At 60.3% G+C, this 57671-nt stretch carries 50 protein-coding genes and 1 pseudogene (1 of these 51 only partly in view); 22 read left to right on the top strand and 29 right to left on the bottom strand.

Translation table 11 applies throughout. From position 1 onward, the window contains the following. From V476_RS01415 to V476_RS01380, 8 genes are all read left to right on the top strand, one after another. Positions 1–277, top strand: partial view of a Gfo/Idh/MocA family protein gene (locus V476_RS01415; RefSeq protein ID WP_024960513.1) — the 3' end only. It extends 743 nt beyond the left edge of the window; only the last 277 of its 1020 coding nucleotides appear in the window; its start codon lies off the left edge, out of view; it ends in the stop codon at positions 275–277. Positions 278–534: 257 nt separating this feature from the next. Then, positions 535–705 carry a hypothetical protein gene (locus V476_RS28530; RefSeq protein WP_154219789.1) on the top strand — a complete coding sequence of 57 codons (171 nt, stop codon included), beginning with the start codon at positions 535–537 and terminating at the stop codon, positions 703–705. A gap of 44 nt (positions 706–749) precedes the next feature. Then, the gene (locus V476_RS01405; RefSeq protein ID WP_024960511.1) at positions 750–1685 is read left to right on the top strand and encodes a sugar ABC transporter substrate-binding protein; all 936 of its coding nucleotides are present in this window, start codon (positions 750–752) and stop codon (positions 1683–1685) included. Between the two features lie 69 nt (positions 1686–1754). Further along, positions 1755–3332 (top strand): sugar ABC transporter ATP-binding protein, encoded by a 1578-nt coding sequence (locus tag V476_RS01400; protein WP_024960510.1) that lies wholly within the window; start codon positions 1755–1757, stop codon positions 3330–3332. Positions 3333–3379: 47 nt separating this feature from the next. Further along, on the top strand, positions 3380–4405 hold the full coding sequence (locus V476_RS01395) for an ABC transporter permease (RefSeq protein ID WP_003370536.1): 1026 nt from the start codon (positions 3380–3382) through the stop codon (positions 4403–4405). Between the two features lie 302 nt (positions 4406–4707). Then, on the top strand, positions 4708–5112 hold the full coding sequence (locus tag V476_RS01390; protein ID WP_002554078.1) for a TraR/DksA family transcriptional regulator: 405 nt from the start codon (positions 4708–4710) through the stop codon (positions 5110–5112). Positions 5113–5304: 192 nt separating this feature from the next. Beyond that, the gene (locus V476_RS01385) at positions 5305–6909 is read left to right on the top strand and encodes a methyl-accepting chemotaxis protein (protein WP_024960509.1); all 1605 of its coding nucleotides are present in this window, start codon (positions 5305–5307) and stop codon (positions 6907–6909) included. Between the two features lie 272 nt (positions 6910–7181). Then, positions 7182–8666 carry a T6SS phospholipase effector Tle1-like catalytic domain-containing protein gene (locus V476_RS01380; RefSeq protein WP_024960508.1) on the top strand — a complete coding sequence of 495 codons (1485 nt, stop codon included), beginning with the start codon at positions 7182–7184 and terminating at the stop codon, positions 8664–8666. A gap of 19 nt (positions 8667–8685) precedes the next feature. Here V476_RS01380 and V476_RS01375 read toward each other — a convergent pair whose 3' ends face one another. After that, a complete protein-coding gene (locus V476_RS01375) occupies positions 8686–8925 on the bottom strand; it encodes a DUF2789 domain-containing protein (RefSeq protein ID WP_003315766.1) in 240 nt (79 codons plus the stop codon). Between the two features lie 443 nt (positions 8926–9368). On the opposite strand from V476_RS01375, the gene V476_RS01365 reads away from it, so the two are divergent. Beyond that, positions 9369–9836 (top strand): hypothetical protein, encoded by a 468-nt coding sequence (locus tag V476_RS01365; protein ID WP_003412111.1) that lies wholly within the window; start codon positions 9369–9371, stop codon positions 9834–9836. A gap of 18 nt (positions 9837–9854) precedes the next feature. Here V476_RS01365 and V476_RS01360 read toward each other — a convergent pair whose 3' ends face one another. The 7 genes and pseudogenes from V476_RS01360 to V476_RS01330 all read right to left on the bottom strand — a co-directional run bounded on the left by V476_RS01360 (position 9855) and on the right by V476_RS01330 (position 17066). Next, positions 9855–10235 carry a Na+/H+ antiporter subunit G gene (locus V476_RS01360; RefSeq protein ID WP_024649393.1) on the bottom strand — a complete coding sequence of 127 codons (381 nt, stop codon included), beginning with the start codon at positions 10233–10235 and terminating at the stop codon, positions 9855–9857. Next, complete coding sequence (locus tag V476_RS01355) at positions 10232–10510, bottom strand: K+/H+ antiporter subunit F (RefSeq protein WP_002554071.1); 279 nt, start codon at positions 10508–10510, stop codon at positions 10232–10234. The genes V476_RS01360 and V476_RS01355 overlap by 4 nt, the downstream gene beginning before the upstream one ends. Further along, positions 10507–10995 carry a Na+/H+ antiporter subunit E gene (locus tag V476_RS01350; protein WP_024649394.1) on the bottom strand — a complete coding sequence of 163 codons (489 nt, stop codon included), beginning with the start codon at positions 10993–10995 and terminating at the stop codon, positions 10507–10509. The genes V476_RS01355 and V476_RS01350 overlap by 4 nt, the downstream gene beginning before the upstream one ends. Then, a complete protein-coding gene (locus V476_RS01345; RefSeq protein ID WP_003427086.1) occupies positions 10992–12677 on the bottom strand; it encodes a monovalent cation/H+ antiporter subunit D in 1686 nt (561 codons plus the stop codon). The genes V476_RS01350 and V476_RS01345 overlap by 4 nt, the downstream gene beginning before the upstream one ends. Continuing rightward, positions 12674–13018: a Na+/H+ antiporter subunit C gene (locus V476_RS01340; protein ID WP_002554068.1), complete on the bottom strand. Its 345-nt coding sequence runs from the start codon at positions 13016–13018 to the stop codon at positions 12674–12676. Before V476_RS01340 ends, V476_RS01345 begins: the two co-directional genes overlap by 4 nt. After that, a pseudogene (locus tag V476_RS01335) lies at positions 13018–15936 on the bottom strand (monovalent cation/H+ antiporter subunit A). Before V476_RS01335 ends, V476_RS01340 begins: the two are co-directional and overlap by 1 nt. 194 nt (positions 15937–16130) lie before the next feature. After that, positions 16131–17066 (bottom strand): DMT family transporter, encoded by a 936-nt coding sequence (locus V476_RS01330; protein WP_024662814.1) that lies wholly within the window; start codon positions 17064–17066, stop codon positions 16131–16133. Between the two features lie 111 nt (positions 17067–17177). Between V476_RS01330 and V476_RS01325 the strand changes: the two genes are divergently transcribed. Then, positions 17178–17747 carry a helix-turn-helix domain-containing protein gene (locus tag V476_RS01325; protein ID WP_003427076.1) on the top strand — a complete coding sequence of 190 codons (570 nt, stop codon included), beginning with the start codon at positions 17178–17180 and terminating at the stop codon, positions 17745–17747. 41 nt (positions 17748–17788) lie between these two features. Continuing rightward, the gene (locus V476_RS01320; RefSeq protein ID WP_024960507.1) at positions 17789–19192 is read left to right on the top strand and encodes an FAD/NAD(P)-binding protein; all 1404 of its coding nucleotides are present in this window, start codon (positions 17789–17791) and stop codon (positions 19190–19192) included. Between the two features lie 152 nt (positions 19193–19344). Here V476_RS01320 and V476_RS01315 read toward each other — a convergent pair whose 3' ends face one another. Then, a complete protein-coding gene (locus V476_RS01315) occupies positions 19345–20451 on the bottom strand; it encodes a sigma-54 interaction domain-containing protein (protein WP_024960506.1) in 1107 nt (368 codons plus the stop codon). Beyond that, positions 20451–21590 (bottom strand): FMNH2-dependent alkanesulfonate monooxygenase, encoded by a 1140-nt coding sequence (ssuD, locus tag V476_RS01310; protein WP_003407645.1) that lies wholly within the window; start codon positions 21588–21590, stop codon positions 20451–20453. The genes V476_RS01315 and ssuD overlap by 1 nt, the downstream gene beginning before the upstream one ends. 388 nt (positions 21591–21978) lie before the next feature. Between ssuD and ku the strand changes: the two genes are divergently transcribed. Together ku and ligD are read left to right on the top strand one after the other, a co-directional pair. Then, positions 21979–22884 (top strand): non-homologous end joining protein Ku, encoded by a 906-nt coding sequence (gene ku / locus V476_RS01305; RefSeq protein WP_024960505.1) that lies wholly within the window; start codon positions 21979–21981, stop codon positions 22882–22884. Between the two features lie 20 nt (positions 22885–22904). Continuing rightward, positions 22905–25520, top strand: coding sequence for a DNA ligase D (ligD, locus tag V476_RS01300; RefSeq protein WP_024960504.1), 2616 nt, complete (start codon positions 22905–22907; stop codon positions 25518–25520). Positions 25521–25604: 84 nt separating this feature from the next. Here ligD and pssA read toward each other — a convergent pair whose 3' ends face one another. Beyond that, positions 25605–26948: a CDP-diacylglycerol--serine O-phosphatidyltransferase gene (pssA, locus tag V476_RS01295; protein ID WP_024960503.1), complete on the bottom strand. Its 1344-nt coding sequence runs from the start codon at positions 26946–26948 to the stop codon at positions 25605–25607. 293 nt (positions 26949–27241) lie between these two features. On the opposite strand from pssA, the gene V476_RS01290 reads away from it, so the two are divergent. Further along, the gene (locus tag V476_RS01290) at positions 27242–29428 is read left to right on the top strand and encodes a TonB-dependent receptor (protein WP_024661472.1); all 2187 of its coding nucleotides are present in this window, start codon (positions 27242–27244) and stop codon (positions 29426–29428) included. 38 nt (positions 29429–29466) lie between these two features. Here the strand turns inward: V476_RS01290 and V476_RS01285 are convergent, their stop codons facing one another. Further along, on the bottom strand, positions 29467–30609 hold the full coding sequence (locus V476_RS01285; protein ID WP_024960502.1) for a glycerophosphodiester phosphodiesterase: 1143 nt from the start codon (positions 30607–30609) through the stop codon (positions 29467–29469). 272 nt (positions 30610–30881) lie between these two features. Here V476_RS01285 and V476_RS01280 point away from each other — a divergent pair, with 272 nt between their 5' ends. The 3 genes from V476_RS01280 to V476_RS01270 all read left to right on the top strand — a co-directional run bounded on the left by V476_RS01280 (position 30882) and on the right by V476_RS01270 (position 32968). Then, positions 30882–31814, top strand: coding sequence for a 2-hydroxyacid dehydrogenase (locus V476_RS01280; protein WP_024960501.1), 933 nt, complete (start codon positions 30882–30884; stop codon positions 31812–31814). A 108-nt stretch (positions 31815–31922) separates the two neighbouring features. Next, positions 31923–32645 carry a CTP synthase C-terminal region-related (seleno)protein gene (locus V476_RS01275; protein ID WP_024960500.1) on the top strand — a complete coding sequence of 241 codons (723 nt, stop codon included), beginning with the start codon at positions 31923–31925 and terminating at the stop codon, positions 32643–32645. Continuing rightward, positions 32642–32968 carry an antibiotic biosynthesis monooxygenase family protein gene (locus V476_RS01270; RefSeq protein ID WP_024960499.1) on the top strand — a complete coding sequence of 109 codons (327 nt, stop codon included), beginning with the start codon at positions 32642–32644 and terminating at the stop codon, positions 32966–32968. The genes V476_RS01275 and V476_RS01270 overlap by 4 nt, the downstream gene beginning before the upstream one ends. Before the next feature lie 4 nt (positions 32969–32972). Here the strand turns inward: V476_RS01270 and V476_RS01265 are convergent, their stop codons facing one another. From V476_RS01265 to V476_RS01255, 3 genes are all read right to left on the bottom strand, one after another. After that, on the bottom strand, positions 32973–34391 hold the full coding sequence (locus tag V476_RS01265; RefSeq protein WP_024960498.1) for a short-chain fatty acid transporter: 1419 nt from the start codon (positions 34389–34391) through the stop codon (positions 32973–32975). 487 nt (positions 34392–34878) lie between these two features. Then, positions 34879–35535 carry a CoA transferase subunit B gene (locus V476_RS01260; RefSeq protein ID WP_024959966.1) on the bottom strand — a complete coding sequence of 219 codons (657 nt, stop codon included), beginning with the start codon at positions 35533–35535 and terminating at the stop codon, positions 34879–34881. A 42-nt stretch (positions 35536–35577) separates the two neighbouring features. Continuing rightward, the gene (locus V476_RS01255) at positions 35578–36279 is read right to left on the bottom strand and encodes a CoA transferase subunit A (protein ID WP_003391701.1); all 702 of its coding nucleotides are present in this window, start codon (positions 36277–36279) and stop codon (positions 35578–35580) included. A gap of 129 nt (positions 36280–36408) precedes the next feature. Between V476_RS01255 and V476_RS01250 the strand changes: the two genes are divergently transcribed. From V476_RS01250 to V476_RS01240, 3 genes are all read left to right on the top strand, one after another. Continuing rightward, positions 36409–37299, top strand: a complete 891-nt coding sequence (locus V476_RS01250; protein WP_024959965.1) for a LysR family transcriptional regulator — start codon at positions 36409–36411, stop codon at positions 37297–37299. 88 nt (positions 37300–37387) lie between these two features. After that, positions 37388–37669 carry an outer membrane protein assembly factor BamD gene (locus V476_RS01245; protein WP_003315738.1) on the top strand — a complete coding sequence of 94 codons (282 nt, stop codon included), beginning with the start codon at positions 37388–37390 and terminating at the stop codon, positions 37667–37669. Between the two features lie 124 nt (positions 37670–37793). Continuing rightward, positions 37794–38402, top strand: a complete 609-nt coding sequence (locus V476_RS01240) for a LysE family translocator (protein ID WP_003348620.1) — start codon at positions 37794–37796, stop codon at positions 38400–38402. 19 nt (positions 38403–38421) lie between these two features. On the opposite strand, the gene ssuE is transcribed toward V476_RS01240, so the two are convergent. The 13 genes from ssuE to V476_RS01175 form a co-directional block, all read right to left on the bottom strand. Next, positions 38422–39003, bottom strand: coding sequence for an NADPH-dependent FMN reductase (ssuE, locus tag V476_RS01235; RefSeq protein ID WP_003348618.1), 582 nt, complete (start codon positions 39001–39003; stop codon positions 38422–38424). Between the two features lie 249 nt (positions 39004–39252). Then, positions 39253–40341 carry a polysaccharide biosynthesis/export family protein gene (locus V476_RS01230; RefSeq protein ID WP_024959964.1) on the bottom strand — a complete coding sequence of 363 codons (1089 nt, stop codon included), beginning with the start codon at positions 40339–40341 and terminating at the stop codon, positions 39253–39255. 80 nt (positions 40342–40421) lie between these two features. Continuing rightward, a complete protein-coding gene (locus V476_RS01225) occupies positions 40422–41831 on the bottom strand; it encodes an undecaprenyl-phosphate glucose phosphotransferase (protein ID WP_003348546.1) in 1410 nt (469 codons plus the stop codon). A 13-nt stretch (positions 41832–41844) separates the two neighbouring features. Continuing rightward, a complete protein-coding gene (locus V476_RS01220; RefSeq protein WP_024959963.1) occupies positions 41845–43074 on the bottom strand; it encodes a glycosyltransferase family 4 protein in 1230 nt (409 codons plus the stop codon). A gap of 73 nt (positions 43075–43147) precedes the next feature. Beyond that, a complete protein-coding gene (locus V476_RS01215; RefSeq protein ID WP_024663602.1) occupies positions 43148–44263 on the bottom strand; it encodes a glycosyltransferase family 4 protein in 1116 nt (371 codons plus the stop codon). A gap of 104 nt (positions 44264–44367) precedes the next feature. Then, entirely contained in the window at positions 44368–45573 is a 1206-nt protein-coding gene (locus tag V476_RS01210; RefSeq protein ID WP_024959962.1) for a glycosyltransferase family 4 protein, read from the bottom strand. Beyond that, positions 45570–46571 (bottom strand): glycosyltransferase, encoded by a 1002-nt coding sequence (locus tag V476_RS01205; RefSeq protein WP_003315729.1) that lies wholly within the window; start codon positions 46569–46571, stop codon positions 45570–45572. The genes V476_RS01210 and V476_RS01205 overlap by 4 nt, the downstream gene beginning before the upstream one ends. A gap of 84 nt (positions 46572–46655) precedes the next feature. Then, positions 46656–47168, bottom strand: a complete 513-nt coding sequence (gene rfaH, locus V476_RS01200) for a transcription/translation regulatory transformer protein RfaH (RefSeq protein ID WP_024959961.1) — start codon at positions 47166–47168, stop codon at positions 46656–46658. Positions 47169–47220: 52 nt separating this feature from the next. Continuing rightward, positions 47221–49428 (bottom strand): polysaccharide biosynthesis tyrosine autokinase, encoded by a 2208-nt coding sequence (locus V476_RS01195; RefSeq protein WP_024959960.1) that lies wholly within the window; start codon positions 49426–49428, stop codon positions 47221–47223. Then, the gene (locus V476_RS01190; RefSeq protein WP_003420458.1) at positions 49429–49881 is read right to left on the bottom strand and encodes a low molecular weight protein-tyrosine-phosphatase; all 453 of its coding nucleotides are present in this window, start codon (positions 49879–49881) and stop codon (positions 49429–49431) included. It lies immediately after the preceding gene. Continuing rightward, positions 49871–50806: a glycosyltransferase family 2 protein gene (locus V476_RS01185; protein WP_024959959.1), complete on the bottom strand. Its 936-nt coding sequence runs from the start codon at positions 50804–50806 to the stop codon at positions 49871–49873. The genes V476_RS01190 and V476_RS01185 overlap by 11 nt, the downstream gene beginning before the upstream one ends. A gap of 3 nt (positions 50807–50809) precedes the next feature. After that, entirely contained in the window at positions 50810–52324 is a 1515-nt protein-coding gene (locus V476_RS01180; protein WP_024959958.1) for a lipopolysaccharide biosynthesis protein, read from the bottom strand. A 5-nt stretch (positions 52325–52329) separates the two neighbouring features. Then, the gene (locus V476_RS01175) at positions 52330–53451 is read right to left on the bottom strand and encodes a DegT/DnrJ/EryC1/StrS family aminotransferase (protein ID WP_024959957.1); all 1122 of its coding nucleotides are present in this window, start codon (positions 53449–53451) and stop codon (positions 52330–52332) included. 667 nt (positions 53452–54118) lie between these two features. Here V476_RS01175 and V476_RS01170 point away from each other — a divergent pair. Both V476_RS01170 and V476_RS01165 read left to right on the top strand, forming a co-directional pair. Continuing rightward, a complete protein-coding gene (locus V476_RS01170) occupies positions 54119–55312 on the top strand; it encodes a cysteine desulfurase family protein (protein WP_024665653.1) in 1194 nt (397 codons plus the stop codon). 57 nt (positions 55313–55369) lie between these two features. Next, complete coding sequence (locus V476_RS01165) at positions 55370–57178, top strand: aminopeptidase P family protein (RefSeq protein ID WP_024959956.1); 1809 nt, start codon at positions 55370–55372, stop codon at positions 57176–57178. Positions 57179–57202: 24 nt separating this feature from the next. On the opposite strand, the gene V476_RS01160 is transcribed toward V476_RS01165, so the two are convergent. Beyond that, positions 57203–57517, bottom strand: coding sequence for a hypothetical protein (locus tag V476_RS01160; protein ID WP_003417622.1), 315 nt, complete (start codon positions 57515–57517; stop codon positions 57203–57205). Positions 57518–57671 lie beyond the last annotated feature (154 nt).

Raw genomic sequence — 57671 nt, 5'->3', positions numbered from 1 at the left:
CCAGGAAGAGGCCGCCTTTGCCGGGCTCACGCCAAAGTCCGAGGGCGAGCGCTGGGGTGTCGAGGAGCATCGGCGCTGGGGCTGGTTCGAGCAGGGTGAGCATCGCGAGCGTGTACCCTCGGAGCGCGGTTGCTGGCTGGAGTTCTACCGCCAGCTGCAAAGCGCCGTCGACGAGCAGGGCAGTAATCCGGTCAATCCGCATGATGCGATAGCCTCGGCGCAAATCATGGATGCCGCGCGCCTGAGTGCCAGAGAAGGGCGCGTTGTGGCGCTATAGCCATTGCGCACTGCAGCGCATCCAGCAGTCCGTTATCGAAAAGAGCCTGACGCTTGCCATGCGTCGGGCTCTGTCGTTTCTGCAACCGAATAAAATGAAATGGAATAAAATCCTAAAATCAGTTGAATTGGAAAATATTTTCCAATAGAGTCGTTTTCAGGTTACCGACGATCGAATCACTCGCGTTTTGAAGGTTTTTCAGATCACGAGAAGCAAGCCCGACAAAAACAAAACAAAACAAAAGATAGGTACTGTCGATGAAAACCCCTACCTCTGGCGTCACCGCCAAGCGCTCTGCCACCCCGTCATTCTGGATCCGGACCCTGGAGCGATTTCTCACCGTCGTCGCCCGGGGCCTGTGCGTGCGCCACAAGGATGCGCAACTGTTCTGCATCCCCGGTGCTACCGGGATCCGCCTGTCACGCTGATTTGCTGCATCCACACAACAACAAGAATTTGGAGACAGATCCTCATGAAGACCAAGATTGCTTTGACCTCGTTGGCGATGGCGCTGATGCTGGGCAGCGGTGCAGCGTTGGCCGATATCAAGATCGGTGTGTCCATGTCGCAGTTCGATGACACCTGGCTGACCTACCTGCGTGACGATATGAGTGCCAAGGCCAAGGTCATGTCCACGACCGAGAAAGTGGACCTGCAGTTCGTCGATGCCCGCGCGGACGTCAACAAGCAGCTCGATCAGGTCAAGGACCTGATCAACAAGAAAGTCGACGCGCTGATCGTCAACCCGGTCGACACTGCCGCCACTGCGCGGATCACCAAGGAAGCGGTCGCCGCCGGTATCCCGCTGGTCTACGTCAACCGCCGCCCGGACGATCTGAATCTGCCAGCAGGCGTCGCCACCGTGACGTCGGATGACGTGGAAGCCGGTCGACTTCAGGCGCAATACATCGCCGACAAAATGAAAGACAAGGGCGATGTCATGATTCTCCTGGGTGACCTGGCCAACAACTCCACGCAAAACCGCACCAAGGGCGTCAAGGAGGTCTTGGACAAGTACCCGGACATCAAGATAGAAGAGGAGCAGACGGGTACCTACCTGCGCCAGAAGGGCATGGACCTGACCAACGACTGGCTCACTCAAGGGCGCAAATTCAATGCGGTGCTGGCCAACAACGATGAAATGGCCATTGGCGCGGCGATGGCGCTGAAGCAGGCAGGTGTGGAGAAAGGCAGCATTTTGATCGCCGGTGTCGACGGTACGCCAGACGGACTGAACGCCGTGACCAAGGGCGATCTGGCCGTATCGGTCTATCAGGACGCGAAAGGGCAGGCCGACGGGGCGATAGATGCCGCGGTGAAACTGGCCAGGAAGGAAAAGGTCGAGCCCCAGGCGATCATCATTCCCTATCGCCTGATAACCCCTGAAAACGTCGCCACTTTCAAATAACAACGATCGTCAGGCCCGGCAGGGCACGCAAATGCTCTGCCGCAGCCTGCCGCTTGAGGAGTTGTGATCATGTTCGGTTCTGCTACTGCCAATCCGCCCGCGCAACGCGATCTGCCGTCCGGCGACGGGGATGGCGGGGCGCCTGACGCCCAGGCCCCGTATCTGCTGGAAATCAGCCATGTCACCAAGGGCTTTCCTGGCGTGGTTGCGCTCAATGATGTGCAACTGCGTGTTCGCCCTGGCAGCGTGCTGGCGCTGATGGGCGAGAACGGAGCCGGAAAATCTACCCTGATGAAAATCATTGCGGGCATCTATCAGCCGGACGCGGGCGAAATACGTCTGCGTGGCAAGTCGGTCAGCTTCGATACACCTCTTTCCGCGTTGCAGGCAGGCATCGCCATGATTCATCAGGAACTGAACCTGATGCCGTTCATGAGCATTGCCGAGAACATCTGGATCGGTCGCGAGCAGCTCAACGGCCTGCACATGGTCGATCACCGCGAGATGCACCGCTGCACTGCCGAGCTGCTGGAGCGCCTGCGCATCAACCTCGATCCCGAGGAACTGGTCGGCACGCTGAGTATTGCCGAGCGGCAGATGGTGGAGATCGCCAAGGCCGTGTCATACAACTCGGACGTGCTGATCATGGACGAACCGACCTCGGCCATCACCGAAACCGAAGTCGCTCACCTGTTCTCGATCATCAGCGACCTGCGTGCCCAGGGCAAAGGCATCATCTACATCACCCACAAGATGAACGAAGTCTTCGAAATCGCCGACGAGGTGGCGGTGTTCCGCGACGGTGCCTACATCGGTCTGCAGCGCGCTGAAAGCATGGATGGCGACAGTCTGATCACCATGATGGTGGGCCGGGAACTGACCCAGCTGTTCCCCGAGCGGGAGAAACCGGCAGGCGATGTGTTGCTGTCCGTCAACCGGCTGAGCCTGAACGGCATTTTCAAGGATGTGAGCTTCGACCTGCGTGCCGGGGAGGTGCTTGGCATTGCCGGGCTGATGGGTTCCGGGCGCACCAATGTAGCCGAGACGCTGTTTGGCATAACCCCCAGCGACAGCGGCGAGGTGCGCTTCGATGGCAAGACGGTGCACATCGGCGATCCACATCAGGCCATCGAACTGGGTTTTGCGCTACTCACGGAGGACCGCAAATTGACTGGTCTGTTTCCATGCCTGTCGGTGATGGAAAACATGGAGATGGCCGTGCTGGCCAACTATGCCGGCAACGGTTTCGTGCAACAGAAGGCCTTGCGCGCCCTGTGCGAAGACATGTGCAAAAAGCTTCGGGTCAAGACGCCGTCACTGGAGCAGTGCATCGACACATTATCCGGGGGTAACCAGCAGAAGGCGCTGCTGGCGCGCTGGCTGATGACCAACCCCAAGGTACTGATTCTGGATGAGCCGACACGCGGTATCGACGTGGGTGCCAAGGTAGAAATCTACCGCCTGATCTCCCTGCTGGCCAGTGAAGGCATGGCGGTCATCATGATTTCCTCTGAGCTGCCGGAGGTTCTCGGCATGAGTGACCGGGTCATGGTCATGCACGAAGGCGAAATGATGGGCATCCTTGATCGCAGTGAAGCGACCCAGGAAAAAGTCATGCATCTGGCCTCCGGCCACAAGGTTCATTGAGTTCGCACTACAGGGCTCGGTAGAAGAAGAACAAGAGGATAACGAACATGAGCGACGCGATTCTGCAAAATAAACCGGCCATGACGCCGACCAGAAGCAAACGGCGGCTGCCCACCGAACTGAGCATCTTTCTGGTGCTGATCGGCATCGGCCTGATCTTTGAACTGTTCGGCTGGATCGTCCGTGATCAGAGCTTCCTGCTCAATTCCCAGCGTCTGGTACTGATGATCCTGCAGGTGTCGATCATCGGCTTGCTGGCCATCGGCGTGACCCAAGTGATCATCACCACCGGCATCGATCTCTCCTCCGGCTCGGTGCTTGCGCTTTCAGCGATGATTGCCGCGAGCCTGGCTCAGACTTCCGACTTCTCCCGGGCGGTGTTTCCGTCGCTGACCGACCTGCCGGTGTGGATTCCGGTCGTTGTCGGTCTCGGCGTCGGGCTGCTGGCGGGCGCCATCAATGGCAGCATCATTGCCATAACCGGTATTCCGCCGTTCATTGCCACGCTGGGCATGATGGTCTCTGCGCGCGGCCTTGCACGCTTCTACACCGAAGGTCAGCCGGTCAGCATGCTCTCCGACTCGTACACGGCCATTGGCCAGGGCGCGATGCCGGTGATCATCTTCCTGGTGGTGGCGGTCATCTTTCACATAGCCCTGCGTTACACCAAGTACGGCAAGTACACCTACGCCATTGGCGGCAACATGCAGGCGGCACGCACCTCGGGGATCAACGTCAAGCGCCATCTGGTCATCGTCTACAGCATCGCCGGGCTGCTGGCCGGGCTGGCGGGTGTGGTTGCCTCGGCGCGAGCGGCAACCGGGCAGGCCGGGATGGGCATGTCCTACGAGCTGGACGCCATCGCCGCTGCGGTCATCGGCGGCACTAGCCTTTCCGGAGGGGTCGGGCGGATTACCGGTACGGTGATCGGTGCGCTGATCCTCGGCGTGATGGCCAGCGGTTTCACCTTTGTCGGCGTGGACGCCTATGTTCAGGACATTATCAAAGGCTTGATCATTGTCGTGGCCGTGGTAATCGATCAGTATCGCAACAAGCGCAAGACCAAGCGCTGATTCCATCACCTGCATCGAAGGGCCTTTCAAGGCCCTTTTGTGCGTTGGAGTTTGCAGGAACCGATTCGTTGTCAGTGGGTCAGAGCCTCATCAAGCAACCTGCTGGCCAGGTCTTTCGCCCGCATTTGAAGGGTTTTACGGTATTCGCTGTACAAAAATCCTTCAATTGTGTTGCCGAGCCCGCTAGCCGGCCTTAGACTGCCGCCCCTCGTAAATTGAGTGCCAGGTGGCGCTTGGAGATTATTGGTTTGTACGGCAACGTCAGGCCGCTCCTCAATGCACGTTTTTTTATAGAGAAATAAATGACAAAGGAAAAGTTGCTGGCCATGCCGGCCGATGACTACATGAACGCCGAGCAGCACGCTTTCTTCGTCGAGCTGTTGCAGGGCATGAAGGTCGAGATCCATGAGCGTATCGAGCAGAGCCGCATTGCGATCGAGAGCCTGGACACGCCTGCCGATCCGGCTGACGCTGCTTCGGTCGAAGAAGAGCGTCACTGGCTGGTCAACGTGATCGATCGCGACCAGCGCATGCTGCCACAGTTGGAAATGGCCCTTTCGCGTATTGCCGATGACACCTTCGGCTGGTGCGACGACAGCGGCGAGCCAATCGGCCTCAAGCGCCTGCTGATCAGCCCGACCACCAAGTATTGCATCGAAGCGCAAGAGCGCCACGAGCAGATCGACAAGCACCAGCGCCAGGCCTGATAGACAGGTAACAGCGACTGAGTGTCCAGACCGGGAGGCAAGCAATTGCCTCCCGGTTTTGTTGTGCCCGGAATTTGTCGAAAACGCGTTGACGTCCATCGCCCGGTCGCTACGACCAACAGCGCATGGCACAAGGCCGTTATCTGGCGTTTAATAGCGCCATAACGACAATGACAGACGGGGTGACGCAACATGGCCGACAACCTATCCATGGCAGCCGGATTACCGCTGGCCGATACGCCCGAGGCTGCATCGAGGTGGTGGGTGCCGGCGGTGCAAAGCGTGGTCCTGTGCCTGCTGCTCGCCGCCATGAGCGTTGCAGGCCTGTCGCTGTATGTCGTCGTTCCGCTGGCGTTGCTGGTGGTCTGGTTGCCGCGCCTGGTGCGCAGCAGGCAAGCGCTTCCAGGCAGCGCGGTGGGCGACAGCGATATCGCCTTGCTGACCCGCGATCTGTCGCGCACCACCAGTCATAACGCGCTGTCTGCGGCCCAGGTGGCCTTTTCGGTCGGGCAACTGGCTGGCAAGGTGCAGTCGCAACTGGGGGCTGCCGAACAGATCGTCAGCAGTGCCGAACAGATGATCGCCACCGAGCAACAGACAGCCCAGTTGAGTCAGCAGGCATTGGTTGCCGCCAGCGAGGCGCGCCAGCGCAGCGAATCGGGCAGCAGCGTGCTGAATGAGTCCATTGAACGCATGCACCGCCTGAGCAAGCGTGCCGTCGGCAGCCGTGCGCTGATCGAGGCACTCAGCCAGCGCAGTGAAGAGATCCAGCGTGTGACGCTGGTCATTCAGTCGATTGCCAGCCAGACCAACCTGCTGGCGCTCAACGCCGCCATCGAAGCGGCGCGGGCTGGCGAGCACGGACGCGGTTTTGCGGTGGTTGCCGACGAAGTCCGCGGGCTCGCTGGCCGAACTGCGAGTGCCACGGGCGAGGTCGGGCAGATGGTGGCGGATATCCAGCAGCGCACCGCACAAGTCGTGGAGCAGATTCGCGAGTTGTCGTCCGATCTGGATGTGGGGGTCGAGCAGGTCGAGCTGACCGGCGAGCACCTGGGCAATATCGCCCGGCTTGCGGTCGAACTGGAAAGCCAGGTCGGCGAAATCGCGCAGGGCGCGAGGAGCAATCAGGATCAGTTGGCGAGCCTGTTCGACGCTGTCGAGCACATGCGCAGTGATCTTTCTGTCAGCGATGAGCAGACCCGGCAACTGGCCAAGTCCGCAGTGCAGATGGAGGGGCAGGCCGAGACTATCAGTCAGCGCCTGGCGCAGGTCGGTCTGGATGAATACCACCAACGCATTTACGACCTGGCTCGTGAAGGCGCGCGAATGATCAGCGAAAAATTCGAGGCCGATATCGAACAGGGACGCGTCAGCCTTGATGACCTGTTCGACCGCAATTACAAACCCGTCGCCAATACTTCACCCACTCGCTTTACAACACGTTTCGACCGTTATACCGATCAGGTATTGCCAGCACTGCAAGAACCGCTGCTGTCGCGCCGCGAAGGTCTGGTATTTGCCATCGCCTGTACCCAGCAAGGCTATGTGCCGACGCACAACAACGCCTTCAGTCAGCCTTTGACAGGCGATGCCACGGCGGATAATGCGCACAATCGGAGCAAGCGCAAGTTCGATGACCGTACCGGCATTCGCTGTGGCAGCCACCAACAGCCGGTCCTGCTGCAAACTTACACGCGAGACACCGGTGAACTGATGCACGACCTGTCCGTGCCGATCCTGGTCAACGGCCGACATTGGGGCGGCCTGCGCTTGGGGTACAGGCCGCAAGGCCGCTGAGACGCGTAACCGATCATTCAGGCCGGCAAAAGGGCTGGCCTGTTAGTTGGTTTTTTTGAAAGAAATAACTAATCAGCAAAGTTGCTGGCGCGTGTGTAGGTTTTTAGTTGAAGGTAATAAAGTCATGGCGATAGAAGTTGTAGGAGCTGTCTGAAAACGTGCAACATGGCTTGACTGCTCACTGTCTTTAAGCAAGCTGTTTAAATCAACGTTATTTACGTTTTGATTTAAGCGCAGCCTTTTCATGGCTTGCCTCTAGGGACGGAAGTGTTATGAGCGATAAACGGAATTTTCAACAGTCGGCAGCCCTTTCAGATGTGGTGACACGGCGCGTCACGGCGCGGGTAGGGATTTTCTTCGATGGGACGGGAAATAATCGCGTCAATAGTCAGATCGGAGCCGACTGCCAGGCATTGATGGAGATCAATGAGGGGCAGCATATTAAAGCGTGCGCGGGTCGTCATGTTCAGCCTGGCAGTAGTTACAGTAATGATCCAAGCAATATAGCCAGACTGGTCGATATCTACCGTCTGCAACCTGTTGCCGAAAATGACGGTGAAGGCCTGAAGGTGTATTACCCGATCTATGTAAGCGGGGCCGGCACCACCTCCGGTGGACGTGATTCGGTATGGCCGGGGCAGAGTTTCGGTCGCGGGGCCACCGGTGTGATCTCCAAGGTGGAAAACGCATTCAAAAAGCTGGAATCGGTATTGAAAGCGTTTCCCCGCGACAACCCGGATTGTGTGCTCGAAGCGCTGGAACTGGACGTGTTCGGCTTCAGCCGAGGTGCAGCGTCGGCCAGGCATCTGGTCAATGAAATACTCAAGCAGCGTTCGGGCATGCTCGAGCCGATACTTGAAAGCCGCAAGGCCAGGCTGAGCGACAGTTTCAGCTGGAGCAACGGCAGCGTACGGCTCAAGGTCATCGGTCTGTTCGACACCGTTGCAGCCATCGGCAGCTTCAAGGACATGGGCAATACCCGCGATGCGAGCAACAGGAGAGTCAATCTTTACCTGCCGCCGGGGTGTGCGCAGCAGGTGTTGCATCTGGTGGCCCGCGATGAGTCACGGCGCAACTTTGCGCTGAACAGCGTTCGGCCCGTGTGGCCCAGGGAAATCGTTCTGCCCGGTGCACATTCCGATATCGGTGGGGGTTACCCTCCACAGATGGAGGAAAGCGTATTGCTCACGCGTCCCCGCAGCAGTGTGGTCAGCCGTGGCAGCCCGTGCGAGGAGGCACCAAGCTGGAAGGAGGCACAGGCTGAATTGAACCGAATGAACCGCGATCACTGGATCGACCCGCTCGATAGTCAGGCCTGGCTGAGGGTTCAGGCTTGCGAGAGCAAGTGTTATCCGTGCAGGAAAAGCCTGAATGGCATGAGTACAGTTGTTGCCGCAGTGGGGATGGGCCGCCAGGTATTTGGCCACCTGTCGAGAGTATCGTTGCTGGTGATGCACACACTGGCGTGTGATGAGGGCGTGCCTTTCAATCCGGTGCCACTGACCCCCGAATTCCAGTTGCCTCCCGAGCTCGAGAACATCTCTACCCGGTTGATCGACTACGCGCGAGGCGGGCCTTACCTGCTGGACAGTCATGAAGAGGCATTACTGCGCTGGCGCTATATCCATCAGTCTGCGCACTGGAATGCAGTGGTCGGCAGAGTGGGTACATTAGGCGACGCTGTTTTCGTCCACGCACCCCAGTCAGGCGGCCGGATATTGCATCCCAATATCGGCCAGCCCGGTTATCCGCAATAGGCCTCAACGCCCGAGTGGCTTACTCGGGCTTTTTGTGAAGACGCACGTTCAGTTCGTCGACCACCATCGCCCATTCGGCATCTTCGTGCAGCTGCTCCTTGAGAAAGTCAGACTGACGCGGCGTCCAGAACTCTGCGTCGATCAGTTTGACGTCGTCGGGCAGAGGATGGCTGGCGATAAACTTTTCGATGCTCTCATCATCGGAGTCCAGCGCCAATTGGGCGAACAGGTCGTTGATGGTAGTTGTAGTCTGTTCCATGTCATCTCCTCGCCGGGGGTTATCCCCGTATTCATCAGTTCTTATGGGAGTAGTGGGCACAGGCAAGAGTTCGATGCATTTGGCTGTGCAGGAAAAGATGGCTTTTTCTACAGCGGCTATAAATGATATGTTTCTGCTATCGCAGGACGCACACATTGCAGGCTGGAACCCGTCCAGCCTTTGCGCCGTGCCCGGGCTGACCTTTATTTTCGGGGCCCCAGCGCTTGCGCGACACTGCTGTGTACAAAAGGTATATATCCCGTAGCTGCCATGAGCCGGTAGAATCCGCCACCCGCCTGCACAAGGTTTGCGGCGGCGCTGTCTGCGCTTCTGCGTGCAGCATGCCGGAGAATTTCCGGCCACATGAAGCGGTCTATGGATGAATCACTTTCTCGACTGCCCTGACATCGGGCAGCCTCATTTCATGTTTGAGGGTTTGTACTTTGGCTGTAAGTAATCTGGATACCCATGCCTTGTTCGTGCTCGGCGATCTCCGCGCACAATTGGTCAAGCAGTTCCAATCCCGTTTTGTCTACATCACCGAGCAATCAGCCGAAGGCATCTATATCGCCGAAATCGACACCGAAAGCGCATTGGTCGTCGACGACAAACCTCGCCTTGAGCTCAAGGTGGGCGATCATTTCCGTGCTTCTGTTCTGCCCAGCCGCGAGGGCGGCAAGCTCGAATTGAAATTCCGTGAAATCAAGACCACCGTGTACGGGCTGGGCGAATATGCTTTCGTCGACATCCCAGAAGGTCACGGTATCGTGTTCAAGGAAGGTCAGACCGTGTTCATGGTTTTCGCTGCGAAAGAGCAATTGCAGATCGGCATGAGCAAGCTTCTCAAAGGCGCCGTCGGCAAGGCTGCCAAATGGCGCAAGGGCGAGCTGACGTTCAAGGCCAGCGAGTAACACTGGCCAGACGTTGATTCAGCCGCCTGCCGATTCTCCGTTGCCGGTACCGCTGCTGACCTCCGCGGGTACGTCGTCACCGGCCATGCGCTTGCGGAACAGCGCCGTCCGCGCCAGCAACAGCGTAGTCACCGGTACCGTGATCGCCAGCAATACCGGGATCAGCCAGGCGTGGATCACCGGCTCCGCCTTCAGCGCCGAAAAGTAGATGATCGACGCCAGCGCAACGCACCAGGCGCCCAGCGTCGACGCGAGGGCGGGTGGATGCATGCGCTGGAAAAAGTCCTTGAGGCGCAGCAGTCCCAGAGCACCGGTCAAGGCGAACAGGCTGCTGGCGATCAGCAGCCCGGCGGTCATTATTTCCACCCAGAAAGGTACTGTGTTCGGCAGTCCGGTCATTCGATCACTTCTCCGCGCAGCAGGAACTTGGCCAGAGCGAACGAGCCGACGAAGCCGAACAGGGCAATCAGCATGGCCGCTTCGAAATACGTGTCACTGGCGTAGCGAATGCCAAGCACCAGCATCATCAGCATGGCAATGATGTACAGATAGTCCAGCGCCAGTACCCGGTCCTGGGCCGAAGGCCCCTTGAGCAGGCGCAGCAGGGTGATCACCATCGCCAGGGCGAAGATCAGCAGGCTGATCAGGATGGCGTTGTCGAGCAGTGCACTCATTGAAAGATCTCCATCAACGGTCGCTCATAGGTGGTTTTGAAGTGCTCGATGAATTGCGCTTCGTCCTCCAGGTCGAAGACATGCATCAGCAGCACGCTGCGATCCAGTGCCAGCTCCGACCACACCGTTCCGGGGACTACCGTGGTGACCATCGCCAGCGCGGCGAGGCCGTGAGCGTTGTGCAGTTCCAGTGGAATACGCACGAAGGCCGAGCGTGGCGGACGGCTTTCGAGCCGCCAGACGCTCAGGCCGACCTGCACGTTGGAGACCACCACGTCGCGTCCCACCCGCCATAGAAACTTCAGGATCGTGCCGGGTTTGCGAATACGTACCGGCAGCGGGCGCAAAGGAGCCATCAACAGCGGCGCGAGAAAACCCAGCACCGCGCCCAGCAGCAGGTGACCGGGGCTGATCGACAGGTTCAATACCAGCCAAAGCAGCCAGAGTGCCAACGAGAGGAGAGGTGCGGGAAACAGGCGTTTCATGGCTGTCCCTCCGCATCGACTTCCTGACTGGTGGGGCCCGGTATCGGGCGTGTGGCGAGCACTGACTGCACGTACTGCTTGGGCTCATGCAGCGCTGCAGCGGTGTCCTGGGTGTAGCGCAACAAGGGTTCGGCCTTGAAGGTCAGCGCGATACACAGACCCAGAAGAATGATGATCGGCAGGCATTCGTTGCGGCGCAGCATCGGCGAAGGACGCTCGTGTGGCGTCCAGAAACGTTGCGTGCCGAGCCTTGAAAAAGCGATCAGCGACGCCAGTCCAGAAAAGATCAGCAGGCCGATCAGCATCCACGCCTGAGTGGAAAGCGCCTCATCCTTCGCGACGTCCAGGCCCAGCGGGTTCATCAGGGCGCTGATCAAGGTGAGCTTGCCGATGAACCCCGAGAGCGGCGGCATGCCGATGATCAGCAAGGCGCAGGCGATAAAACTCAGGCCCAGAAAAGCCATGGTCATGGGAATGACCTGACCGACCACGACCTTCTGTTCGTCGTCCAGGTTAGCGCCGGGCGGCGGATGTAGAGACTCCAGGGTACGAGGCAATTGATCCACGTCGTATTCCAGAGGGATCTCGTTGGCCGAGCGGGAGCGTTCGATCAGTTCGCCCAGCAGGAACATAGCGCTCAATGCCAGCGTCGAGCTGACCATGTAGAACAGCGCGCCCGAGGTCAGGCTCGGTTGGGCGAAGCCAACGGCGGACAGCAGAATGCCTGCTGACACCAGTATGCTCAGGCTGGCGAGTCGTTCCAGGCGCTGGGCGGCGATGATGGCGATGGCCGCGGTGAAAATCGTCGCCATGCCGCCGTAGATCAGCCAGTCGCCGCCGAAGAAGGCCGACGCACCGGCCTGACCGGAAAACAGCAGGGTCCACAGGCGCAGCAGGGTGTAGACCCCCACTTTGGTCATGATCGCAAACATCGCCGCCACCGGCGCGCTGGCTGCCGAATAGGCGGGAACCAACCAGAAGTTCAGCGGCCACATGCCAGCCTTGGCCAGGAACGCCGTGGCCAGAATTGCAGCCCCCGCGTGCAGCAGGCCCAGATCGGACTCCGCTACCTGCGGGATCTTGATGGCCAGGTCGGCGAAGTTCAGCGTGCCGGTCACCCCGTAAATCAACGCTGCACCGATCAGAAACAGCGACGACGCCAGCAGGTTGATCGAAATGTAATGCAGGCCCGTCGACACCCGTGCCCGGCCGGAGCCGTGCAGCATCAGGCCGTAGGACGCCGCGAGCAGTACTTCGAAGAACACGAACAGGTTGAACAGATCCGCAGTCAGGAACGCGCCGTACAGCCCCATGAGCTGGATCTGGAACAGCGCGTGGAAGCTGGCACCGGCCCTGTCCCAGCGGGCCAGCGCGAACAGCAGGGCGCAGACTCCGACAATCCCGGTCAGGACGAGCATCATCGCTGACAGGTGGTCGACCACCAGCACGATGCCGAACGGCACGCCCCAGTTGCCCGGCAGATAGACACCGATCGAGCCGCTGCTGCCGCTGTGTTGCACCCAGAGAAACAGCGCTACGGAAATGCCCAGCCCGAGGATGCTGGAAAACAGATTGATACGGCCCTTGAGCGGCCGGTGCTTTTCGCCCAGCCAGAGCATCAGCCCGGCGGTCAGCAGCGGCAGCAGGATGGGCGCGATGATCAGTTGGTTCATCCAGCTCATGCCTTGGGCTCCCGGCCATCTACATGGTCGGTGCCGGTCAGGCCCCTGGAGGCGAGCAAGACCACCAGAAACAGCGCGGTCATGGCGAAGCTGATGACAATCGCGGTCAGCACCAGCGCCTGTGGCAACGGATCAGTGTAATTGAGCAGGTCCTGAGGAATGCCGTCCTTGATGATCGGCTCTCTGCCGATGAACAGGCTGCCCATGCTGAAGATGAACAGGTTGACCCCGTACGACAACAGGCACAGTCCCATCACTACCTGGAAGGTACGTGGCCTGAGGATCAGCCAGACGCCCGAGGCGGCCAGTACACCGATGGCGATTGCAATGACTTCTTCCATCAGAGGATTCCTTGCGGGTTGGCGACAGGCTTGGGCAACTGCGTCGGCCGATGGCTGCGCACCGACTGGTGAGCCAGTGCGGTGAGAATCAACAGCGTCGAGCCGACCACCACGGCGTACACGCCGACATCGAAGAACAGCGCGCTGGCAATGTGAATATCACCCAGGATCGGCAGATCGACATGGGCGGTGTGGGTGGTCATGAACGGATAACCCAGCGCCATCGAGCCTGCGCCGGTCAGAACCGCGCATAACAGGCCCGTGCCCATCCAGCGTAGCGGGCGCAGGCTCATTTGCGCCTCGACCCACTGGGTGCCTGCCACCATGTATTGCAGAATGAACGCCACCGACATCACCAGCCCGGCAACAAACCCGCCGCCAGGCTGGTTGTGGCCGCGGACGAACAGGTACATCGAAATGATGAAGGCAATCGGCAGCAGCAATCGAACCAGCGCTGCCGGAACCATCATGAAACCGAGCGCGGTATCGCTGGCGCTGCGCGGGTTGACCAGGTCCGTTACCACGTCACGGGCCAGCAGGCGCTGTTGTGCGGGCAGCAGAATGCTTTCCTTCGGTGGGCGGAAGCGTCGCAACAGAGCGAACACTGTCATGGCGACCGCCGCCAGCACGGTGATCTCGCCAAACGTGTCGAAGCCGCGGAAATCCACCAGCATCACGTTGACCACGTTGGTGCCGCCGCCCTGGGGCAGCGCACGACTCAGGTAGAAGGACGAGATGGCGTTGGGCGTCTGGCGGGTCAGCATGGCGTAGGAGAGTATCGCCATGCCCAGTCCCACGAGCACCGCCAGGCCGAAGTCGCGGATGCGTCGGGTGCGGGCACGCAGGCGTGCGCTGAGCGGGGCGACGTCTTCATTGCGTCGCGGCAGCCAGCGCAAACCGAGCAGGATCAGCACGGTGGTCACCACCTCCACGACCAGTTGCGTCAGTGCCAGATCAGGGGCCGAGAACCAGACGAAGGTAATGCAGGTCATCAGCCCGCAGACGCTGACCATCACCAGTGCCGCCAAACGGTGATATTTACCCTGCCAGGCCGCGCCTATGGCGCAGGCAATCGCGATGAGCCACAGCGTGACAAACACCCCGGAACCCGGAATCTTCGGTCTGTCGCCTCAGGTCAGGCCGCTGAAATACATCGGAATGAAACCGCCCAGTACCGCCGCGAGCACCAGCAGAAACAGTTGCGGCTGCAGGCGGCGAGTGCTGACCTTGCGTTCGAAACGGCGTGCCCAGTGCATCATCACCACCTGACTGCGCTCGAAAAAGCGCTTGCCATTGAGACGTCCCACCAGCGGCGGGGCGGTGATGCGCTCGTGCTTGAGCGGCTTGCGCAGTAATAGATACAGAATGATACCGCCCGCCATTGCCACCAGGCTCATGACCATCGGCAGGTTCCAGCCGTGCCAGATCGCCAGGCTGTATTCGGGCAGTGTGCCACCGACCACCGGACGCGCAGCGGCGGCGAGCAGGGGCGCGACCGATTGCGCCGGGAAAATCCCCACCACCAGACACGTCAGCACCAGCAGTTCGACCGGCGCACGCATCCAGCGCGGCGGTTCGTGGGGCAAGTGCGGCAGATCCTTGGCCGCCGGACCGAAAAACACATCGACCGTGAAGCGCAGCGAATAGGCAACGCTGAAGATCCCGGCGATGGTCGCGATCACCGGCAAGGCAATCTCGACCCAGGCAGTGGCGGAAATAAACACGGTTTCGGCAAAGAACATTTCCTTGGATAGAAAACCGTTGAGCAGCGGCACGCCGGCCATCGAGGCGCTGGCGACCATCGCCAGTGTCGCGGTGTAGGGCAGCAGCCTTACCAGACCACTGAGACGCCGGATATCGCGGGTTCCGCTCTCGTGGTCGATGATGCCGGCGGCCATGAACAGCGACGCCTTGAAGGTCGCGTGGTTGAGAATATGGAACACCGCAGCCACCGCAGCCAGCGGGCTGTTGAGGCCGAGCAGCAGGGTGATCAGGCCCAGGTGGCTGATGGTCGAATAGGCCAGCAGGCCCTTGAGGTCATTCTGAAAGATGGCCGCGTAGGCGCCGAGAATCAGCGTGCAGGCACCCGCGCCACTGACGATCCAGAACCATTGCTCGGTGCCGGACAGCGCCGGCCACATGCGCGCCATGAGAAACACCCCGGCCTTGACCATGGTCGCCGAGTGCAGATACGCCGACACCGGCGTGGGGGCCGCCATAGCGTGCGGCAGCCAGAAATGGAACGGGAACTGGGCGCTTTTGGTCAGTGCGCCGATCAGAATCAGGGTGAGTAACACCGGGTACAAGGCGTGTGCACGAATCGCGTCACCGGCGGCCAGGACACGGTCCAGGTCGTAACTGCCGGCCACATGGCCGAGGATCATCATGCCGGCCAGCAGCGCCAGACCGCCCGCACCGGTGACCATCAGCGCCATGTAAGCGCCGCGTCGGGCATCGGCCCGATGGTGCCAGTAGCCGATCAGCAGGAACGAGAACAGGCTGGTCAGCTCCCAGAAAAACACGATCTGAATCAGATTGCCGGACATCACCAGTCCGAGCATGGCGCCCATGAAGGCCAGGAAAAACGCAAAGAAGCGCGGCACCGGATCGTCCGGCGACATGTAATAACGCGCGTACAGCGAGACCAGCGCACCGATGCCCAGCACCAGCATCGAGAACAGCCAGGCGAAGCCGTCGATGCGCAGAACGAAGTTCATGCCCAGGCTTGGCAGCCAGAAATACTCTTCACGAATCACGCCGCCGTCGGCGATCTGCGGGAACCACAAGGCCATCTGCACCGCGCCGATGAGGGCGATCAGACCGGCCAGAAACGATTCCGCATTACGCGCGTTGTGCGGCAATAAGGCCGCCAGACAGCTGCCGATGAAAGGCAGAAGCAGTAGAACTATCAGGGACATAGGCTTCTAATCTGCAGGGGAATGTCAAGCATCATACGTGTCAGACACTCCGATACCAAAGGGACGGTTTCCGAAATTTCCTACAAAAAGTGTCTGCTTTTTTAATTCGGTAAATAATTACTTCTGATGCAGCGATATGTATTTGAAATAGCTTTGAAGAAGCAAGGTGTTTCATGGCTGGCAAAGCCCGCTGTTCACTCAGCTTTGCGCACGGCTTGTTCATTTCCCTCTTCGTCGACAATGCTCTGATCATCAGACGCCGAACGCCGCTTCATTTCGCTGACGATCACCCCGGCCACAATCAGTGCCGCGCCCAGCAGGGCGACGCCCGGCAAACGCTCGCCGGCGAGTCTTCCGACAATTCCGGCCCAGACCGGTTCACCGGCATAAATCACCGTGGCGCGGGTCGGCGAAACACTTTTCTGTGCCCAGTTCATGGCGATCTGGATCGCCGCACTCATGGTCCCAAGCCCCACAGCACTGAACACCAGCAACCAGGAAAAATCCGGCAAGTGTTCCTCGGTCGGGACGATCATCAGAAATGCCAGTGCCGATGCGGTAGCCAGTTGCACCACGGTGACTCGACGCACATCGACCTCACCGGCATAGGCACTGATCATGATGATCTCGGCGGCGATGGCCACTGTGCTGATCAGCGTCACGATCTCGCCGGAACTGAGTTGCAGGGAAGCGCCCTGCGGCCCGGCGACCAGCATCAGCCCGGTGAAGGCGAGGATGATGCCCAGTGTCGGCATCAACCCTGGTCGCCGGCCCAGTACCAGCCATTGCAACAAAGGTACGCAGGGTACGTAGAGCGCCGTGATGAACGCCGACTGACTGCTGGGGATGGTCTGCAGTCCGATCGTCTGCAGGCCATAACCGAGCATGATCGCGATGCCGATGAAGACGCCGGCCTTGAGCTCAAGAAAGGTAAGACCGCGCAGCACCTTCATTGAAAACAGCGCTACGATAAGCGCTGCGGCGGCAAAGCGCAGGCCGACGAAGAACATCGGCCCGCTGACGGTCATCGCATGCTGGACCAGCAGAAAGGTGCCTCCCCAGAGCATGGTGATCAGAATCAGTACGGCTTCTGCCTTGCTGATGCGGGGTATGCGGCTGATAGACTTCATGTCAGCTCCGGATTCCTGTTAATTGCCATTCGCGCGGTGTGAGGCTGAACACCCTGACAGTGTCCCTGGGCTGGGCAGTATAATGCGCAACGGTTTGATGTGAGCACCAGCATGCACAAAGAAAATTCCCAGCGCCCTCCGGTGCTGCAGCACGTCAGCCAGAACGTACGGCGTCTGCGTAACAGTGCGGACCTCAGCCAGACGGCGCTGGCGGAAAAGTCCGGGGTCAGCCGACGCATGCTGGTCGCTATCGAGGCCGGCGAGAAAAACGTCAGCCTGGCGACTCTGGACCGCGTGGCCGAAGCCCTGGAAGTGGCGTTCAGCGACCTGATCCAGGCCCCCGAAAATCACGATTACAGCCGCATCAACGAGCTGGCTTGGGCCGGTACGATCGCCGGCAGCAAGGCGGTGCTGCTGGCCAGGGCCGTTGCCCGGCGCGAGGTGGAGTTGTGGGAGTTCTGTCTGCAGCCCGGGGACGCCTATGTCTCGGAGGCCGATCCCGATGGCTGGAGTGAACAGGTCTACGTCGTCGAAGGGCATCTGACGATACGTTTTTCCGACCCTGCGGCCACGCAGCAGATAGGAGCGGGCGAGTTCTTCATGTTCCCCAGCAATCAGCCGCACCGCTATTGCAACGATGCCGACGTGCCGCTGCGTTTCGTGCGTAACGTCGCGCTCTGACCTTCCGATTCTTTATCGCAATCCGACCGAGGCACTGTTCGATGACCGAAGATTCCCACCAGACGGCTGACATTCTGATCATCGGCGGCGGTCTGAGCGGGACCATGCTGGCGGCGCAACTGCTGCGCAGACCGGGCCAGCGGCGAATCCTGATCATCGAAACCCGTAGCGAACTCGGCAGGGGCGAGGCCTACAGTGCGACGGAGCCGGGCCATACACTCAATGGCAACGCTGCGCGGATGAGCGTCGATCCCGATAACCCGGATGACCTTACCCAATGGCTGACTGACTATCTGGCCGCTGGTGGCTGGCCTGAAGCCGCTAAGCAGAGGGTCCCGGTCGCCGAACTGTTTCCGCCGCGCGGGGTGTTCGGGCTTTACGTCCAGCAGCGGCTGCGTGAAGCCCGAAGCGCTGGCGAAGCCTTTGGCTCGACCGCCGTGCATGTGTCCGGCGAGGCAGTGGACCTGCAGGTCCATGAAGGTGGTGTCAGTGTCTCGCTGGCTGACGGTCGTATGCTGCGCGGCAGCCGCGCCGTACTGGCGACCGGTATGTACGCGGCGTCACGCACCCCGCGACGTGATTCGAACGAGCTGAACACGGCTGCGCTGGATCCCTGGGATGTGGCGGTGATGAGAAAGCTCGATCCGCAGTCGAGTGTGCTGATCATCGGCTCGGGACTGACTATGGTCGATGCGCTGGTCTCGCTGGAAACGGCCGGGCATCGTGGGCCCATCCAGATCTTTTCCCGGCACGGCCTGTTGCCGCATGTCCGGCGTCAGCCGCCGGAATGGTCTGATTTTCTCGCTCAGGACCCGAGTATCCGCAGTACTCGGCAACTGCTGCGCAAAGTACGTGAACAGTGCGAGCTGGCCATCGAGAGCGGGATTGACTGGCAGGCACCGCTGGACACCGTGCGTGCCAATGTGGGCAGGCTGTGGAATCAGGCCAGCGATCAGCAGCGCCGCCAGTTCGTCCGTCATGTACGACCGTGGTGGGAGAGTCACCACCATCGCTCCCCGCCACCCAGCGCTGCGCTGCTTGCGCGGCTGATCAGGCAAGGGCGGTTGAGCATTGACGCGGCCTCGTTGCAGGGCGTGGCCAGTCTGCCGTCAGGTCAGGTACAGATCAGCGTGCGTCGGCGCGGTGAGAGTCAGCCGACGCAGATTACTGGTGATGCGTTAATCAACTCTACCGGCATCGAATACGACTGGCGACGCGTGGATCGCCCGTTGCCCCGGCAGTTGCTGGTTCGCGGTCTGATACAGCCCGGCCCGCTGGCACTCGGCATCGCCGCCGACGCCGCTGGCGCTGTGCTCGACGCACACGGTCAGTACTCGACACGCCTGTTCGCCATGGGCCCGCCATTGCGCGGCATGTGGTGGGAAAGCACCGCAGTGACCGATGTAGCGATCCAGGCCAAGGCGCTGGCGATGCGTTTGTCGTAAAGCGCCGCTTGCTCAGAAGAGGACGCAGAGCGTCCGGAAACGCATACCCACGCGGAGCATGGGCACGATAGTGTTCTCCCGGACAGCGATCCTTCCTCACGCCCCAGCGTGGGAATGCCGTTCATGACGCTCTGCGTCATCGGTCTTGACCTTCACACCGACAGGTGCAGCATGCGGTCGCCCTGGACGTTTTCACCCGGTCTGCGTTTGTTGACCGCCAGTTCGCCAATCTTGATCAAGCGTGTGCGCGTGACGTTGCGGGTCAGGCCCAGCAGGCTGGCTGTGTGCACCTGGTTGTGGTGGCAGAAGCGATAGGCGGTTCTGAGCAACGTATCCTCGACCTTCTCGTGCAAGGCACCGGCCTGTTCTTCGAAGAGCTTTTGAAACGCCCGGTTGAGCAGTTGCTCGGCTGATTCGTCAGGCGGGTTCTGTTCATCCTGGCGCTCGATTCTAAGGTTGGACATGCGCAGGTCATCACGCTGAATAACGCCTTCACGGCACACCAGCAGGGTGTGATGGATGACGTTTTCCAGCTCGCGAATATTCCCCGGCCAGCTGTAGGTCTTGAGCTTGTGCTCGGCTTCTGGGCTGATCCGTACCGGACCATGCCGCAGCCGCTGGCTGTAGATCTCTATGAAATGCCGGGCCAAGGGCAGGATGTCGCCCGGCCGGTCGCGCAGCGGGCTCAATTCCAGATTGACCACGTCGAGCCGGTAGTAAAGGTCCTCGCGAAAATGCCCGGCGTTGATGGCCTTTTCCAGCTGCACGTTGGTCGCTGCGAGGACCCTTACATCAATGGGCACGCTCTTGCGCGAGCCCAGACGCACCACTTCACGCTCCTGAAGCACGCGCAGCAATTTGACCTGCAGCGACATGGGCAGGTCGCCGATCTCATCGAGAAACAGCGTGCCGCCGTTGGCCTCTTCGAACCAGCCCGCCTTGGCGCTGATCGCTCCGGTGAACGCGCCTTTTTCGTGGCCGAACAACTCGGCCTCGATCAGGTTCTCGGAGAACGCGCCGCAGTTGACCGCCACGAACGGTTTGTCGCGGCGGGCGCTCAGTTCGTGGACGTGACGTGCGACCAGTTCCTTGCCGGTGCCGGTCTCGCCAATGATCAGCACGCTGGCATCACTGGGCGCAACCTGGCGTACGTGAGCGAGCAGGGCTCGGGACTTGGGGTCTTCGAACACCTGCGCAGTGGCCCTGATCGAGGTGGCCAGCGCAGGCGAGTGCGGTAAGGTCAGCAGTTGTCCGGACATCACTTGGCCTGCGGGGGCAGATCGTTGGCGATCATTTCGCCGAACGGGCCCGTCAGGTTGGTGATGCCGCGCCCGGCGAGGCTGGCGTAAGGCTCAGGCAGCAGCGGGAAGACCAGTTCGGCGAAGCGGTAAGCTTCTTCAAGATGCGGGTAACCCGAGAAAATGAAGCTCTCGATGCCCAGGTCGGCGTATTCCTTGATACGTGCCGCGACTTCTTCGGGATTGCCGACCAGCGCCGTGCCTGCACCGCCGCGTACCAGGCCGACACCGGCCCACAGGTTGGGCGCGATCTCCAGATTGTCGCGACGCCCGTCATGCAGTGCCGCCATGCGCCGCTGGCCTTCGGAATCAAAGCGCGAAAAGGACTTCTGCGCCGCAGCAATGGTGTCATCACTGATGTGTTCGATCAGCGTGCTGGCGGCTTTCCAGGCTTCTTCGCTGGTTTCGCGCACGATCACGTGCAGGCGAATGCCGAACTTCACGGTACGTCCCTTGCGCGCGGCGCGTTCACGCACATCGGCGAGCTTTTGCGCCACGGCTGCCGGAGGCTCACCCCAGGTCAGGTACACGTCCACCTGATCGGCCGCAAGGTCATGCGCCGCGTCGGAGGAACCACCGAAATACAGCGGCGGGTAGGGTTTTTGAATCGGCGGGTAAAGCGCTTTGGCGTTCTGCACGCGCAAGTGCTTGCCTTCGAAGTCGACCGCTTCGCCCTGCAGGACGCGACGCCAGATTTTCAGAAATTCGTCGGTGACTTCATAACGCTCGCTGTGGTCGAGAAAGCTGCCATCGCCACGGTTTTCATCCGGGTCGCCACCGGTCACCACGTTGATCAGCAGCCGGCCGCCGGACAGGCGATCCAGCGTGGCTGCCATGCGTGCCGAGACGGTTGGCGAGATAATCCCCGGACGGATCGCCACCAGATACCTCAGCCGCTCGGTCAGCGGCACCAGCGCCGAGGCGATGACCCATGAGTCTTCGCAGGAGCGACCGGTAGGGATCAATACGCCGTAATAACCCAGGTCATCGGCGGCCTGCGCTACCTGTTTCAAATAGTTGAGGGTGACGGGACGTGCGCCCTTTGTCGTGCCCAGATAATGGCCGTCGCCGTGAGTCGGAAGAAACCAGAAAACGTTCATGACAAATCCTTGGAAGTAATCAGCCAGATGGAAGCTGATGGGATCCGCTGTCGGTTGGCAGACACCTCACCAACAGCGTTCGGGGTGGGGCCATTTATAGAACGTCTTTTTTATTCCGCAAAAGAACGTTAAACCATATTTTTAGATCCTAAATGCATATGTCCTCCGCGACCCCGCTAACATTTCTGCGCCAGCCCTTTGAACACAAGGCTTTTGACGGTGGCAGAGCCCCGTCAATAAGGCGCCTGCCGAGCGCCGACGCGGTGAAAGTCTGGCATTCAGGGTAAAAAACGTTTCCGGTTGGGCAGGTTTCCCGGCGCTCGTCAGGCTGCCGAAACTTTTCTCCGACCGGCCCTGTCACTTTTCCAGGACCAACAGGAGTCAGACCATGGCAAGGGCAATCTGGAAGGGCGCAATCAGCTTCGGGCTGGTGCATATACCGGTCGCGTTGGTTTCGGCGACAACGTCGACCAGTGTCGACTTCGACTGGCTCGACAAACGCAGCATGGACCCGGTCGGCTACAAGCGAATCAACAAGGTCACCGGCAAGGAAGTCACTAGCGAAAACATCGTCAAGGGCGTGGCGTACGAGAAGGATCGCTATGTGGTGCTCAGCGAGGAGGAAATCCGTTCTGCGCACCCCAAGTCGACGCAGACCATCGACATATTCGCGTTCGTCGACAGCCAGCAGATCCCCTTGCAGAACATCGACACGCCTTATTTCCTGACCCCCGACAAGCGCGGCGAGAAAGTCTATGCGTTGCTACGCGAAACCCTGGTCGACACCAAAAAGGTCGCGCTGGCCAATGTTGTGCTGCATACCCGCGAACACCTCGCGGCGGTCATGCCACTGGAATCGGCGCTGGTGATGGTGATCCTGCGCTGGCCTGCCGACGTGCGTGAGCTGGATGCGCTGGAACTGAGCGATGCGGTGACTGACGCCAAGTTGAACAAGAGCGAACGTGATATGGCCAAGCGTCTGGTCAAGGACATGAGCGCTGACTGGCAGCCTGAGCAGTACCGCGACACCTTTCAGGACAAGATCATGCACCTGGTCAAGACCAAGGCAGACGAAGGACAGATCGAGGATGTCGAGACCGATCCGGCCGAGGAAGAACGCAAGAGCGCCGATGTCATCGACCTCACCGACCTGCTACGGCGCAGTCTGGCGGGCAAGGGCGGGGCTAGCAAAGGCAAGGCGAGCACGCCCGCGGCGAAGGAAAAACCGGCCGACAAGGACAGCCCCAGGCCCAAGCGGCCCGCCGCGCGCAAGAAAACCAGCAAAGCCTCTTGAGCCCTACGGAGTGACCGGTGATGGCCAAGCCCGCCAGTGAATACACCCGCAAGCGCAATTTCGACATCACTTCCGAGCCTGCGGAAAGCAAACGCAAGGGCAAAGGCAAGGGCAAAGGCAAGTCGCAGCCCGGTGCGCTTGGTTTCGTGATCCAGAAGCATGACGCACGTAACCTGCACTACGACTTTCGACTGGAGCTGGATGGCACGCTCAAGAGCTGGGCCGTGCCCAAAGGCCCGAGCCTGGACCCTACGCAAAAGCGTCTGGCAGTGCATGTCGAAGACCATCCGCTGGACTACGCCGGCTTCGAGGGCAGTATCCCGCAGGGTCAGTACGGTGGCGGTGATGTGATCGTCTGGGACCGCGGTGTCTGGCAACCGCACGGCGATCCGCAAAAGACCTACGCGGAGGGCAAACTCAAGTTCACTCTGGTCGGCGAGAAGCTCAGCGGTGACTGGGCGCTGGTGCGTACCCGGCTCAAGGGCAGCGGCAGCAAGGAGCAGTGGCTGCTGATCAAGGAAAAGGATGACATTGCGCGACCTGCTGCCGAATACGACATCACCCATGAGCAGCCGCAAAGCGTGATCAGTGGTGCTCATGTGGGCAAGCAACGCAGCGCCTCGAAAAAGTCCGGGGCCAGTGCTGCAAGCGGCAAAGCCAAGGCCGCCACATCAAAATCAAAAGCGCCGACGCCAGTTGCAAAGCCGACCCGCAGGAAAGCGAAAGCGGCTTTCCCGGATACGCTTTCGCCGCAACTGGCAACGCTGGTGGAAGCGCCGCCAGCCGGGGACTGGCTGTACGAAATTAAATTCGATGGCTACCGCATGCTGACCCGCATTCAGGGCGACGATGTGCGGCTGTTCACCCGCAACGGGCATGACTGGACCGAGCGGCTGCCGGAGCTGGTCAAGGCGCTCAAGGGCATGAAACTGCGTGACAGTTGGTTCGACGGCGAAGTGGTGGTTCTCGATGAGCAAGGGCTGCCCGACTTCCAGGGCTTGCAGAATGCCTTTGACGCGGGGAACAGCAAGGACATTCTGTATTACCTGTTCGACATGCCGTTTCTGAGCGCGGAGGACCTGCGTGAAGTGCCGCTTGAGCAGCGTCGTGATGCCTTGAAGCAAGTCCTCGACGCCCAGAAAAGTCGCCTGTTGCGTTATTCGGATGCTTTTCAGGCGGGCCATCAGGACATTGTCGCGAGTGCTGCGGCAATGGGCCTGGAAGGGGTGATCGGCAAGCGTGCCGGTAGTGCGTACGTCAGTAAGCGCAATGCCGACTGGATCAAGCTCAAATGTCGCTTGCGACAGGAATTCGTGGTCGTCGGCTACACGGCGCCGCAGGGCAGCCGATCAGCGTTCGGTGCCCTGATGCTGGCGGTCAATGCTGGTGAGGATGGGTTGGTCTACGCCGGGCGGGTCGGCACCGGGTTCACTGAAGTGAACCTTGAGCAACTGCATAAACAGCTGAAGAAATTGCAGCGCAAGGATTCACCGCTGGCCAAGAAGCTCTCCGCGTCCCAGGCCCGTGGCGTGCAGTGGGTGGAACCGCAACTGGTCTGCGAAGCCGAGTTCGCCCAGTGGACTCGCGAAGGGATTGTGCGCCAGGCCGCCTTTGTCGGACTGCGCAGCGACAAGCCCGCCAAGGACGTGGTGCGTGAAGACGCACAGCCTGCCAACGTGGCCAGCGACACCCCAACCACAACGGCAGTACCCAAGGCGCGCAAAAAGGCCGCGCAGGGGAAAGTTGATGTGGCGGGCACCGGCATCAGTCATCCGGACCGCGTCATCGACAGCAAGACGGGCACCAGCAAGATCGAACTTGCACAGTTTTACCAGTCCATCGCCGACTGGATTCTGCCCTACCTGAGCAAGCGTCCCGTGGCCCTGCTGCGCTGTCCTGAGGGCATCGACGGTGAGCAGTTTTTCCAGAAGCATGCCGAGCATCTGGCGATCCCGCACATCAGGCAACTGGATCGTGCCCTGGACCCCGGGCACGCCGCGCTGATGGAAATAGATTCGTTGCAGGCGCTGGTCGGTGCTGCGCAAATGGGCGCTATAGAGCTGCATACCTGGGGCGCTACGCGTGACAGGATCGAAACGCCGGACCATTTCGTGCTGGACCTTGATCCCGATCCGGCACTGCCCTGGCGCAGCATGATCGAGGCCACACAAATGGTGCTCGCCGTGCTGGAAGAGCTGGGTTTGGAAGCCTTTCTCAAGACCAGCGGCGGCAAGGGCATGCACATCATCGTGCCGTTGGCGCGCCAGGCCGACTGGGACACCGTGAAGGCGTTCGCCAAGGCCATCGCCGAGTTTGCCAGCCGTCAGTTGCCGGAACGCTTCACCGCCACCATGGGGCCGAAAAACCGCGTCGGAAAAATCTTCATCGATTACCTGCGCAACAGCCGCGGCGGCAGCACGGTGACCGCCTATTCGGTACGCGCCCGGCCCGGGTTGCCGGTCTCGGTGCCGATTGCGCTGGATGAGCTGGTGGGTCTGAAGTCGTCGGCACAGTGGGACATCACCAACCTTGAGCAGCGTTTGAAGCGGCTCAAGGACGACCCGTGGGCTGGCTACAGCAACCGGCGTAAAATCACGCTGAAGATGTGGAAGCAACTGGGTGCGAAACGGCCTTGAGGCAAGGTCGCTGTCCGGGTTTTGCAAGGGGAAACGTGGGCGGCACGCCAAGCAATAACTGACATGCCGGCCGCACACTGGGGCTTAGAGAATCCGGTACAGCAGTCGCTCGACCCGCACGCGGCTGACACGCTTGAGAAACTTGCGCACGCCTTCGGGGTAGTTGGCCAGTGTGTCGAGCTCGTCATACTGGTTGACGCGCTGCGTGTTGCGCATCAAATGCGCGATTTCCGCTTCCCGTGGCTCGCTCCACTGACCCTTCGGATCGTCGATCAGCAAGGCGTTTTCCAGGTCCAGATTAAAGGCGCGAGGGTTCAGGTTGTTGCCGGTCAGCAGGGTATAACGCTGGTCGACCCAGATGCCTTTGAGGTGGAAGGTGTTATCGCCGTGTTTCCACAGGTGCACATTGAGGCGATGCTGAGCGATTGCCTTCTGATGCTTGTGGGCAAAGCGCCGCAGGCTGATTTCATAGAGATAGGGCAGGGCCGAGATCACCTTGAACGGCTCATCCGGGTCGATGAAGAAGTCGTTGGCGGTCTTGTCGCCAATGATGATATCGACCTGTACGCCGCGCTTGAGCGCCCGGTTGATCTCGCGAGTGACGGCCACCGGCAGGTTGAAGTACGGCGTGCAGATGGTCAGCTGGATCTTGCTTGACGCGATCAGATCGCAGATGGCGCGGTTGAGATTGTTGCGCGGGCCGACGCCGAGCAGCGGAATCACGCGCATCTCGCCGTTTTCCTTTTCGCCCGCCGAGGTGTCGTAGGCGGCGCGTTTCAGGTCGCTACGAAACGCACGGATCTCGCTGCGCAAACTGCGCGAGCTGGGCGGCGATTGCAGATCGAGGCGGTGCACGGCCGGCGACGAAAGTATTTCCCGCTGCACCAGATTCTGGAAAGCGTCGGCCAATGCTGCGTTTTCGATCAGGTGATAACGGTCCAGACGGTATTTGTCGAGCTTGTGCAGGTAAACGTTGTTGATGCTGGCGCCGCTGTAGATCACACAGTCGTCGATCACACTGCCCTTGAGGTGCAGCACGCCGAACAGTTCGCGGGTCTGCACCGGCACGCCGTAGATCGGCACTTCTTCATCGTATTCGAGGTTCTGCGCCTGATACCAGGTCGAGTTGCCGGGCTGGCGTCCTGCACCGATCAGGCCGCGTTGCGCGCGAAACCAGTCGACCAGCACTACCACATCCAGCTCCGGCCTCGCGGATTTGGCAGCGTACAGCGCGTCGAGAATCTCCTGGCCGGCTTCATCTTGCTGCAGGTACAGCGCGATGATATAGATGCGCCGGGTGGCCGAAGCGATCTTTTCCAGCAGGCAGCGTCGATAGTCTGCGGCAGAAGGAACAATGGAGATTGCATCGCTCTGCAAGGCAAAACCACGAAGTGCTGCCAGGGTCGAGCGTCGGAAAGTGGACTGCATAGGCCTCTCGATGGGAAAACCAATAGCCTGTGAGCTTACACGACAGTCGGCCTCCTGTGGCTGTCGCCAACCTGTTTCAAAGCATTGCGGAACGCCACGGGCCGCCATGCGCGCTGATTTTTCATGATGCAGCGCCGGAACGAACCGCATCGCGTCGCTGACTTATCATCTTTTATGCATAAACAAATGATAAGCATTACCAGTAACATCTGATATCATTTCGCATCCACCCGATCGGTGATGTCCAGGACAGTTGCTTCCGATCTCGTTCAACTTGTCTTCAGGACCTACTGATGAACTCCCCATCGTTCCCGATGCGCCTTACGTTGCTCGCGTTTTGCTGTTCCATTGGATCTCCGGCCTGGGCCGCTGCAGAGGCTGCCACTCGGCAGGACGGCCCTGTGGTGCTGGGCGAGACTGACATCAGTGCCGACAAGGCCGACCCTCACGCGCTACCGCCGGTTTATGCCGGTGGGCAGGTGGCGCGCGGTGGGCAACTGGGCGTTCTGGGCAATGCCGACATCATGGACGTGCCGTTCACCATGAGCAGTTACACCGAACAATTGATCGAGGACCAGCAGGCTGAAACCGTCGGCGACGTATTGCTTAATGATGCATCGGTGCGTCAGTCAAGTGGTTATGCCAACGCTTCGCATATCTTCGTCATTCGCGGCCTCAAGCTGACCACCGACGATATCTCCTACAACGGCCTTTACGGCGTACTGCCACGCCAGATCATATCGACCGATGCGCTGGAGCGCGTTGAAGTGTTCAAGGGCCCCAACGCCTTCATCAACGGCGTGACGCCGACCGGTTCCGGGATTGGCGGCGGCGTGAACCTGCAGCCCAAGCGCGCGCAGGACACACCGACGCGTCGTTTTACCTCCGACATCAGCAGCGACGGCCGGGTCGGCGAGCATCTCGACCTGGGGCAGCGCTTTGGCGAGGGCAATCGCTTCGGCGCGCGTCTCAACCTGTCGCAGCGCGAAGGCGAGACCGGCGTCGAGGATGAAGAGCATCGCAGCAAGCTGTTCGCGCTGGGGCTCGATTATCGAGGTGACAACTTCCGTTTGTCCGGCGATTTTGCCTACCAGAAGCAGCGCATCAACCAGAGCCGCAACACGGTGTTTGTCGACAGCGCCCTGACCAGCGTGCCGCATGCTCCGGACTCGGATACCAATTACGCGCCGAACTGGACCTGGACCGAAACCGAAGACACCTTCGGCATGAGCCGCGCCGAGTACGACCTCAACGAAGACTGGACGCTGTACGCCGCAGTGGGCGCCAAGCACACCCGTGAGGTCGGCGTATATGGCTCGCCAACTGTCCACGATGCCGCAGGCAATACCACGGCCGCACCGTCTTTCATCCCGCATGACGAAGACAACAAGACCGCCATGGCCGGCATCAACGGCAAGCTGCAGACCGGCGCGGTCAGCCACAAGGTCAACTTCGGGCTGTCCGGTATCTGGACCGAACAGCGCAGTGCGTATCTGTTTGGCGGCACCTCCAGCAACAACCTTTACGACCCTGTCTCCCAAGAGCGCCCGGCACTCGACAGTTTCACCGCAGGCGATCTGAATGATCCCGGCATTGTCGGCAAGAGCCGCATGCGCAGCGTCGCGTTCTCAGACACGCTGGGCTTTTTCGATGATCGCCTGTTGCTGACCGCAGGCCTGCGTCGCCAGCAACTGCGTGTTCAGGGGTATGAATACGGCAGCGGCCCGCGCAATGCGCTGTACGACGAAGCGATCACCACGCCGGTCTACGGGGTGGTATTCAAGCCTTGGCACTATGTGTCGTTCTACGCCAACCGCATCGAAGGTCTGGCGCAAGGTCCAACGGCTCCGGATACCGTCACCATCAACCCTGGCGAAGTTTTTGCGCCGTCGCGTTCGAAACAGGTGGAAGCGGGCGTCAAGCTGGACATGGGCACGTTCGGCGCGAGCCTGGGCGTGTACCGCATCGAGCAACCGGCTGACGGCTATCAGGTTCTGGAAGGCACCGGGTCGCGTTATGTCCGTGATGGTCAGCAGCGCAACCGCGGCGTTGAGATGAACGTCTTTGGCCAACCTGTCAGCGGCTTGCGTCTGCTGGCCGGTCTGACCCTGATGGACACCGAGGTGAGCGGTACGGCCAGTGGCAGCAACGACGGCAATCGGGCCGTGGGTGTGCCGACCTTCCAGTTCAATGCGGGTGCCGATTGGGACATTCCGGGGATCGAAGGCGCGGCCATCAATGCGCGCATGCTGCGCACCGGTGGGCAATATGTCGATGCTGCCAACAACCTGAGCATCCCGACCTGGAACCGCTTCGACCTGGGCGCACGCTACACCTTCAACGTTGCGCAGAAGGACGTGACCCTGCGCGCCAACGTCGAGAACCTGATGGACAAGGATTATTGGGCATCAGCCAATGGCGGTTACCTGACTCAGGGCGAGCCACGTACCCTCAAGCTGTCGGGCACTATCGACTTCTGATCGACTGGCCGCATCGCAGGATGCAGCCAGCCGCTGGATCAGTAGCCGTTACGCTTCAGAATCGTTTCAATGCTTTCTTTTGCCGGCCGCTCGTAGAACTTCAACAGTTCGGCGGTGCGGTTGGTGAAGAAGCCGTCCGCGCCATCATGGCTGATCCGCTTGAAGTCCTCTGCGTCATCCACCGTGTACGGGTGGATGACCATGCCTTTCTCGTGGGTCAGGTTGTTCATCCAGGGTTTGACCAGGTCCATGTAGCTCTGGTCGCCACCCTTGGCCAGTTGCGACGAAGGGCCTGTGCCGATGGCGCCGTGGGCCTTGGCCCAGTCAATCCACTGCTCGAACTCTTGCGCTGATTTGACTTCCTGGGTCGCGTAATAGCTGGCCTTGTCCTTGGCTCCGGAGTCCTTGAACGCGACGCTGGATTTGGGCTCTATCGAGCCTTCGCCAACCCACAACAGCATGACCTTGGGCACTTTCGGCATTTCTTTCTGCAGCAGTTCCAGGCTTTGCTTCTCGAACGTCTGCAGGACGACGCGTCCTGGCATGTGCGCGACGTTGACATGGCCGGCCGCTGCCGCAGGGCGTTGGTCGAGCCAGCCGCGTTTGGCCAGCAGTTTTTTCAGGTCGGCTTCGACACCAGGAAACTTGTTCGGCACCTTGGTCTCTATGTACAGCCCAGGTTTGTTGGCGCCGCCCTCGGCGATGTCGATGACCTCATCCAGCGTCAGGATCTGCAACCCGTTGTAACTGTCGCGGGCCTTGTCCGGGTAAGCCTTGTTGAACCACGAACCGGCGTCCAGTTGCTTGAGCTCCGCCAGAGTGAAGGTGCTGACCGGGTCTTTCACCCGTGTCGGGAACACTTGAGCGATGTTGGTAGTGCGTTCCAGCACGTCATCGTGCAGCGCTATCAGCACGCCGTCCTTGGTTCGCTGGATGTCCATTTCCAGGTAGTCCGCGCCCAGGTCCCGCGCCAGGGTGTAGGCCGGGATGGTTTCTTCCGGTGCGTCGAACGAAGCACCGCGATGGGCGATCACGGCTGGCCAGGGCAGGCCGTATTTCTCGCTCAGCACCTTGCCTGGGGCGTCCGCCGCCGCTGCCATGCCTGACGACAGCATCAGGCCCGACATGACAGCCGCAGCCAATAGGGTCTTTTTCAACAGGGTGGTGGGAAATCCTTGCATGGGCGGGTGTTTCCTTGTTTTTGAGAAAGCCTGTTTTATGAGCAGCCTGCGCGCCAGACCTTAGAACCACTGGTCGCGTCACTGCACGCAACCATAACGCACTCTGCTGACTGCCAAGTCTGCTTGCGCATTAGTCTGTCCCGCAAATGCGTCCACTTTATGAACGCCTGGCTTATTCGGGAAGGCTTTTTTCAGTTCCAGCGTCAGCGGCGCTGCACAAGTGCGTCGAGTCGCGTTAAGGTCAGCATTTTGCTGATCGAACGGGAGCGCGCATGACAACGGTATTGGTGCTGGTGGAAAACCTGGACACGTATTTGCCGATTCTTGAAAGCAGCGGTTTTCAGTTGATTCGCGCCCCGACGGCCGAACTGCGTGCCGAGGCGATTGCCACGCACGGGCCGAGCATCATTGCCGTGGTGACACGCGGGCCGTTGGGATTTTTCGCCGAGGAAATGAATGCACTGCCGCAGCTGCGCATCATTTGCGTAAGCGGCGCCGGTTACGAGAAGGTCGATCTGCCTGCCGCGCAGGCACGTGGCATCGTCGTGACCAATGGTGCAGGCGTCAACGCCGCCACGGTGGCCGATCATACGCTGGCGTTGCTGCTGTCGTTGGTGCGCGACATTCCGCAGGCCGATGCCTCGGTGCGACGGAGCGAATGGCGCAAGGTGGTGCGCCCGTCGCTGGCAGGCAAGCGTCTGGGGATCGTCGGGCTGGGGGCGGTAGGGCTGGCGATTGCCAAGCGTGCAGCCGCCTTCGATATTGCCATCGGTTACCACAACCGCAAGCCGCGTAGCGACTGCGATTACACCTGGCATGCGACAGCGCAGGCGCTGGCGGCCGCATCGGATTTTCTGGTCATCGCCACGCCCGGTGGCAGCGGCACGCAGCATCTGATCGACGCTGGGGTGCTTGAGGCGCTGGGCCCTGACGGGTTTTTGGTCAACATTGCCCGCGCCAGCGTGGTGGATACCCAGGCGTTGGTCAGTGCACTGCAGCATGAGCAGATTGCCGGGGCCGCGCTGGACGTGTTCGACGATGAACCGACTGTGCCGGATGTGCTCAAGACGCTGGACAATGTGGTGCTGACACCGCACGTGGCAGGCCTGTCCCCCGAGGCTTCGAGAGACAGTGTGCAAATGGTCAACGATAACCTGCTGGCGTTTTTCGCCGGGCAACCGGTGCTGACGCCTGTGACTGAATGAGCAACCGTGCAGCGTTGCACGCGAGGCATTGCTGTAACGCCCATTCTGCTGATTTTGCTGCCTGTTTATAGTCCCCCGGGCTGTACGACATCAAACAGGGAGCAGGGCATGGGCAAAGCAGATAACACAGGCGACGGGATACGGATCGGTCTGGTAGGGGACTTCAGTGCGGATGTCCCCGCGCATCAGGCCATTCCGTTGGCCTTGCAGAGGGCGGCGGAGGCCGCGCAGGTACAGGTCGGTTTCGAATGGCTGCCGACGCCGCTGATTGGCAGTGGTGCGCAGCTCGCCGAATTCGACGGCCTGTGGTGCGTTCCGGCCAGCCCGTATCGGGACATGCTGGGCGCGTTGACGGCCATTCGTTTCGCTCGTGAGCACCGGGTGCCGTTTCTGGGGACGTGCGGGGGCTTTCAGCACGCGTTGGTCGAGTACGCCCGCCACCAACTGGGCTGGGCAGACGCCGAGCATGGCGAAACTGCGCCGCACGCGGCAAACGTGATTATCGAGCCACTCAGTTGCTCGCTGGTTGAATCGGTGGCAGCGATTCAGTTGCAACCCGACACGCTGATTGCCCAAGCCTATGGCAGGCTCGACATCGAAGAGCGCTATCACTGCCGCTACGGTCTGCGCCGCGAGCTGGAGTCGGCGCTGTTCGGCGAGCATCTGAAGGTCAGTGGGCGCGGTCCCGAGGGCGAAGTGCGCAGTATGGAATTGCAGGGGCACCCGTTCTACGTCGCCACACTGTTCCAGCCGGAGCGCGCTGCGTTGCAGGGCCAGACGCCACCTGTGGTGGCCGCGTTTGTCCGCGCCTGCCTGAGCAACCCGGCATGATGGCCGCCCGGTTTGCCAAGCCTTACTTCGCTGTGGTGTTCACCTCGCTGCGTACGCCTGACGATGATCAGGCGTACGCGGAGGCGGCGCAGCGCATGGTGAGTCTGGCCCGACAACAGCCCGGCTTTCTGGGCGTTGAGTCGGCGCGCGGTGAGGACGGCCTGGGCATCACCGTGTCCTACTGGACCGACGAAACCGCGATTCTCGCCTGGAAACAGCAGGCCGATCATGCCCAGGTCCGCGAGCAGGGACGTTCGCGCTGGTATCAGGCGTTTACCACGCGAATCTGCCGGGTCGAGCGTGACTACACGTTCGACGCATAGGCATTCAGGGCATTACCGGTGGCACATAGGCCAACGTGGTGCCCAGTGCCCAGAGCAGAAACAGCACCAGCGGCGTGTGGACCAGCAGCTGCACGAACGAGAAGCCGATCAGGTCACGCGCCTTCAGGCCCAGTACACCCAGCAGCGGCAGCATATAGAACGGGTTTATCAGGTTGGGCAAGGCTTCGGCTGCGTTGTAGATCTGTACTGCCCAGCCGAGGTGATACTGCAGGTCGTTGGCAACTTGCATCACGTAGGGCGCTTCGATGATCCACTTGCCGCCGCCTGACGGAATGAAAAAGCCCAATATGGCCGAATAGACGCCCATCAGAATTGCGTAAGTGTCGTGGGAGGCAATGCTGGTGAAGAACGTCGAGATGTAATGCGCCAGGGTTTGCGCATCGCCGCCCTTGACCGTGGTCAGTAGCGCGGCTATCGAACCGTACAGAGGGAATTGAATCAGCACGCCGGTGGTGGTGGGCACCGCCCGTGCGACGGCGTCGAGAAAACTGCGCGGTCGCCAGTGCAGCAGGGCACCGAGCATGATGAACAGGAAGTTGTAGGTGTTGAGCCCGGAAATCGCCGTGATCGCCGGTTTGCTCGAAAACTCGCTGAACAACCAGCCAACCCCCAGCAGCACCATCAGGATGATCAGCAGCGGGCTGTATTCCAGCCATTCCCCGGGCCGTGTGCGGGGCGGCAGTGGCGGCAGGTTGAAGGCCGGATCGACACCGCAGGCCTTGGCGTCGCGGGCGCTGTTCGGGCCTGGCGCGGTGGCGTAGGCAACGATCAGTGAGATGACCACCAGCGCGGCGAGCATGACCCCGGATTGCCAGAGAAAGATGGTTTCGGTGAACGGGATCACGCCGGTAATCGCCAGGATCGACGGCGGCAGACTGGCCGGGTTGGCCTGCAATTGCGCGGCCGAAGACGACAGCCCCAGCGCCCAGACTGCACCCAGGCCCAGATAGGCGGCTGCGCCGGCTGCGCGGTAATCCATGCGCAGGTCAGTGCGGCGGGCGAGGGCACGCACCAGCAAGCCGCCGAACACCAGCGACAGGCCCCAGTTGAGCAGCGAAGCGAGCATGGAAATCAGCGCCACCCAGGCCACCGCCGAACGGCCGTTGCGCGGCACCCGGGCCAGGCGGTCGATCAGGCGCACCGCAGGCGGTGAACTGGCGACCACGTAACCACCGATTACCACGAAGGCCATCTGCATGGTGAACGGAATCAGGCTCCAGAACCCGTCACCGAACGCCTTGGCAGCCTCGGCCGGGCGCGCGCCGATCGCCAGTGTCGCCAGCGTGACGATGACCACCGCCAGTGCGGCAAATACCCATGAATCAGGAAACCAGCGTTCAGCCCACGCGGCGCAGCGCAAGGCAAATCGGGCGGAGCGGCTTTCTTCTATGTTGGCGGCCATCTGGGGCACCTTTTTTTGTAATTATTATCGGGGAGTTACTTGAACAGCCGACTATTGCGGACGCTCTGCGTCACACGGCGGTTTTTCTTTGTCAGGTGGATTGAAGTTCGACTCAGGTCACCTTTTCGCCCCTCGGCGACCTACTTTGATGGGGCCAAAGTAGGCAAACCCCCAAGCTCCGTTTCCGGCCCGACTTCGTCGGGTTCCTTCGCCCTGTCACTGCTCCGGGGGTCGCCGCAACGGACCATCCATGGTCCGGTGCGGCTAGCCTGGCGTCCTGCCAGGCTACCCCCGGATCAGCGCCAGGACTCAGCCGTCACTTACGTCGCACTCTGCGTCGTCTGTGCCATCGTGCTCGAAAAGCGCTTTAGAGCAATTTGGCCAAAGCCCCGGCTTGTGAGCTGATAACCATCGTCCCCAAACTGGAGCTTGGAAACGAGGGTGGCTGGCCATGAGTATCTTGCCAATGCTCCGCGTTGGCCTGCACTCAGAAAGTCATCTCGATCACGTCATCCGGCACGATCAGCTTGCCTGCTGTTTTGGCCACGATTTCTTCCACGCTGACCCCCGGCGCGCGTTCGCGGAGGATGAACGCGCCGTTTTCGATTTCCAGGTAAGCCAGATCAGTCAGCACCTTGCGGATGCAGCCTGCGCCGGTCAGTGGCAGGCTGCAACGGGTGAGCAGTTTGGATTCGCCGTCCTTCGACGCATGGGTCATGGTGACGATGATGTTGTCAGCCCCCGCCACCAGGTCCATCGCGCCACCCATGCCCTTGATCAGCTTGCCGGGGATCATCCACGAAGCGATGTTGCCCTCGATATCCACCTCGAAAGCGCCGAGCACCGTCAGGTCGACATGGCCGCCGCGGATCATGGCAAAGGATTCGGCCGACGAAAAAATAGAGGCGCCTATGCGCGCGGTGACCGTCTGCTTGCCGGCATTGATCATGTCTGCGTCGATGGTGTCTTCGGTGGGGAAGGCGCCCATGCCCAGCAGGCCGTTTTCCGACTGGAGCATGACGTCGATGTCATCGGGCACGTAGTTGGCCACTAGGGTCGGAATACCGATGCCAAGGTTCACGTAATAACCGTCCTTGAGCTCACGGGCGACACGTTGAGCCATTTGTTCGCGGGAAAGTGCCATCGTCTGAAGCCTCTTTATTGTAGTAGGGCCAAGGCTGCGCTATCAGGATTTTCTGACGGTGCGCTGTTCGATGCGTTTTTCGAAAGTGCCCTGGATGACCCGGTCGACGTAGATGCCTGGGGTGTGGATCTGGGTAGGCAGCAGCACGCCCGGCTCGACGATTTCCTCGACCTCGACCACGGTGATCCGTCCGGCGGTGGCCACCACCGGGTTGAAGTTCTGTGCGGTATGACGATAGATGACGTTGCCGAAGTGGTCGGCTTTCCAGCCCTTGATCAGGGCGAAGTCACCGGTGATGGCCTCTTCCAGAATCACGTTGCGGCCGTTGAACTGACGGGTTTCCTTACCTTCGGCGACCGGCGTTCCGTAACCAGTTGCGGTATAGAACGCCGGAATGCCTGCGCCACCGGCACGCAGTTTTTCCGCCAGGGTGCCTTGTGGCGTGAGTTCGACTTCCAGCTCGCCGCTGAGCAGCTGCTTTTCGAACAAGGCATTCTCGCCGACGTAGGATGAAATCATTTTGCGGATCTGCCGGTCTTCAAGCAGGATGCCGAGTCCAAAGCCGTCAACGCCGCAGTTGTTGGAGACCACGGTCAGGCCCTTGATACCCATGCGCTTGATCTGCGCGATCAGGTTTTCCGGGATGCCGCACAGGCCGAAGCCGCCGCAGAGTACCGTCATGTCGTCGGTCAGCCCGGCGAGGGCTTCTTCGTAGGTCGCTACTCGTTTATCGAGTCCAGCCATGATGATCCGCCTTTTATAGTTGTTGACCGACAGTCGCGCTGCCGGAGGATCGGGTGACCTGCATCTTCTCTCGATGGGACTGATTTGTTAATTTTGTTTTTCTGATCAATTCATAAGAAAAGCAAATATATGAACGTCAAGCAGCTTCGCGCTTTTCTGGCCGTTGCGCAGTACCTGAGCTTCGCTCAGGCCGGCGAGCGACTCAACGTGTCGCAACCAGCCTTGAGCCTGACGATCAAGAGCCTCGAAGAGGACCTTGGCGGACAGCTGTTGACGCGCACCACACGCAACGTCGGTCTGACGCCCGAAGGCGAGACCCTGTTGCCGCTGGCGCGCCAGTTGCTGGCCGACTGGGACAACACCGAAGAACTGCTGCGTCAGCGTTTTACTTTGCAAATGGGCAGGGTGTCGGTCGCCGCCATGCCGTCATTTGCCGGTAATCTGCTGCCAGCGGCCTTGAAGGTGTTTCGCGGGCGCTACCCGCGCGTCAACGTGGCGGTGCATGACGTGATCAACGAGCAAGTGCTGGAGATGGTCCGCCATCGCCGTGTCGAACTGGGTATCGGCTTTGAGCCCGAGTCGAACAGTGCCCTGTCGTTCACCCCGTTCTATATGGACCGCTTCGTCGCCGTGGTGCCCCGTGAGTCGCCGCTGGCCGAGCGGCGTGAGGTCACCTGGGAAGAACTGCTGCGTGAAGACTTCATCGCCCTGCAACGCCCGTCGGCGGTACGTTTGCTGCTGGAACAGGCCATCGAGCCGCGCCACGGCAAGCTGGCGGTCGCGTTCGAGAGCCATCAGTTGTCGACCATCGGGCGCATGGTTGCCAACGGCCTGGGCGTCAGCGCGGTGCCGTCACTGTGCATCGGGCAGATGCAGGAACTGGGGGCCTGCTGCGTGGCGTTGGTGGAGCCGCTGATCGAACGGCGTATCGGCCTGATGATGCTCGCCGATCACAAGCTTTCAGCGGCGGCTCAGGCGTTGCGCGAGGTGTTGATCGAGAATGCTCGCAACAGTCGATAGCGACTATCACGGCGGATGATTTTTGCTGCATCAGGGGCAGGCGTAACCTTGCTTCATTCCTGAAATGAAGCCCGACCGGAGGCCCCCGATGAACCGTATGCTCGCCCTTGCGCTTGTCCTGACATTCACTGTTGCGCTGGTTTCCGGCTGCTCCACTCACCACGCTGTCGAGCAGCGGGCGTTCAGCGCTGAAGAAAGCCATCAGTTGGCCCTTGAAGACCTCAACCGTCGAGGCCTGTCATTTGATGAGTATCAGGCACGCAAGGCGCAATTGATGGCGGATCCGCAGATCCAGCAGGCGCGGGACTTCGATGAAACAGGCGAAACAAGCGTCGATCTGGGTGTCACCGGTCAGCAGCCACAAGGTTAACAGTCGGCTTGAAAAGTGCGTTGTGTAAGAACTGTACTGCTGTAATTGGCCGTCAACTGTCCGTGTGTTTCCTGCACCGCCTTCGATAGGGTGAGCACCTGACTCACTGATCCGGACAGGCAGCATGTTTCTCTCTTTCGATTTGCTTCTGGCATTCACACTCTTCGCATTCGTCACCTCCATCACTCCCGGCCCCAACAACATGATGCTGCTGGCCTCGGGCGTGAACTTCGGTTTCAGTCGCACCCTGCCGCACATGCTGGGTATCAGTGTCGGTTTTTTCGTTCTGGTGCTGGCCGTCGGTTTCGGTCTGGGCAGCGTGTTCAAGACCTGGCCGGTGCTCTACACGATCCTGCGCTATGTGGGCGCTGCCTATCTGCTGTACCTGGCCTGGAAAATCGCCACGTCGGGACCGGCCTCCGATAGCGTCGACAGCCAGGGTAAGCCGCTGAGTTTCATGAGCGCCGCGCTTTTTCAATGGGTCAATCCCAAGGCCTGGATCATGGCGATCGGCGCGATCAGCACTTACACCCCCATGCAGGGCTACTTCTACAATGTGCTGGTGATTTCGGCAGTGTTTGCGCTGATCAACCTGCCCAGCGTGGGCGTCTGGGCAGGCTTTGGCAGTTTGCTGCGCAACGTTCTGCGCGATCCGCTCGGGTTACGTATTTTCAACGGCGTGATGGCAGCGCTGTTGGTGGCCTCGCTGTATCCGCTGTTTATCGAGCATTGATGCCTTTGCTATTCCGGCACTACAACGCCAGTTGCAAGTGCCCGCCAGCCTGCTGGTGACGCGCCTGCAAGCGACGTTGCAGGCCATGGTGGAAATGTTCCAGCCCTTCATGCAGACGCTCCGTGAGGATTTCGTCCAGCGTACCGCCTAATTCGTTGTCGTCGTAGCTGACCTGGGTATCGATGGCGAAGATGCCGTGCAGCACTTCCTGCGACTTGAGCGCCGACAGCACCGGTTTGAGCGCGTAATCCACGGCCAGCATGTGCGCGATACTGCCGCCGGTGGCCAGCGGCAAGACCACTTTGCCATGCAGCGCGCGCTCGGGCAGCAAGTCGAGCAGGGTTTTCAGTGCGCCGGAAAATGACGCCTTGTATACCGGCGTGCCGATCAGCAGGCCATCGGCCTGACTGACCGCTTCGATCAATTCGAGCACCTGCGGACTGTCGAAACGGGCGAAAAGCAGGTCCTCTGCATTGAAGTCGCGTATGCGCAATGTGGTGACTTCGACGCCGTGACTCTGCAGCCAGCGGCCGGCGTGGGCCAGCACAACGCCGGAACGGGATTTGGGGGAGGGACTGCCTGAAAGTGAAACGACGCGCATGTGGGATGTCCTTGCGATAAACGTAAGCCTGCAAAGCAGCTTATGTGCCAGCCTTCTTGTGTGTCTGGCGATGGCCCGCAGCCGTTGGGTCTGCGTGTCTTTCACGCAGGGGGAGAGAGTTCGCCGCGCTGATGCAAAAGCCGTCAACTGTTGAACCGCTGTTGCTCTGGCAACAGTCTGGCGCAGTGCGACAGGCAAAAAAATCCCTGCACAACCGCGTGCAGGGAGATTGGCGAACAGCCGCGCGGTTCAGTTGCGAAAGGCCGCACCGGTCTGTATCACGCTGGCCGAGCCGAGCAGCTGGCTGATGAAGCGGCTCCAGCGGGTGATATCGGCAGGGCCGACGAACACCACATCCTGCGCCTTGAGCTCGAACTGCCCCGCCAGCAGGTACGCGGTGGGCTTCTTGGCATTGAGGTGGTAGACGGTGGAAGGCGCCTGGGCGAAGTTTTCCGCACCGCGTATGACGTACACCGCATCGCCGTCTGCGCTGTCGGGGCTGAGGCCACCGGAGTTTCCCAACGCCTCGAGCAGCGTCAGGCGGGTGGTGCCGAACGAGATCACCTGAGGGTTAAGGACCTCGCCCAGCACATAGATCTTGTTTCGCGAGTTGCTGTTGAGGTGCAGGTAATCGCCGTCCTTCAGGAAGATCCGGCTCAACTGCGAGTCCCGGCGGTTCAGCGAGTCGATGTCGATCAGGTAATCCTTGCCCTCCCGGCGCAGGGTCAGCCCGGCCAGGTTGGCATCGGTCAGGTCGACACCAGCGACACTCACCGCCTGCACCAAGCTCAATGGAATATTGGTAATCGGTTGCGGGCCGGGGACCTTGAAAGAGCCGGACAGCAGTATTCGCTGGCTGTTGTAGCGCAGCACTTTGACGTCGACCTTGACCTCGGTGTATTGCGGCGCCAGGCCCATGCGTAACTGCTCACGAACCTCGCTGACCGTTCTGCCACTCGCGCGGATTCTGCCTACATAGGGGAAGTAGAGCGTTCCGTCGTTGAGCACTTCCCGGGTGTTGGCATCCAGTTGGTCCTGTGAGCCCGGCGCGGTCAGTTCGGGGTGTTCGAACACGGTGACCAGCAAGGTATCGCCAGCACCGATCACGTATTCCGGGGTCCTGTAGTCCAGCAGCACCTGCGGCAGGGCCTTGGCCTCTGCAGTGGCGCGCAGTTGCTGTTGCTGCACGGTCTTCGGCGTGACCTCGATCAGCTGTGCACGGGGTTCGTCCGGTTTGTCGAGAGTGACGTCATCCGGCGTCATATGTTGCCCCGGCGCGAATGCACAGCCTTGCAGCGCCAGGCTGACCAGCAGTAACGCAGTAACGCTTCGATTCATGACGTTTTTCCTTTCATGGGATTGCTCCGTTCTTGTTGCGTACCGAGGGTGTTCGGTGTGTGCTCAGGTCAGCGCTGGCATCAGAAGGCGTTCTTGTTGACGAACCCCTTGAGCAGCGTCAGCAGAATGATTTTCAGGTCCAGCCAGATCGACCAGTGCTCGATGTATTCCAGGTCGAACTCGACGCGCATGCGCATCTTGTCCAGCGTGTCGGTTTCGCCGCGCCAGCCGTTGATCTGCGCCCAGCCGGTGATGCCGGGCTTGACCTTGTGGCGCAACATGTAGCCGCTGACCTGTCTGCGGTATTGCTCGTTGTGGGCAATGGCGTGGGGGCGTGGGCCAACGATGGACATGTCGCCGTGCAGCACGTTGAAGAACTGCGGCAGCTCATCCAGCGACGTCCGGCGCAAAAAGCGGCCCAGCGGTGTTACCCGCGCGTCGTTGCGCGTCGCCTGAAGCACCACATCGGTGTTTTCCTGGACGCTCATGCTGCGAAATTTCCAGACCATGATCGAGCGGCCGTCCAGCCCGTAGCGACGTTGGCGGAACAGCACCGGGCCGGCCGAGGTAAGCTTGATGGCTGCCGCAATGGTCAGCAGGGGCACGGCGATCAGCAACAGAATCAGGCTCGACAGCACGATGTCTTCGGCACGTTTGGCCAGGCTCCAGGCACCGTCCATGGGCGAGTCGAAAATGCTGATGCTGGCCAGGCCGTTGATGCTTTCACTGCGCGCGTGCAGCAGGTCGAACATGAACACATCCGGAATCAGGTACACCGAGGCGGTGGTGTCGCTCAGGCCCGTAATCAACTCGCGCAGTTGCGGTTCTGCGCTGAAGGCGAGGGTGATGTACACCTTGTCGATCCGGCCAGCGCGGGCATCTTCGATCAACTGCTGCAGGTCACCCAGTACGGGCGGTCGGCGCTTGTGCGCCTGCAGATTCATCTGCTGCGGATGCGCGTCGTAAAAGCCCAGCAGGATCAGGCCCATCCAGGGCGCCAGGGCGATGGACCGGGCCAGCCGCTCGCCGACCTGCCCGGTGCCGACGATCGCCACCCGGCGCGTATTGAAGCCGCGCCGACGCAGGGTGTGCAGGGCTAGGCGAATCAGCAGCCGGTAGCCGCACAGCACGGCGAGGGCCAGCGCGAACCAGCTCATCTGGCCGTTATCGGGCAATTGCGTCTGGTTGAGCAGCAGGCTGTTCAGCGACAGCAGGGTGATGAAGGTCATCGCCCAGTAACTGAAGACCTTGGTCAGCTCGCGCAGGATGCGCTCGCCGCGCCATGAGCCATACAACTGGTGGTACTCGCTGACCCAGTGAAAGACCAGCACCGCGAGGAAAATGTGCGACCAGGCCTCTGTGCTGTCGGTGACCGTCAGCCCGGTTTGCCAGTAACCGATCAGCACAATGACGGTCAGGTCCAGCAAGCGATGGGCGAGCGAAAGCGCTGACTGGTGGGCACGCAGAATGCCGCGAACTGAAGTACGCATGGGAAGGGCTCGTTCAGACGGTTTTCAGGGAGACGACACGGCCAGGCAGTTCACTGCCAGGCCCGGGAGATGTCTGGGCGGCACATTGCGATTGAGGCAGGCGCGCCAGATGAACCCTGCTTGAGAGGGCCAGACGGTCCTCGACGAAGGCTTTGATCTCCTGCTCGAAGCGCGCGACCGAAAACCGCTCGGCATTGGCCCGGCAGGCCTCGGGAGAGATGCGTGATTGCGCCGCTTCGAATTCGCCGATGGCGGCAATCAGTGATGCGACTGTTTGCTGTCGGTAGAACACGCCGGTCGGCTGCGGGTGATCCAGACCGCGCACGGTTTCCATGACGCCGCCCTTGGCGAAGGCGATGACCGGCGTGCCGCAGGCCTGGGCCTCGACCGGGCTGATGCCGAAATCTTCCTCGGCGGCGAAGACAAACGCCCTGGCACTGCGCATGTGCTCGAGCAGCACGTTACCTGGCTGAAAACCCAGCAGCGTCACGTTGCTCACCTGGCTGGCAATGGCCTGTGCCTTGGCCAGGTCCGGTCCGTCGCCGATCATGATCAGGCGTTTGTCAGGCATCGCGGCGAAGGCCTCGACAATCATCGGCATGCGTTTGTAAGGCACCATTCGCGAGGCGCAGAGGTAGAAGTCCCCACGTGTGCCCTGTGCGGTGAAGCCGAGCGTGTCCACCGGCGGGTAGATGACGGTGGAGTCGCGTCGATAGGCCTTGCTGATGCGCGCACCGATAAACCCGGAATTGGCAATGAAGGCATCCACGCCGGTCGACGTGCGCTGGTCCCACAAGCGAATGTAATGCAGGACCAGGCGTGCCAGGCCACCCTTGATTCCCTTGCTCAGCCCTGACTCCTGAAGGTACTGATGCTGCAAGTCCCAGGCATAGCGGATCGGCGAGTGCACATAGCTGATGTGCAATTGGTCCGGGCCGCACAGCACGCCCTTGGCCACTGCGTGGCTGCTGCTGATGATCAGGTCATAGCCGTACAGATCCAGTTGCTCGATGGCCAGCGGCATCAGTGGCAGGTAGCGCGAATAGTGTTTGCGGGCACCGGGCAGCTTCTGGATGAACGTCGTTCTGGCGACCTTGCCATGCAGGTGCGCGCGGTCCTGATCGCTGAGGAAGTCGATGACCGCAAACAGGTCCGCAGCGGGCCAGACGTTGATCAATGACGCGAGCACGCGCTCGGCGCCGGCGTAGCTCACCAGCCAGTCGTGGACGATAGCAATTCTCATGGGCGTTCCTTGCTGTAATGGCCCGCGTTACTGCGGACGCGACGGCGCGCATCCTGGCGTTGCTGTTGTGGATTCAGGGTTTGCCGGTGGATGATTCGGTAGCGATGTTCAGTCTGCTTTGCTGCGCGGGGTCGGACGCCAGCAACGTATCGATGTGCTGGGAAAGACGCTGTGCGGAAAGCTCCCAGGAAAAACGCTGCACGTTTTGCAGGCCCTGGACACGCAGCGCGTTGCGCAAGGGCGCATCCAGCAGAATGCGCTGCATGGCTGCGGCCATGTGGCTGACGTCCAGCGGGTCGAAATACAGCGCACTGGCCTGCAGAACTTCCGGGATCGACGCGGCATTGGCCGCCAGCACCGGGCAGCCGCAGGCCTGGGCTTCGAGTGGCGGGATGCCGAAGCCCTCGTAAAGCGAAGGGAAGACGAACGCAGTCGCGCCCTGGTACTGCGCGATCAGCTCGGCATCACTGAGGCGACCCAGAAAACGGATACGCGGGTCACGACAGGCGATGTGTTGCAGGTTCGGGTCGGCAAACAGCGCGCTGGCTGCGCCGACAATATGCAACTGCAGATCCGGGTGGCCACGCAGGCTGAGAAAGGCCTGAATCATGCGTCTGAAATTCTTGTGTACGGCCGGCGAGGACACGGCCAGCAGGTAGTTCGGACGATTCACAGCGGTCGGCCCCGGGATGAAATCGTCGCTGACCGCAGCCGGTACGACGAGCACTTTGTCTTCTGCGTAACCATAGAACGAGGATATTTCTCTGCGCGAGAAGTGACTGCCGGTGATCAGCGTTCTGGCGCGCGACAGCAGGATCGGGGTGATGGTCCGATAGGCCAGCCGGAACAACCGGGTGTAACTTTGCGGGTAGCGCACATAGTTGATGTCGTGGTGAGTCGCAATCTGGTTGCCATACAGCATGGGCCCGGTGTTGCTGATCGAGATCAGCAACGGACTGCCCCGACGTTTCAGGTACAGCGGCAGGTCGATCTGTTCCCACACATGCCCGGTGGAGCGCCCGATGCAGTGCGCCTCCAATGCGCTGGCGCAGTCATGCAGTCTGATGTTATGCGGGGCAACGAATACCAGATCGTCGCGCAGTCGCTTCAGCGCTCGGCACATCTGCTCTGCGTAGCGCTGTACACCACTGATGTCCTGGGTAAGAAACCGTGCATTGATGAAAATCATCTTGAGCATCCTGCTGATGAAGGTGAACTGGCGGGTGCCACACCGTGTCCGTGATGTCGTCGAACGGGGCGACTGCGCCCGTTCGCCGTGCTACTTGCCAGGTGCTACGTGCTGCGATCCTGCAAGGTCTGGGCGAAGATGCTTTCGTACTGGTCCAGCATCAAGTCCAGGTTCATCAATGACGCGACGCTGCTGCGTGCCTGGCTGCCGAGGCGTGCCAGCAGTTCGGGCTGCTGATGCAGCTTGAGCATCGCCAGCCCCAGTGAGTCAGGGTCATCGGGGCTGCACAGCAAGCCGTTTAGCGGTTCCTGAATGATTTCCGTGAGCCCGCCCATGCGGCTGGCGATGACCGGCAGCGAGTGCGCGCACGCCTCGACCGCGACCATGCCGAATGGCTCATTCCACAGGGAAGGCACAACCGCCACGTCGATCTGGCGATAGAAATGCTCAGGCCTCTGAAAACCGACGAAGCTGATGTCAGGGGAAGTGACCATGGCCCTGAAGCGCTTTTCATCGGATGGCTGTCCGCGCCCGGCGATCTGCAAGGTGGCTTTGAACGGCAGGCGCTGGAACTGCTCGATCAGCCACTCCAGCCCCTTGTTGGTCGACAGGGTGCCCAGGTAACCGAAACGCAACGGTGCGTTATCGACAAGTGCTTTGGGCTGCTCGCGAAGCGCTGGCGTAAACGGGCTGGCGTTATGCACCACATAGCCTCTGGCATGCTTGAAATAATCCTGCGCCCGCAGCGTGTCGAGCATGAAGCGGCTGACGCCGACCACCGCGCTGACCTGTTCCGACTGTTGTGCATGATGACTGCGCAACCGTGTGCACGTCGTGCACTGGCGCTGACAGCTTTTGCCTTTTCTGAACATCGTGCTTGCCGGGCACAGCAGGTAGAAATCATGCAGCACCTGCACGATCGGGCAATTGGCCTGGGTGATCGGGTCCCATGCCGAGACCGACCAGCCCGTCAGGTTATGGCACACCACCAGTTCTGGCTGCTCCAGCTCCATCACGCGCTCCACGTACTCACGCATGCCTGCGTTGTAGCGGTCGCGCCAGTGCCAGGCAAAGCGCGCCAGACGGCCCGGACGCTGGGCGATGAAGTGCCAATAGTGGTTAAGCAGGCCGGCCCGATAGACCTTGACCCGGTTGACCTCCGCCAGTTGCAGGCCAGGCCGGTCAGTGGTGGCCAATACCGCGACGCTGTGCCCGCGCTGCTGCAAGCCCTCGACCGTACGCTGCAGAATGATTTCTGCGCCGCCGCCGATATCGGGCGCGTAGAGGCTGTTGATGAAAAGGATTTTCATAGTGGGTAGGCCCTGTTCAGGCCCAGCCTGCCGGCTTCGCCTTCGCGAATGGCGTCGTTGAGCAGGTCCAGACGCTGGGCCGCGTCATGGCGCCAGGCATACAGGTTCAGCAGGCAGAGAAACACCCGGCGATTGAGCCGATAGCTGAGCGTGGAAGCTGCCCAGACATGTTTGTCGAACCAGGCCTGATTACGCGCTGCGTAGTAGGCGCGCAGATCCGACCCGCCCAGCAGGTAGCTTTCATAGACATTGCGGGTCCGTGCCTTGATGTTCCAGGAGTCTTCCAGATCATCCAGCCGCGCATCGGGCACCAGAAACAGCTTTCCGCCACCGTCGGTGATGCGCCAGGTGTATTCGCTGTCATCGCTGTACAGCTTGAGAGCATCCAGTGGCAGGCCGATCTTTTCGTAAAGGCTGCGATGGGCAAGCAGCCCGCCGTAAGTGGCAAAGGGCAGTTGCACGCGTTCCGGCATCAGCCGGGTCGCATCGGGCTGTCCCCACGGCAGGCGTCGCCAGATCTTGTAAGGCAACTGGGCGATGTGAAAGCCGAAGAAGCTTGAGCGCCGCTGGATTGCGTATTGCAGTGGCACACCTGCGGCGATGTCGGCTTGATGCGTGGGGCGAAAGCCGAGCACCGCGCAGTTGTCCTGGCCGTCGAGGAGTTGCCGTTCACGCAAGGATCGATGCAATGCCTCGATGGCATGCGCGGTCGGTGCGTTATCGTCGTCCATCAGCCAGATGCAGTCGTCTCCGGTTTGCAGCGCGGCGTTGATGCCCACCGAGTAGCCATTGGCCGAGCCGGTGTTGTGCGGTAGCCAGATCACCTGAACCCGATCGGGCCACTTATCGCACAGCGCTTGCAGCGGCGCGGTGGAAGCATTGCTGACAACGATCACGCGGCCGATCAGCGGGCTTTCCAGCGAGCGGCTGATCAGGGTGTGCAAATAGCTGAAACGGTCACCATAGGTGAGCGTCACCAGGGTGGTCTGGCGCGGCATGGTGCGATTCCGAGGCTGGTGGAACAGGCGTGCGACGCATGCTTTCAGTACACGTCGTGCGGCAGGTTGCGGCGGGTTCGAGCGCTAGGCGCTCGCCTCGATTCGCGACAGGCTGCTGATCGGCAGCACCACTTTTTGCTGGCGTTGCAGCATATTGAGCAGGATCACCGCGCGCTGCGCGCCGTCTTCGCTCAGAAAGATGGCCTCGACGTCACCCCAGCTGGCATGGGTGATCAGCACTGCGTCGCCCTGGGTAAACTGTGTTTTCGGCGCGGGTGTGGCGAGTCGTTGGCGGATCTGCTCGATCAGATGATCCCGAACCGGCACCGGATGACCACCGAAGGTCACGATGCGCGAGACGCCGCGGGTGGAGCGAATCGGGTACCAGTTGTCCTGCACCTGATCCATGTGAATGAACAGATAGCCGGGGAACAAGGGCTCGCCGGCCTGAGCCTTCGCGCCGGTTTTTTTTACATCGGCCTGTAACGGTCGATAGCACTCGAACTGCTGACGCCGCAAATGTTCTTCGGCGCGGGCTTCCTGCCGCGGTTTGGTCTGGATCAGGTACCAGCGGACATCCTGGTCGGAGTGGGACATGGTTAATTCCTTTTAAATGAAACAGCTCGGTCAGCGGCAAGCAGCGTCCCGTCTATCGAGGCGCGGGGTGGTAGTTGTAGCCGTAGGCGGCGCAGTCGTAGTCGGAGGTCGTGGCCTTGCGCACCACCGCGTTGAAAATGGCGCCCTTGATCAGAATTCCGTTCTGACCCAAACGTCGTTTGCTGGCTTCGATTTCCTGAACGGTGGTCATGCCGAAGCGCGCCACCAGCAGGCAAGTGCCCGCCTGACGGCCAACCAGCGTCGCATCGGTCACGGCGAGGATGGGCGGGGTGTCGATCAGAATCAGGTCGTACAGCGGCGACAGTTCGGCAAGCATCTTGTGGAAGTTGTCATGCATCAGCAGCTCCGAGGGGTTGGGCGCGGCGAAACCACAGGAGATGAAATCCAGATGCCGGACACGGGTGGTGTTGATGACCTCGGTACAGCGCAGGCGCGCCGCCAGTGTGTCGGACAGCCCGTGTTTGGGTTGCAGCCCGAGGAGGCGATGCAGGTAGCCTTTGCGCATGTCGGCATCGATCAGCAGGACCCGTTTGCCGGTCTGGGCAATGATGGTCGCCAGATTGCTCGACACAAAAGACTTGCCTGCACCCGGTGTCGGGCTGGATATCATCAACACGTTGTTGCGCGCTTCAAGCATGGCGAAGTGCAGGCTTGTGCGCAGACTGCGCAATGACTCGATCGCCAGCTCGGCGGGCGCGGCGATGCTCAGCAGCTTCGACTCCTGGCCAGCATGGTCGCGCTTGTCCAGATGCTCCTGTTGACGCGAGTAGGGCAGCGACGCGTAGACTGGCATGCCCAGATTTTCAATGATCTCGGCGCTTTCTACGCCGCGATAGAACGCCTGACGCACGAAAACCATGGTCATCGCCACCAGTGCGCCGAGCAGCGTGGCAATCAGCACAATCAGCGTTTTCATCGGTTTGACGGGTCTTTCGACATTGGTGTCGGCGTTGTCGATGACCCGTACATTGCCGATGTTGCCGGCGCGCAGAATGTCCTGCTCCTGGCTTTTGTTGAGCATCAGTGTGTAGGTCTGGCTGATGACCTGCATATCGCGGGTCAGACGCAACAACTCTTGCTGAGTCATGGGCAGCGCGTCGATTTTTTTCAGCAGGCCCTGGCGCTGTTGTTCCAGTTGGTTCATCTGGCTCATCAGGCTGCGATAGGTCGGGTGCTCACGGGTATACAGCCGCTCCAGTTCGACGCGTTTGAGTTTCAGTTCGGACAGCATCGAGTCAAGACTGACCACCTGGTCAAGCACCCCCTTGGTTTCGATACTCAGGTCCACCGATCGGGCGCTGGTCTGGAAGGTGTTCAGCGCGGTTTCCGATTCCTCGAGCTGCTTGCGTACGGCGGGTAACTGCGAGCGCAAGAACTGCAGGCGCTGGGCGGCCTCGGCAGAACTGCGCTCGACGTTCTGACGTACATACAGATGGCTGACCTCATCGAGAATCCGGTTGGCCCGTTGTGCGTCCTGGTCCTCGATCGACAGGTAGATGATGCCCGAGTCCCTGCCGGCCTCGGCGATCTTCAGGCGGTTCTGATAGATCAGCGCGGTGCTTAGCGTGCGCTGTCTGGAGACAGTGAAATCGGTACCAGGCCGTGCCTGCAACGTAGCGACCTGGATCTTGATTCCGTGGCCCTCGACCACGCGATTGATCGCACCGCCGAGCAGCAGATTGTGTTCGCTGTCGTAGAGCGAGAACTGGCCGGGTTTGCCTGCGGTCAGGGTGAGCCTTTCACCCAGCAGGTGCTCCGGCACTTCCAGTTGGAATACCTCTATTTTTTCGCCGCCCCACGCATATTGGGTCAGGCCGAATAAAGGCTGCGCCAGTTCACCGTCGCGTGCGGGCTTGAAGGTGCGATACAGATAAGCACCGATCACAGGAAACAAATCAGGTGTCTGGAGCCTATTGAGCTGCAGATCGTCGACGACCTTGCCCAGCAGCGCGCGGGACTTGATCAGCTCGATCTCGGTGGTCGCCTGCGACACCGAGAGTGGCTTGGCACTGACTTCCGGCGTGCCCTCGATGCCGATTTTCCGAGGCTCTATCTGAATCATGGCGGTGGCCTGATACACCGGTGTGGCCAGAATGGCATAGCCCAGGCCGATCAGGAAAAACACGCCGACGGTCCACAGGATCAGGGTCTTGTGATCGAACAGCATCCGCAGGACTGTTGCCAGATCGATCCGGGAGTCCGCTTGGAAATTCAGGGAAGGATGGTTCATGACGGTCATTTATCCTGTTGCTCCTGACTGAAAATGAGGGAGCCAGTCGTCGATGCAGCGCGAGAGCTGCGCGTAGGTCTGTTCGAAGGCTGACGCGGGCCGCCGGTAAGGGTCGGTGATGTCGAGCGGGTCCTGCCATTTGCCGATCAGAAAGGCTTTGCCGCGCACTTCAGGGGCCAGTTCGAGGACGTCGGAGAAATGCGCCTGCTCCATCAGCAGGATCAGGTCGGCCTGACGCAGCAGCTCGCGACTCATCTGGCGAGCGGCATGCCGCCGGGGCTGTACCCGGTGCGACTGCAGCACTGCATGTGCCGTCGGGTCGATCGATGAACCCGACAACGCGGCGATGCCTGCCGACTGGATGCGCACCTGCGTGGCCTGCAGGCGTTCATGCAGCATCGCCACGGCCATCGGACTGCGGCAGACGTTGCCGACGCACAACACCAGCACACTACTGAACATGAGCTTTGCCAGTGGCGGGCGGCAGGCGCCTGCGCAGATTGCCGATCATGTTGACCGCCACTTTCCACAGCGTCTGCAGTTTGTGGCGGGGGGGGAGTGCGGCCAGCGACAGGCACACCGTCTGCATCAGGAAATACTGGTAGAGCGGCTGATTGCCCAAGCGGTTGTAATAGTTGGCCAGGCTTGAGCAGGTCTGCAGGTTCATGTGCAACTTGCGTTTGTCACTGCGCATCGAAAACACCCCGCCAGGGTGCACGCGATAGGCGGCCGGCTTGATCCCGGCCATGAACTTGCCCTTGCCGTAGGCCCCCAGCAACGACCACCAGCACATATCGTTCAATGGTGCGCTGCACAGGCTCAGTTCGGGTGGCATCTTGCTGAACACATTGCGAAAGCAGACGGTCAGGGTCGACAGGCGTCTTGCCTGTTGCAACTCCAGCGCCGAGGCATCGGCGCGCAGGTGGCCTTGCAATTGCACTCCATACTGGCCGTGATCATCGAAGACGAACGCGTCGTGATAAGTGATGACGTAATCCGCATGAGCTTCGAGAAAGTCCACTTGCTGCTGCAGTTTTTGCGGATCGGTCCAGTAGTCGTCGGCTTCGCAGTAGGCGATGTAGCGACCGCGCGCTTCGCCAAACAGGCCCGGGACACAAGCTCTGCCCTGGCTGTACTGGTTGATCTGTTGATAGAAGGGCCGAATGATCGTCGGATGCCGCTCGGCGTAGTGCGCAATGATGCGCGCGGTAGCGTCTGTGGAGGCGTCGTCGTTGATCAGGATTTCGTACCTGAAATCGGTCTGCTGTGACAAAAGCCCGTCCAGCGTCTGGGCGATGAAGCCTTCCTGATTGTAGGCGGGGCATACGATGCTCAGCAGCGGCGGCGCCAGGCAGGTTTCCTCGGTATTTCTTACAGTGTCGTCCATGGCTCAAGTACTCGGTTTACTGAACAGAACATAGAGTTTCGATGCCAGCGGCCGGTGACTCGTCGCCACCAGCGTCAGGGTGACAAGCCCGCTGAGCGCGAGTGCCAGAAGCACGCTGCTGCGGCTTTCACCGGCAATCAGATTGAATACGGGAGTGCTGACCACCAGGCCAGCAGCGGTCATGACGCTGATACGCAGGATGTCGCTCAGCCACTGGCGATGAAGGCCGGGGGCCAGGTGTCGATGCACGATGGCTGGCCATATCGCGAAAGACGTCGCGCGCAGAAAAAACCACGCCAACGCCGCGCCGTACACGCCTTGGTAATGAATCGCCAGCACCATCACCGGCACGCTGACCAGCGTCGATATCAGGCTGTACCACAGGTGCAAATGCATTCGGCCATAGGCGTATTGCAAATAGAACTGAAAGGCACTGGCGGCCATGATGGCGCTGCCCAGTGCGTACCAGCCCAGTACCGGGCGACTCCAGTTTGCGGCGACCGGATCGCCGGTCCAGGCGAGAATCAACGGTTCTGCATACAGGGCAATGACCGCCGCCAGAGGAAACACAAAGGTGCAGGCGAAGCGATTGGCGGCGAGGAACAAGGCGTGCATCTCGTCGCGCCGCCCCTCGGCCATCAACACTGTCAGGCGCGGCAGCAGCGTCTGGACCAGCGGGTTGGTCAGCATCACGATGCCGGTGGCGATCAACGCCACCAGTGAGAAGTAGCCGTACTGGCCCAGCGGCAGCAGATTCGACAGAAGAGCCTTGTCCACCTGAGTCAGCACGATCCACAGCACAGCGCTCAGCGACAGGCTGGCGGCGAAGGGCAGGATCGGCTTAATCAATGGCCAGTCCAGACCGGTCAGCCAATGCGGCGCAGGCATCTGCCCGCGGGCCTTGCCGGCAAACCACAGGGTTTCGATCAGCCCCACCGCAAGTTGAAATTCAAAGAAGTCTCGTGGGTCCCGGGAAAACTGACTGACCAGCACCAGGCCACCGAAGTAGCGCAATGTCGCGATCAACACATTGGCGACGTTGAGCCAGCCATGCTGTTCAAGTCCCTGAATCGCGCTTTTGTACAGCGTCGAATACAGGCGCAGGGCAATGATGATGCCCATCAAAGTGATGCAATGGGTCAGCGTGTCGGGTTGTAGCGTGTTTGCGTTCAGCCAGTGCGCGGCGATCCAGGGGCTGGCGATACAGACAAGCAGGGCGCAGAACATGGCCATCGGCAGAAAAACCAGTTCGAACGAGCGCAGCAGACGGCCCAGGTATTGTTTGCTTGCAGGGGTGTCTCGCTGATGCGCCACCGTCCGCACCAGGCTGGGTGACAGGCCGGCATCCAGCAATTGCAGCCAGGCCTGCAGCAGGGTGAAGAAGCCGATCAGGCCATACGCTTCGGCACCCAGATGGCCCAGATAAAACGGCATGATCAGAATCCCGACCAGCAGCACGTAAGCCTGCCCGCCATAATTCAGGAGGGTGTTGCGAATGAGGGAATGTTTGCCTGGCATGGTCGTCAGCAGACCCGCGCAACGGTGCAGGCCCGGTAGTCAGTTTCAGTCCCGTTGCAGGCTTCGATCAGGGTGCGGATGACCAGGTCCTGCTCGCTTCTCAGCAGACCGGGATAGATCGGTAGGCACAGCACTCGCTCGCTCAACGCTCTGGACACCGGCTGGCCGGGTTGCGGCTGCAGGTATTCGAGGGTGTCCAGCGAGGGGTAGAAGTAGCGGCGAGGATTGATCTTGTGCTGGTTGAGTGCCGTACGCACGCTCAACAATTGTTGCTCGTCGCGCAGGGCCACAGGGTAATAACTGTGATTCAACTGGCTGTCGGCCTGCGGTGTCTGCAGATCCAGATAGTCCTGCAGCGACGAGGTGTAGTGATCGGCTATCTCCGCACGCTCTTCGAGAATGTTGCTGATGTTGTCGAGAATGCACAGACCCATCGCAGCAGAGAATTCGTTGAGCTTGGCGTTGATGCCGATGCCGTCGATCCGGTCGACGCCGGAAATGCCGAAGTTGCACATCAGATGGGCCTGTCTGGCCAGCTCGTCATCGTTGGTGATGATCGCGCCACCTTCAATGGTGTGAAACAGCTTGGTGGCATGGAAGCTCAAGGTGCTGATGTCGCCGTGATTGAGCACCGACTGGCCTGCGTGACGCACGGCGAATGCATGTGCGCCGTCATAGACGACCTTGAGCTTATGCTCGCGGGCTATTTGCTCGATGGCTTGCACGTCACACGGATTGCCGAACACGTGGGTGGCGACGATCGCAGTGGTGTCTTCGGCAATACTGTTTTCGATGTGTTTCGGCGAGATGTTCCAGGTGTGCGCATCGATGTCGGCAAAGATCGGCCGGATGCCTTCCCATTGCAGCGAACTGCTGGTCGCGACAAAACTGAATGGCGTGGTCACTGCGCTGCCGCTCAGCCCCAGCGCCCGATAGGCCACTTGCAGGGCCAGGGTGCCGTTATTGGTCAGAATAATGTGCCTGACGCCCAGGTAGTCCTTGAGTCGATCCGTCAGCTCCCTGGCCAGCGGACCGTGATTGGTCAGCCAGCCACGTGCGTAGATGCCTTCGACATAGCGTTTGAACTGGTCGATATCACTCAGATATGTCTTGGTCACGTTAATCATCGAAGCCTCCATGTTTCTTTGAATCAGCGCGTTGCCAAGCGGGTGACCGGGCATCTTTCGCAGACGTGCGTTGACTGCCGGGCACGCTACCGCCGAATCGTGTCGATCCAGTCAGGGCGCTGCTTACACAGAACCAACGCGTAAGCGTCGAGTGGGTCGCATTGCAACAGGCAAAGCTACCGCCACACCGAACGCATTCAGCAGTTTAAAAAGGAAGTGAGAGTCAACAGACATCCGCCAGCGCCGGGTAAGCGCCGTGGAAATAACTGACAGGGTGAGACGGGACAGCAGTCAACTTCGGCGGATGATTCCGACGCCATGCTCTGCGGCATGTGCGTAAAACCGGAATGTGCCTGACGGTCCTATATATCGGTGGCGGCAGGGTATCTGTCAAATTATTTCGTCAGGTTTCTGTTAGATTTTTGATAAATGGTAGAGCGGAGAATCTAACGTACTGATTTATAAGTGTGTCAAAAAAATATCATCCGTCGATGTCTTTTTAAAGACACAGCTCACGACCTCTGTCCGGCGTCGAGAGATCAACAGATTTTACGACAGCAGCTTTTTAAATATTCAATTTTGATCTATATAAATACTAATTGATAATTTTTGGTTCTATTTGATTTCGTGCATGATCTTCCTCATGGTCTGTAAACGAGGAACGTGTATGAACGAGCCAGTGCTGTATTTCGATTACGCTGCCACCACGCCTGTGGACGAGCGCGTCATCAGAGTGATGGTCGATTGCCTGGGGGCATCAGGCAATTTCGGTAATCCCGCCTCCAGCTCCCATTCGTTCGGCCAGAAAGCCCGCCTTGCAGTGGAGTTTGCCCGTGGGCAGGTTGCGCACCTGGTGGGTGCGCAAGCCTCGCAGATCATCTGGACTTCCGGCGCGACCGAATCCAGCAATCTGGCAATAAAGGGGGTAGCTCAGGAACGTGCCAAGCGCCAGGCAGCGGTCTTCGGAGGCAGACCCGGTCATATCATCACCAGCCTGATTGAGCACAAGGCTACCCTCGACACCGCCCGTCAACTTGAGGAAGAGGGCGTCGATGTCACTTGGCTGGCGCCGGACAGCGCGGGCCTTATCAGTGCCGATGCGGTCAGTGCAGCCTTGCGTGACGATACATTTCTGGTCTCGCTGATGCTGGTCAATAACGAACTGGGTACCGTCAACGACATCGCCGAAATCGGCAGGCGTGTACGTGGGCACGGGGCGCTGTTGCATGTCGACGCTGCACAAGGCGCGGGCAAGCTGCCGATTGACCTCAGCCAGCTCGCGGTGGATTTGATGTCGCTCTCGGCACACAAGATCTATGGGCCCAAGGGCGTTGGCGCCTTGTACGTCGGTCCGCGCGCGCAGCAGCGTGTACTCGCTCAGATTCATGGGGGAGGCCACGAATGTGGCTTGCGCTCCGGGACACTGGCGACGCATCAGATCGCCGGAATGGGCGCTGCCTTTGCCCTGGCGGCAGAGGTGCTCGAAGAAGAAGTGGTTGAAGTACAGCGGCTGAGCGATCTTCTTTGTGAGCGCCTGGCCAAGATCCCCGGGGTGTGTATCAACGGCAGTCCCACGCAGCGGATTGCCCACACACTCAGTTTTACCTTCACCCATAACGATCTGGACGTCGCCGCGCTGGGTGAGAGTCTGGCCTTTTCGTCCACCTCAGCCTGCAACTCGGCGAAAAACCTGCCGTCGCATGTCCTGCTCGCACTTGGGCTGAGCCCGCAGGCCGCCAGCCAGACCATACGTCTGAGCCTGGGGCGCTTCACCCGCGAGCAGGACATAGAGCGTGCGGTCGACTCGATTCGCGCCTCTCTTGTTCAGCCTGCGTTCTGGGCGGTTGCTCAGGCTCGATGAGTGCTCCATTATCTGAACCAGTGAAAGCAGTCAATTTCCGGGTCAGCAGGAGAGTCAATGAGCACGCAATCCAATGCCAGTTCAGACGTGGCAGAACGTTTGGCGCAAACCCGCGCCTTGATGAGCAGGGAGCGCATCGATGCCTATCTGGTGCCGTCAGCGGATCCGCACCTCTCCGAATACCTGCCCGGCTATTGGCAGGGGCGCCAGTGGTTGTCGGGTTTTCACGGCTCGGTCGGTACGCTGATCATCACCCAGGATTTTGCCGGCATTTGGGCTGATAGCCGCTATTGGGAGCAGGCCACCAAGGAGCTGGCCGGCAGCGGCATCGAGTTGGTGAAACTGATGCCTGGCCAGCAAGGTCCGCTCGAATGGCTGGCAGATGAAGCCAAGGCCGAAAGCGTGGTTGCCGTTGATGGCGCGGTTCTGGCCGTTGCTTCTTCGCGAACCCTGGCAAGCAAGCTCTACGAGCGCGGCGCGCGGCTGCGAACCGACATCGACCTGCTTACCGAGCTATGGCAGGACCGCCCGGCGTTGCCGTCCCACCCGATTTACGAGCATTTGCCTCCCCAGGCGTCACTGGACCGTAGCGAAAAAATCGCGCGGGTTCGTCAGATCATCGTCGAGCGAAAAGCTGACTGGCATTTCATTGCAACGCTGGACGATATCGCCTGGCTGTTCAATCTGCGTGGCGCAGACGTTTCCTACAATCCGGTGTTCATCGCGTTTGCCTTGATCGGTCCGCAAAGCGTCACGCTGTTCGTGGACTCGAAGAAAGTACCGGACTCGGTGCGTGCGCGCCTGGAGCGCGAGGCCATCAACCTCATGGAGTACACGCAGATTGGAGCCGCCTTGCGTGAACTGCCGAAGGATGCGCGACTGCTGGTCGATCCGGCGCGGGTTACCTGCGGACTGCTCGATTACCTGGACAGTGAGGTCACGCTGGTTGAAGGGCTTAACCCGAGCACGTTGCTGAAATCGCGAAAAACCGAGACCGATACGGCTCATATCCGTCAGGCAATGGAGCAGGACGGCGCGGCGCTGTGCGAATTCTTCGCCTGGCTGGACAGTGCACTGGGGCGAGAGCCTGTCAGCGAACTGACCATCGATGAAAAACTCACGCAGGCACGTGAGCGACGTCCGGGTTATGTCTCGCCCAGCTTTGCGACTATTGCGGGTTTCAACGCTAATGGCGCAATGCCGCATTATCGCGCCACGGAGGCGGAGCATGCGCGGATAGAAGGTGATGGTTTGCTGCTGATCGATTCGGGCGGCCAGTACCTTGGTGGCACCACTGACATCACGCGGATGGTGGCGATCGGAACACCGAGTGCCGAACAGAAGCAGGACTGTACGCGCGTCCTCAAGGGTGTGATCGCACTGTCACGTGCTCACTTCCCCAAGGGCATTCAGTCGCCGCTGCTGGACGCCATTGCCCGAGCGCCGATCTGGAGTGAGGGTGTCAATTACGGCCACGGCACCGGGCACGGTGTGGGGTATTTCCTGAATGTGCACGAGGGGCCGCAAGTCATTGCCTATCAGGCACCTGCAACGCCGCAGACGGCCATGCTGCCAGGGATGATCACGTCCATCGAGCCCGGTACGTACCGGCCTGGACGCTGGGGGGTGCGTATCGAAAACCTGGTGATCAACCAGGAAGCAGGCAAAACCGAGTTCGGCGAGTTCCTGCGCTTTGAAACCCTGACGCTGTGCCCGATCGACACCCGTTGCCTCGAGGTGTCGATGTTGAACGCAGAAGAACGCGCCTGGCTGAACGACTACCATGTGCAGGTTCTGACGCGCTTGAGCCCGTTTCTGCAGGGCACTGCGCTGTTGTGGCTGCAGGCCCGCACGATCCCTGTCTGATCAAGCCTTCACGTTGCCGCGGGCTCAGTCCTGCGGCGACGGATTCGCCAGTGGTGCAGCTTTCCTGCACACGATGATCATGCTGCGGCTGGTGTAACCCGCCGGGTTCAGGCCGAACGGATAGTCTTCGGGCTCCTCGGTGGCATCGCCGGACTTTGCGATCACTTTGAATGTTCTGGAAGCGCAAGAGTTGGTAGCCAGTTCGTAGCATTTTGCCCAAGACGACGTGAGGCCTGAGCAGTTGATGTGGATGCCTCGCTTGCTTTGCGTGACGGGTTTGGATGTGGCTGCACAACCTGCCACAGCCAATATGGCCAATACGACAAAAATGTATTTCATTCCTTTCCTTAGCGGGCCATTGCTGATCGCGATCCATCCGATTGACTGGACCATGAGTCGTTTGAACTGTAACGCATAGCCACCGAATATAAATCGGTCAGGTACAAACATGGCGCATGCGCGTAACAAATGCTAGTGCCATATGGCTTCTTGC

The sequence above is a fragment of the Pseudomonas syringae KCTC 12500 genome, from assembly GCF_000507185.2.
Taxonomy (GTDB): Bacteria; Pseudomonadota; Gammaproteobacteria; order Pseudomonadales; family Pseudomonadaceae; genus Aquipseudomonas; species Aquipseudomonas syringae.
The sequence above is the reverse complement of the archived record's forward strand: the minus strand, read 5'-3'. Positions and strand labels throughout refer to the sequence as shown.

Coding starts and splice junctions, on each gene's coding strand:
- V476_RS28530 (WP_154219789.1), top strand. CDS start 535: ATGAAAACCCCTACCTCTGGCGTCACCGCCAAGCGCTCTGCCACCCCG.
- V476_RS01405 (WP_024960511.1), top strand. CDS start 750: ATGAAGACCAAGATTGCTTTGACCTCGTTGGCGATGGCGCTGATGCTG.
- V476_RS01400 (WP_024960510.1), top strand. CDS start 1,755: ATGTTCGGTTCTGCTACTGCCAATCCGCCCGCGCAACGCGATCTGCCG.
- V476_RS01395 (WP_003370536.1), top strand. CDS start 3,380: ATGAGCGACGCGATTCTGCAAAATAAACCGGCCATGACGCCGACCAGA.
- V476_RS01390 (WP_002554078.1), top strand. CDS start 4,708: ATGACAAAGGAAAAGTTGCTGGCCATGCCGGCCGATGACTACATGAAC.
- V476_RS01385 (WP_024960509.1), top strand. CDS start 5,305: ATGGCCGACAACCTATCCATGGCAGCCGGATTACCGCTGGCCGATACG.
- V476_RS01380 (WP_024960508.1), top strand. CDS start 7,182: ATGAGCGATAAACGGAATTTTCAACAGTCGGCAGCCCTTTCAGATGTG.
- V476_RS01375 (WP_003315766.1), bottom strand. CDS start 8,925: ATGGAACAGACTACAACTACCATCAACGACCTGTTCGCCCAATTGGCG.
- V476_RS01360 (WP_024649393.1), bottom strand. CDS start 10,235: ATGACCGGACTGCCGAACACAGTACCTTTCTGGGTGGAAATAATGACC.
- V476_RS01355 (WP_002554071.1), bottom strand. CDS start 10,510: ATGAGTGCACTGCTCGACAACGCCATCCTGATCAGCCTGCTGATCTTC.
- V476_RS01350 (WP_024649394.1), bottom strand. CDS start 10,995: ATGAAACGCCTGTTTCCCGCACCTCTCCTCTCGTTGGCACTCTGGCTG.
- V476_RS01345 (WP_003427086.1), bottom strand. CDS start 12,677: ATGAGCTGGATGAACCAACTGATCATCGCGCCCATCCTGCTGCCGCTG.
- V476_RS01340 (WP_002554068.1), bottom strand. CDS start 13,018: ATGGAAGAAGTCATTGCAATCGCCATCGGTGTACTGGCCGCCTCGGGC.
- V476_RS01330 (WP_024662814.1), bottom strand. CDS start 17,066: ATGAAGTCTATCAGCCGCATACCCCGCATCAGCAAGGCAGAAGCCGTA.
- V476_RS01325 (WP_003427076.1), top strand. CDS start 17,178: ATGCACAAAGAAAATTCCCAGCGCCCTCCGGTGCTGCAGCACGTCAGC.
- V476_RS01320 (WP_024960507.1), top strand. CDS start 17,789: ATGACCGAAGATTCCCACCAGACGGCTGACATTCTGATCATCGGCGGC.
- V476_RS01315 (WP_024960506.1), bottom strand. CDS start 20,451: ATGTCCGGACAACTGCTGACCTTACCGCACTCGCCTGCGCTGGCCACC.
- ssuD (WP_003407645.1), bottom strand. CDS start 21,590: ATGAACGTTTTCTGGTTTCTTCCGACTCACGGCGACGGCCATTATCTG.
- ku (WP_024960505.1), top strand. CDS start 21,979: ATGGCAAGGGCAATCTGGAAGGGCGCAATCAGCTTCGGGCTGGTGCAT.
- ligD (WP_024960504.1), top strand. CDS start 22,905: ATGGCCAAGCCCGCCAGTGAATACACCCGCAAGCGCAATTTCGACATC.
- pssA (WP_024960503.1), bottom strand. CDS start 26,948: ATGCAGTCCACTTTCCGACGCTCGACCCTGGCAGCACTTCGTGGTTTT.
- V476_RS01290 (WP_024661472.1), top strand. CDS start 27,242: ATGAACTCCCCATCGTTCCCGATGCGCCTTACGTTGCTCGCGTTTTGC.
- V476_RS01285 (WP_024960502.1), bottom strand. CDS start 30,609: ATGCAAGGATTTCCCACCACCCTGTTGAAAAAGACCCTATTGGCTGCG.
- V476_RS01280 (WP_024960501.1), top strand. CDS start 30,882: ATGACAACGGTATTGGTGCTGGTGGAAAACCTGGACACGTATTTGCCG.
- V476_RS01275 (WP_024960500.1), top strand. CDS start 31,923: ATGGGCAAAGCAGATAACACAGGCGACGGGATACGGATCGGTCTGGTA.
- V476_RS01270 (WP_024960499.1), top strand. CDS start 32,642: ATGATGGCCGCCCGGTTTGCCAAGCCTTACTTCGCTGTGGTGTTCACC.
- V476_RS01265 (WP_024960498.1), bottom strand. CDS start 34,391: ATGGCCGCCAACATAGAAGAAAGCCGCTCCGCCCGATTTGCCTTGCGC.
- V476_RS01260 (WP_024959966.1), bottom strand. CDS start 35,535: ATGGCACTTTCCCGCGAACAAATGGCTCAACGTGTCGCCCGTGAGCTC.
- V476_RS01255 (WP_003391701.1), bottom strand. CDS start 36,279: ATGGCTGGACTCGATAAACGAGTAGCGACCTACGAAGAAGCCCTCGCC.
- V476_RS01250 (WP_024959965.1), top strand. CDS start 36,409: ATGAACGTCAAGCAGCTTCGCGCTTTTCTGGCCGTTGCGCAGTACCTG.
- V476_RS01245 (WP_003315738.1), top strand. CDS start 37,388: ATGAACCGTATGCTCGCCCTTGCGCTTGTCCTGACATTCACTGTTGCG.
- V476_RS01240 (WP_003348620.1), top strand. CDS start 37,794: ATGTTTCTCTCTTTCGATTTGCTTCTGGCATTCACACTCTTCGCATTC.
- ssuE (WP_003348618.1), bottom strand. CDS start 39,003: ATGCGCGTCGTTTCACTTTCAGGCAGTCCCTCCCCCAAATCCCGTTCC.
- V476_RS01230 (WP_024959964.1), bottom strand. CDS start 40,341: ATGAATCGAAGCGTTACTGCGTTACTGCTGGTCAGCCTGGCGCTGCAA.
- V476_RS01225 (WP_003348546.1), bottom strand. CDS start 41,831: ATGCGTACTTCAGTTCGCGGCATTCTGCGTGCCCACCAGTCAGCGCTT.
- V476_RS01220 (WP_024959963.1), bottom strand. CDS start 43,074: ATGAGAATTGCTATCGTCCACGACTGGCTGGTGAGCTACGCCGGCGCC.
- V476_RS01215 (WP_024663602.1), bottom strand. CDS start 44,263: ATGATTTTCATCAATGCACGGTTTCTTACCCAGGACATCAGTGGTGTA.
- V476_RS01210 (WP_024959962.1), bottom strand. CDS start 45,573: ATGAAAATCCTTTTCATCAACAGCCTCTACGCGCCCGATATCGGCGGC.
- V476_RS01205 (WP_003315729.1), bottom strand. CDS start 46,571: ATGCCGCGCCAGACCACCCTGGTGACGCTCACCTATGGTGACCGTTTC.
- rfaH (WP_024959961.1), bottom strand. CDS start 47,168: ATGTCCCACTCCGACCAGGATGTCCGCTGGTACCTGATCCAGACCAAA.
- V476_RS01195 (WP_024959960.1), bottom strand. CDS start 49,428: ATGACCGTCATGAACCATCCTTCCCTGAATTTCCAAGCGGACTCCCGG.
- V476_RS01190 (WP_003420458.1), bottom strand. CDS start 49,881: ATGTTCAGTAGTGTGCTGGTGTTGTGCGTCGGCAACGTCTGCCGCAGT.
- V476_RS01185 (WP_024959959.1), bottom strand. CDS start 50,806: ATGGACGACACTGTAAGAAATACCGAGGAAACCTGCCTGGCGCCGCCG.
- V476_RS01180 (WP_024959958.1), bottom strand. CDS start 52,324: ATGCCAGGCAAACATTCCCTCATTCGCAACACCCTCCTGAATTATGGC.
- V476_RS01175 (WP_024959957.1), bottom strand. CDS start 53,451: ATGATTAACGTGACCAAGACATATCTGAGTGATATCGACCAGTTCAAA.
- V476_RS01170 (WP_024665653.1), top strand. CDS start 54,119: ATGAACGAGCCAGTGCTGTATTTCGATTACGCTGCCACCACGCCTGTG.
- V476_RS01165 (WP_024959956.1), top strand. CDS start 55,370: ATGAGCACGCAATCCAATGCCAGTTCAGACGTGGCAGAACGTTTGGCG.
- V476_RS01160 (WP_003417622.1), bottom strand. CDS start 57,517: ATGAAATACATTTTTGTCGTATTGGCCATATTGGCTGTGGCAGGTTGT.